Source organism: Calidifontibacillus oryziterrae (assembly GCF_000331575.1).
Taxonomy (GTDB): domain Bacteria; phylum Bacillota; class Bacilli; order Bacillales; family Bacillaceae_J; genus Calidifontibacillus_A; species Calidifontibacillus_A oryziterrae.
On record NZ_KB223527.1, the window covers coordinates 1,716,968 to 1,774,638 of the forward strand.

46 protein-coding genes (2 of these 46 running past the window's edge) are annotated in these 57,671 nt (G+C 36.8%); 16 read left to right on the plus strand and 30 right to left on the minus strand.

Going from position 1 to position 57,671, the window contains the following annotated elements; all coding sequences use genetic code 11:
- The 3 genes from hemQ to gerQ form a co-directional block, all read left to right on the plus strand.
- Positions 1–451, plus strand: partial view of a hydrogen peroxide-dependent heme synthase gene (gene hemQ / locus D612_RS0116785; protein ID WP_017756663.1) — the 3' portion only. Its footprint begins 293 nt before the window's first position; the window shows 451 of its 744 coding nt (coding positions 294–744); its start codon lies beyond the left edge, outside the window; it ends in the stop codon at positions 449–451.
- Positions 452–811: 360 nt separating this feature from the next.
- On the plus strand, positions 812–1,237 hold the full coding sequence (locus tag D612_RS0116790) for a cell wall hydrolase (RefSeq protein ID WP_017756664.1): 426 nt from the start codon (positions 812–814) through the stop codon (positions 1,235–1,237).
- 103 nt (positions 1,238–1,340) lie between these two features.
- Positions 1,341–1,814: a spore coat protein GerQ gene (gene gerQ / locus D612_RS0116795; protein WP_017756665.1), complete on the plus strand. Its 474-nt coding sequence runs from the start codon at positions 1,341–1,343 to the stop codon at positions 1,812–1,814.
- Between the two features lie 327 nt (positions 1,815–2,141).
- Here gerQ and D612_RS0116800 read toward each other — a convergent pair whose 3' ends face one another.
- A complete protein-coding gene (locus D612_RS0116800; protein WP_017756666.1) occupies positions 2,142–2,513 on the minus strand; it encodes a DUF423 domain-containing protein in 372 nt (123 codons plus the stop codon).
- A 260-nt stretch (positions 2,514–2,773) separates the two neighbouring features.
- On the opposite strand from D612_RS0116800, the gene D612_RS18525 reads away from it, so the two are divergent.
- The 4 genes from D612_RS18525 to D612_RS18855 all read left to right on the plus strand — a co-directional run bounded on the left by D612_RS18525 (position 2,774) and on the right by D612_RS18855 (position 11,273).
- A complete protein-coding gene (locus D612_RS18525) occupies positions 2,774–3,457 on the plus strand; it encodes a Crp/Fnr family transcriptional regulator (RefSeq protein WP_017756667.1) in 684 nt (227 codons plus the stop codon).
- Positions 3,458–5,272, plus strand: a complete 1,815-nt coding sequence (locus D612_RS0116810) for a CHASE2 domain-containing protein (protein ID WP_017756668.1) — start codon at positions 3,458–3,460, stop codon at positions 5,270–5,272. It abuts the gene before it with no gap.
- Between the two features lie 175 nt (positions 5,273–5,447).
- Complete coding sequence (locus D612_RS0116815) at positions 5,448–8,246, plus strand: FecR domain-containing protein (RefSeq protein WP_017756669.1); 2,799 nt, start codon at positions 5,448–5,450, stop codon at positions 8,244–8,246.
- Positions 8,247–8,429: 183 nt separating this feature from the next.
- Entirely contained in the window at positions 8,430–11,273 is a 2,844-nt protein-coding gene (locus tag D612_RS18855) for a fibronectin type III domain-containing protein (RefSeq protein ID WP_017756670.1), read from the plus strand.
- 171 nt (positions 11,274–11,444) lie between these two features.
- Here the strand turns inward: D612_RS18855 and D612_RS0116825 are convergent, their stop codons facing one another.
- Entirely contained in the window at positions 11,445–11,789 is a 345-nt protein-coding gene (locus D612_RS0116825) for a DUF3307 domain-containing protein (protein WP_017756671.1), read from the minus strand.
- 78 nt (positions 11,790–11,867) lie between these two features.
- Positions 11,868–13,355, minus strand: a complete 1,488-nt coding sequence (locus D612_RS0116830; RefSeq protein ID WP_017756672.1) for an NHL domain-containing protein — start codon at positions 13,353–13,355, stop codon at positions 11,868–11,870.
- 193 nt (positions 13,356–13,548) lie between these two features.
- On the opposite strand from D612_RS0116830, the gene D612_RS0116835 reads away from it, so the two are divergent.
- Both D612_RS0116835 and D612_RS18535 read left to right on the plus strand, forming a co-directional pair.
- The gene (locus D612_RS0116835) at positions 13,549–14,691 is read left to right on the plus strand and encodes an HD domain-containing phosphohydrolase (protein ID WP_017756673.1); all 1,143 of its coding nucleotides are present in this window, start codon (positions 13,549–13,551) and stop codon (positions 14,689–14,691) included.
- A gap of 175 nt (positions 14,692–14,866) precedes the next feature.
- Positions 14,867–15,280: a YckD family protein gene (locus tag D612_RS18535; RefSeq protein ID WP_017756674.1), complete on the plus strand. Its 414-nt coding sequence runs from the start codon at positions 14,867–14,869 to the stop codon at positions 15,278–15,280.
- 305 nt (positions 15,281–15,585) lie between these two features.
- Here the strand turns inward: D612_RS18535 and D612_RS0116845 are convergent, their stop codons facing one another.
- The 17 genes from D612_RS0116845 to D612_RS0116935 all read right to left on the minus strand — a co-directional run bounded on the left by D612_RS0116845 (position 15,586) and on the right by D612_RS0116935 (position 37,631).
- Positions 15,586–17,499 carry an LTA synthase family protein gene (locus D612_RS0116845; protein ID WP_017756675.1) on the minus strand — a complete coding sequence of 638 codons (1,914 nt, stop codon included), beginning with the start codon at positions 17,497–17,499 and terminating at the stop codon, positions 15,586–15,588.
- A 242-nt stretch (positions 17,500–17,741) separates the two neighbouring features.
- Positions 17,742–18,458, minus strand: a complete 717-nt coding sequence (locus tag D612_RS0116850; protein WP_017756676.1) for an ABC transporter ATP-binding protein — start codon at positions 18,456–18,458, stop codon at positions 17,742–17,744.
- A gap of 12 nt (positions 18,459–18,470) precedes the next feature.
- Positions 18,471–19,253 (minus strand): ABC transporter ATP-binding protein, encoded by a 783-nt coding sequence (locus D612_RS0116855; RefSeq protein WP_017756677.1) that lies wholly within the window; start codon positions 19,251–19,253, stop codon positions 18,471–18,473.
- The gene (locus D612_RS0116860) at positions 19,234–20,547 is read right to left on the minus strand and encodes a branched-chain amino acid ABC transporter permease (RefSeq protein WP_017756678.1); all 1,314 of its coding nucleotides are present in this window, start codon (positions 20,545–20,547) and stop codon (positions 19,234–19,236) included. The genes D612_RS0116855 and D612_RS0116860 overlap by 20 nt, the downstream gene beginning before the upstream one ends.
- Before the next feature lie 10 nt (positions 20,548–20,557).
- Complete coding sequence (locus D612_RS0116865; protein WP_017756679.1) at positions 20,558–21,544, minus strand: branched-chain amino acid ABC transporter permease; 987 nt, start codon at positions 21,542–21,544, stop codon at positions 20,558–20,560.
- Positions 21,545–21,840: 296 nt separating this feature from the next.
- Positions 21,841–23,064: a branched-chain amino acid ABC transporter substrate-binding protein gene (locus tag D612_RS0116870; RefSeq protein WP_017756680.1), complete on the minus strand. Its 1,224-nt coding sequence runs from the start codon at positions 23,062–23,064 to the stop codon at positions 21,841–21,843.
- A 393-nt stretch (positions 23,065–23,457) separates the two neighbouring features.
- Entirely contained in the window at positions 23,458–23,886 is a 429-nt protein-coding gene (locus D612_RS0116875; RefSeq protein ID WP_017756681.1) for a threonine/serine exporter family protein, read from the minus strand.
- 73 nt (positions 23,887–23,959) lie between these two features.
- Positions 23,960–24,709 carry a threonine/serine exporter family protein gene (locus tag D612_RS0116880; RefSeq protein WP_017756682.1) on the minus strand — a complete coding sequence of 250 codons (750 nt, stop codon included), beginning with the start codon at positions 24,707–24,709 and terminating at the stop codon, positions 23,960–23,962.
- Positions 24,710–25,275: 566 nt separating this feature from the next.
- Positions 25,276–27,519: a sensor histidine kinase gene (locus D612_RS0116890; protein ID WP_017756684.1), complete on the minus strand. Its 2,244-nt coding sequence runs from the start codon at positions 27,517–27,519 to the stop codon at positions 25,276–25,278.
- Entirely contained in the window at positions 27,497–28,189 is a 693-nt protein-coding gene (locus D612_RS0116895) for a response regulator transcription factor (protein WP_017756685.1), read from the minus strand. The genes D612_RS0116890 and D612_RS0116895 overlap by 23 nt, the downstream gene beginning before the upstream one ends.
- A gap of 715 nt (positions 28,190–28,904) precedes the next feature.
- A complete protein-coding gene (locus D612_RS0116900) occupies positions 28,905–30,746 on the minus strand; it encodes an ABC transporter ATP-binding protein (protein WP_017756686.1) in 1,842 nt (613 codons plus the stop codon).
- Positions 30,747–30,867: 121 nt separating this feature from the next.
- Complete coding sequence (locus D612_RS0116905) at positions 30,868–32,811, minus strand: ABC transporter ATP-binding protein (protein WP_017756687.1); 1,944 nt, start codon at positions 32,809–32,811, stop codon at positions 30,868–30,870.
- A gap of 435 nt (positions 32,812–33,246) precedes the next feature.
- Positions 33,247–33,558: a type II toxin-antitoxin system RelE/ParE family toxin gene (locus D612_RS0116915; protein WP_017756689.1), complete on the minus strand. Its 312-nt coding sequence runs from the start codon at positions 33,556–33,558 to the stop codon at positions 33,247–33,249.
- Entirely contained in the window at positions 33,551–33,916 is a 366-nt protein-coding gene (locus D612_RS0116920) for an AbrB/MazE/SpoVT family DNA-binding domain-containing protein (protein ID WP_026092560.1), read from the minus strand. The genes D612_RS0116915 and D612_RS0116920 overlap by 8 nt, the downstream gene beginning before the upstream one ends.
- A gap of 175 nt (positions 33,917–34,091) precedes the next feature.
- Positions 34,092–34,571 carry a flavodoxin domain-containing protein gene (locus tag D612_RS0116925; RefSeq protein WP_017756691.1) on the minus strand — a complete coding sequence of 160 codons (480 nt, stop codon included), beginning with the start codon at positions 34,569–34,571 and terminating at the stop codon, positions 34,092–34,094.
- Positions 34,572–34,718: 147 nt separating this feature from the next.
- A complete protein-coding gene (locus tag D612_RS18540) occupies positions 34,719–35,615 on the minus strand; it encodes a hypothetical protein (protein ID WP_017756692.1) in 897 nt (298 codons plus the stop codon).
- Positions 35,616–35,948: 333 nt separating this feature from the next.
- The gene (locus D612_RS0116935) at positions 35,949–37,631 is read right to left on the minus strand and encodes an acyl-CoA dehydrogenase family protein (protein WP_017756693.1); all 1,683 of its coding nucleotides are present in this window, start codon (positions 37,629–37,631) and stop codon (positions 35,949–35,951) included.
- Between the two features lie 239 nt (positions 37,632–37,870).
- Here D612_RS0116935 and D612_RS19165 point away from each other — a divergent pair, with 239 nt between their 5' ends.
- The 3 genes from D612_RS19165 to D612_RS0116950 all read left to right on the plus strand — a co-directional run bounded on the left by D612_RS19165 (position 37,871) and on the right by D612_RS0116950 (position 41,060).
- Positions 37,871–37,999 carry a DUF4023 family protein gene (locus D612_RS19165; protein WP_017756694.1) on the plus strand — a complete coding sequence of 43 codons (129 nt, stop codon included), beginning with the start codon at positions 37,871–37,873 and terminating at the stop codon, positions 37,997–37,999.
- A 254-nt stretch (positions 38,000–38,253) separates the two neighbouring features.
- On the plus strand, positions 38,254–39,744 hold the full coding sequence (locus tag D612_RS0116945) for a peptide MFS transporter (protein WP_017756695.1): 1,491 nt from the start codon (positions 38,254–38,256) through the stop codon (positions 39,742–39,744).
- A gap of 329 nt (positions 39,745–40,073) precedes the next feature.
- Positions 40,074–41,060: a diaminopimelate dehydrogenase gene (locus tag D612_RS0116950; protein ID WP_017756696.1), complete on the plus strand. Its 987-nt coding sequence runs from the start codon at positions 40,074–40,076 to the stop codon at positions 41,058–41,060.
- Between the two features lie 63 nt (positions 41,061–41,123).
- Here D612_RS0116950 and D612_RS18860 read toward each other — a convergent pair whose 3' ends face one another.
- The 5 genes from D612_RS18860 to D612_RS0116975 form a co-directional block, all read right to left on the minus strand.
- Positions 41,124–43,664: a bifunctional diguanylate cyclase/phosphodiesterase gene (locus D612_RS18860; RefSeq protein ID WP_017756697.1), complete on the minus strand. Its 2,541-nt coding sequence runs from the start codon at positions 43,662–43,664 to the stop codon at positions 41,124–41,126.
- A 272-nt stretch (positions 43,665–43,936) separates the two neighbouring features.
- Positions 43,937–44,434, minus strand: coding sequence for a PaaI family thioesterase (locus tag D612_RS0116960; protein WP_017756698.1), 498 nt, complete (start codon positions 44,432–44,434; stop codon positions 43,937–43,939).
- A 146-nt stretch (positions 44,435–44,580) separates the two neighbouring features.
- Positions 44,581–45,837, minus strand: coding sequence for an efflux RND transporter periplasmic adaptor subunit (locus D612_RS0116965; RefSeq protein ID WP_017756699.1), 1,257 nt, complete (start codon positions 45,835–45,837; stop codon positions 44,581–44,583).
- A gap of 13 nt (positions 45,838–45,850) precedes the next feature.
- Positions 45,851–48,214 carry an ABC transporter permease gene (locus tag D612_RS0116970; protein ID WP_017756700.1) on the minus strand — a complete coding sequence of 788 codons (2,364 nt, stop codon included), beginning with the start codon at positions 48,212–48,214 and terminating at the stop codon, positions 45,851–45,853.
- The gene (locus tag D612_RS0116975; protein WP_017756701.1) at positions 48,214–48,918 is read right to left on the minus strand and encodes an ABC transporter ATP-binding protein; all 705 of its coding nucleotides are present in this window, start codon (positions 48,916–48,918) and stop codon (positions 48,214–48,216) included. The genes D612_RS0116970 and D612_RS0116975 overlap by 1 nt, the downstream gene beginning before the upstream one ends.
- Positions 48,919–49,174: 256 nt before the next feature.
- On the opposite strand from D612_RS0116975, the gene D612_RS0116980 reads away from it, so the two are divergent.
- The 4 genes from D612_RS0116980 to D612_RS0116995 are packed head-to-tail and all read left to right on the plus strand — an operon-like array spanning position 49,175 to position 52,955.
- Positions 49,175–50,284 (plus strand): ABC transporter ATP-binding protein, encoded by a 1,110-nt coding sequence (locus D612_RS0116980; RefSeq protein WP_017756702.1) that lies wholly within the window; start codon positions 49,175–49,177, stop codon positions 50,282–50,284.
- Positions 50,274–51,080, plus strand: a complete 807-nt coding sequence (locus tag D612_RS0116985; RefSeq protein ID WP_017756703.1) for an ABC transporter permease — start codon at positions 50,274–50,276, stop codon at positions 51,078–51,080. Before D612_RS0116980 ends, D612_RS0116985 begins: the two co-directional genes overlap by 11 nt.
- 1 nt (position 51,081) lies before the next feature.
- Complete coding sequence (locus D612_RS0116990) at positions 51,082–51,885, plus strand: ABC transporter permease (protein ID WP_017756704.1); 804 nt, start codon at positions 51,082–51,084, stop codon at positions 51,883–51,885.
- Positions 51,882–52,955 (plus strand): ABC transporter substrate-binding protein, encoded by a 1,074-nt coding sequence (locus tag D612_RS0116995; protein WP_017756705.1) that lies wholly within the window; start codon positions 51,882–51,884, stop codon positions 52,953–52,955. The genes D612_RS0116990 and D612_RS0116995 overlap by 4 nt, the downstream gene beginning before the upstream one ends.
- 291 nt (positions 52,956–53,246) lie before the next feature.
- Here D612_RS0116995 and D612_RS0117000 read toward each other — a convergent pair whose 3' ends face one another.
- From D612_RS0117000 to D612_RS0117020, 5 genes are all read right to left on the minus strand, one after another.
- The gene (locus D612_RS0117000) at positions 53,247–53,954 is read right to left on the minus strand and encodes an ABC transporter ATP-binding protein (protein WP_017756706.1); all 708 of its coding nucleotides are present in this window, start codon (positions 53,952–53,954) and stop codon (positions 53,247–53,249) included.
- Positions 53,947–54,735 carry an ABC transporter ATP-binding protein gene (locus tag D612_RS0117005; protein WP_017756707.1) on the minus strand — a complete coding sequence of 263 codons (789 nt, stop codon included), beginning with the start codon at positions 54,733–54,735 and terminating at the stop codon, positions 53,947–53,949. The genes D612_RS0117000 and D612_RS0117005 overlap by 8 nt, the downstream gene beginning before the upstream one ends.
- Positions 54,736–54,737: 2 nt before the next feature.
- Complete coding sequence (locus D612_RS0117010; RefSeq protein ID WP_017756708.1) at positions 54,738–55,676, minus strand: branched-chain amino acid ABC transporter permease; 939 nt, start codon at positions 55,674–55,676, stop codon at positions 54,738–54,740.
- Positions 55,677–55,687: 11 nt separating this feature from the next.
- Entirely contained in the window at positions 55,688–56,563 is an 876-nt protein-coding gene (locus tag D612_RS0117015) for a branched-chain amino acid ABC transporter permease (RefSeq protein ID WP_017756709.1), read from the minus strand.
- Positions 56,564–56,648: 85 nt separating this feature from the next.
- A protein-coding gene (locus D612_RS0117020) for an ABC transporter substrate-binding protein (protein ID WP_017756710.1) crosses the window boundary here: on the minus strand, positions 56,649–57,671 show its 3' portion. It continues 195 nt past the right edge of the window; only the last 1,023 of its 1,218 coding nucleotides appear in the window; its start codon lies off the right edge, out of view — the gene reads right to left on this strand; its stop codon occupies positions 56,649–56,651.

The following is a 57,671-nucleotide window of genomic DNA, read 5'->3' on the forward strand; positions in this document are numbered from 1 at the left end:
AATTCCTGCACATTCTTATGTATCTGTTGTGGAATTAAGCAACTATTTGCCTTCTGACCAGGATCCATATCAAAGCCCTGAAGTCCAAGCAAGATTATATCCAATCTTGCCTAAATCAAAGCATGTTTGCTTCTATCCGATGGACAAGCGACGCAACGGAAATGACAACTGGTATATGCTTCCTATGAAACAACGCAGTGAGTTAATGCGCTCTCACGGAATGATTGGACGTAATTATGCCGGTAAGGTAAAACAAATCATAACAGGTTCCGTTGGTTTTGACGATTGGGAATGGGGCGTAACATTATTTTCAGACGATGTCCTTCAATTTAAGAAGCTTGTATATGAAATGAGATTTGATGAAGTAAGTGCGCGTTATGGTGAATTTGGATCTTTCTTTGTTGGAAATATTTTAAAGCAGGAAGATGTAGTGAAATTCCTTCACGTTTAAAAGCGACTTCTTTTTCGGCAAACGTGTTATTTAAGGCAATTTAAGCTATTAATGAAAAATAAGTGTTTAATTACCGCTGTATAAGTTTTTTAGCATATATATAAGTGTTTAATTACTTCAATATAAAAAGAAACTTCCTGACGTTTAGCAGGAAGTTTTTATTTTTTCATCACAAACTGGGGGTTCTTTATCATAAAAGTCTATTCACCCTCATAAAAATTTAATATAATCTGCCCCAATGTTAACCGCAAATATTCATAAATCATATAAAAGCCATTTCTAAAATCTTATAAAATGAGTCACCATTTTCTACACCTGCAATATGTTAGTAGGGTAAACGTCTTTAAGCGAGGTGAGATAATGGCAGTTGTTAAACATACAGAAGAAGATGTAAGACTTCTAGCACGATTAATGCGAGCTGAGGCAGAAGGTGATGGAAAACTTGGAATGTTAATGGTTGGCAATGTTGGTGTTAACCGTGTGATCGGGGATTGCCTTGATTTTAAACAAATCAGAACTTTACGAGACATGGTTTTCCAAAAACCTGGAGGCTATGAAGCGGTTGATAAACCTTATTTTTATCAACGTGCACGTGAACAGGACATTAGGCTTGCGCGTCAAGTTATAAGAGGTTGGAAGTATCACCCTGCTACTTATTCACTTTGGTTTTTCAGACCTGAAGGGGAGTGCCCCGCACAATGGTTTAATCAGTGGAACACAGGGCGATTTAAAGCACATTGCTTTTATACTCCTGACCGTGCAGATTGCCCACAAGTGTTTTTTTAAATCAGGCTGAGCAGTTTGTATTACAGTTTTATTCAGTCATTATTTTTATATAGTGATGAATATCAAAAGGTTGTCCCTATCATCTATTCGAGGAGGAAGTAAAATGGCAAAAAACAATCCTTATCAAACAACGATGTATGGCCAATATCCTCAATATGGCTTTCAACAGCAGCAACAAGTCCCAACTTATTCAGGTGGTCCAATCCCGGGACTTGGCGGTTTCCCGCAAACAGGTACCCCTCAAGCACCTGTTGCACCTACAACACCTTCAATCCCTGGTATGCTACCTGTAGAAGAATCATACATTGAAAACATTTTAAGGCTAAACAGAGGAAAAGTTGCAACGGTTTACGCAACCTTCGAAAATAACACCGAGTGGAATGCCCGAGTTTTTAAAGGTGTGGTTGAGGCTGCCGGGCGCGATCATATTATTTTAAGTGATCCAGAAACTGAAATGCGTTTTTTAATTCCAATGATTTATTTAGATTATGTGACGTTTGATGAAGAAATTGAGTATTATTATCCGTTTAACGGTGGTCGACCACCTTTAGCTTCTTTTCCGCCAAGAATAAAATAAAGGAAAAATAGGAGTAAGCTCGAGAACATGTTTGTTCCAGCTTACTCCTTTATTGTTATTGTTGAGTTAGGTGTATCGCGAAATAGATAGATACGCCGTACGCTTTAATTGTTTGCCGTTTAAGGTAAATACCGATTTAAATCGTTTTTTTATTTTTTGCTGCTATAAATACGGCAATACATAACAGCGATTAAGCATTTTTATAAGCAGTGCTAATAACATCCACTGACTATTATGACCAATATAAGCAAGCGGTCTTTAAGCACTTTTATAAGACGCTAACGCTAATAACGTCCACCGACTATGACCAATATAAGCAAGCGGTCTTTAAGCACTTTTATAAGACGCTAACGCTAATAACGTCCACCCTGCTAAAAATGATACACCTCCAAAGGGTGTGATCATACCTAAAGGTGTGATTCCTGAAGTACTTAATACATATAAGCTCCCTGAAAATAAAAGAATTCCAATTATCATCATGATTCCTGACCACTTAATTAATGAAGAGCCTTGCCACTTATTTGCAGCAAAAGCAACAATAAACAGACCCATTGTGTGAAACATTTGATAATCGACGGCTTTTTCCCATGTATCCATCATCTTTTCTGACAGCTTATGCTCAAGACCATGCGCCCCAAACGCGCCTAAAGCAACTGCTAAAAATGCACTGATTGCCCCTATAATTATGAATCTCTTCATCACTATTTACCCCTTTATCTCTAAATATTAATTTCGGTCCATATTGTACCTAATAGAGTCCCGAAAAGTCTCCCCTCAAACCTTGCTAATCCGATACCTTCATCTTAACGAATCTTGTCGTGTTGTGCCATTAAAAAGGATTTTTTATCTTTTTTTAAACTAAATAACCTTTACAAATTATAAGCTTTAAGCGTACTCTTTAAGTAGATTTAAGGAATATTCTGCATTTTCTAGTAATTTTGAAGCGGGGGAATAAATAAATGTCGATCACTTCACATTTAAAAAAGGTATCTCTTTTTGAAAAACTATCGACGGAGGAACTGCAACAAATCGAAAAAATCGCGATGAAGTCCGGCTATACAGCAAATAAAGTGCTCTTTAATGAAGGCGATAAAGGCGACTTTCTTTATATCATCTTAATAGGCTCGGTAAAAATTTACTCCATAGTGAAAGGAAAAGAAAAAATTATTACAATTTTAAAAAAAGGAGATAGTTTTGGCGAGCTCGCATTAATCGATGATCAACCACGTTCTGCTACAGCCGAAACACTAGAGGATTCTGTTTTACTATGTATTTCGAAGCAGTCATTTATGAAATTAATGCAAGAAAATTTTAACGTAACACAAAAAGTACTAATGCAGCTGTCAGCGAGACTTCGGAAAACAAACGAGCATGTAACAGATTTAGTATTTAATGACGCGAAAACAAATGTTATTAAAGCACTCATTCAATTATCAATTGATCACGGTAAACGTTTAAATGATATTGTTGAAATTCATGTCAAAATATCAACTAAGGATATAAGTAAAATGGCCGGTATCTCTCCTGAAGTAGTGGATTACGTCATTAAGGACCTTGAAAATAAAAACGTCCTGTCCTACTATCAACAAAAAATCATTTTGAATTTGCATCATCTAAATTCAAGAAGAGGGGAGCTAATTTAATTGTTGCGGAAAATAGTGTCAATCGCCATTATTTCCATTGTGATTTGTTTTTTTTATGCAAGAGACATGTTTTTTATCGTAAATGAGTATGTTTCAGACCGGTTAATCAGAGAGGAAAAAGAAGTCTCAAGCAACATTGTTATATTAGCTATTGATGATGAAAGCTTAGCTGAGGTTGGAAAATGGCCGTGGCCGCGTGGAGTAATTGCCGAAACGACAGAAAGGCTGGCAGAAGCAGGAGCGAAGGCAATCTTTGTTGATGTTCTTTATTCCGAAGCTAGTCAGGATGTTTCACAGGACCAAGTATTTGAACGAGTTGTAAACGAACATGATAATATTTATCTCGCCGCAAACTTTGTTTTCAAAGGTAAACAGGAAAACGTAGGTGACTTAGTATTTGAATCTATAAATAGACCCGTGTTTTCTATCAACCAAAACCAAATTGGACATATCAATGTAAAAGAAGACCGCGACAGTGTTGTACGCCAAATCATGTTAGGTATCCCGGATGAGAACAATGAAATTTTACCTGCGATATCTGTTAAGCTTGCAAACCTTTTATTAGAAGAAGAAGGTCGCGAAATAACATGGAATGAAAGCAATGAGTTTTTTCTAGATGGACAAAAAATTCAAACAGGTCCAAATAACGACATCAATTTTACGTATTCAACACAGCCGCACGAGGATTCCCAAGAGGTTATTAGTAAAAAATTTGATACAATCCCTATTTATCAAGTTATCAATGAGGAATATCCACCTGAGTATTTTGAAAATACCATTGTATTAATCGGACCATATACAGCCGGCCTACAGGATCAATATACAACCCCTATGAGCCAAGTCACAAAAATGAACGGAGTCGAGATTCACGCAAACATTATTCAAAGCTTTTTAGATGGAAATATTTATTCGAAAGCAAATGCTACAACTAGTTATCTGATCATTACTTTGCTAACAGCGTTATCCTATTTAACGATTGATCGTTTAAAAGTAAAATTAGGATTTCTTGCTTTACTCGATTTTATCGGCATTTATTGGATTGCAACCATTACCGTGTTTTCTGAAATGCATATTTTACTGCCGTTCTTCTATGTATTGCTAGCGCTAATCATCGTCTATATTACCTCTGTTGCACTGCAATATATCGCAGAACGAAAAGAAAAAGCACGTGTTACTGGACTATTTGGGCGTTATGTTTCCAAAGGTGTTGTTGATGAAATTTTAGCTTCTCAGGAAGAAGTAAAGCTCGGTGGGGTACGGATGGATGTTAGCCTTGTGTTCGTAGATATTCGTGGCTTTACTCCGCTCTCTGAAAAAATGCAGCCGGAAGAAATCATTTTAATTTTAAATGAGTATTTGGATTTATGTACTCGTGCTGTATTCAAATTTGAAGGAACCCTTGATAAGTTCATTGGTGATGGCGTTATGGCAATCTTCGGTGCCCCTATTGAACAACCTGATCACGCAGAACGCGCTGTACGCGCAGCCTTGGAAATGAAAAAGCATTCGTTTGAAATGGCAAAACGTTTAGAGGAAAAATATGGACGAGCTGTCTACTTTGGTGTCGGCATTAACTCGGGTCCTGCCGTTATCGGGAATATTGGTTCAACCGACCGCCTTGATTATACAGCAATTGGTGATACGGTAAACCTTGCTGCTCGACTTGAATCGAATGCGAAGCCACAACAAATTTTGATTAGCGAAAATACGTATGAACGAGTAAAGGATCTATTTGAAATTACCCCGCTAGAACCAATTAAAGTGAAAGGGAAAGAAAAGCCTGTACAAATTTATCAGGTCGAGGGCGAGAAATAAACTTATAGCTGCAAGTTCTATGTAATAAAATGTAATTTTATTACACTATTCGACAGACAATTTCAAATTTTTTAATTTTTTAACAATTAACGGAGATTGTTTGAAAACTTTTGCTGTACAATAAGAGAGAGGATTTTACTCCTCTCTCTTCATTTTTTTTAAGGAGGAAAATTATATGAAGCGGGCAAAAGCGCTTGTTTCATTTCTACTCCTTTTTTCGTTACTAATTCCTGCCTTTTATCAAGCTAATGCAGCACGAGTTGCCGTTATTAAAGAGGTGAGGGGTGAGGTCTTCGTAAAAAAGGGAAATGGAACGCGCGAATTCAATGCAAAGGAAGGAATGAGCCTTTCCGAAGGGGACTCTGTCCGTACTGTCAAAAAAAGCTCGGCCAACATTGTCTATGATGACGGATCAAAGACAACGATTGCCCCAAGCTCCAAGCTTACTGTTGCTAAGTTAAAAAACAAGGATGCTGGCAATCAAACAAAGGTTAAAGTCGTATCAGGTAAAGTATGGAACAGTGTCAAGAGCCTTTCAAACGCCAATGACGAGTATGATGTTGAAACCCCTACAGCAGTCATGGGCGTACGCGGAACTCATTTTCTTGTAACAACCGACCCAATTACAGGACAAACAAGCGTATCAGTATTAGACGGAACAATAGGTGTAAGTCAAAACAGTGATATTGGAAACAGTTCTGGCTCTAGCGATGGACCCGGTGATCGAACTAATACAGCCGAACAACTCGTTACATTTAATCAAACTCTATCCACAGAAACGATTCATGCCCCGCTTTCGGATGCAAAAGAGTTAGACGTTCAACAGCTTGTCGAACAAGTTGAACCCGAAGTCATTGTTGAAATCATCCAAGACCTCACCAAAACAATCCAAGAAAAACAAAAACAAGCACTTGAAAACCATGAATTATTTGAACAGACAGAGCAATTTGATTTGCTTGAAAACGCACTAGAGTTATCTAAAACAGCTGCAGAATTAGCAAAAATTCAAGCTAATGTATTATCCGAGATTAATCGCTCTTCTGCTATTAGGGAAGAGGTTGAGCAATTGTTACAATCACGATTTAACGAGACTATTGCAAGTGTTATGAGAGACAATCAGGAGTTAAGGTCATCAACTGAAAGCGCGCGGGGACAAATAACGGATTCTGCTAGTAATGCGGGTATGTCAGAAGAGGAGATTAATGAATTTGGACCGGAAGATGTGCCGGTAACTCCGCCAAGTCCAGCACCGGATTCAAATGGTGGTAGTTCTGGTGGTGGTGGCGGAAATGTTGACGAACGCCCAAGTGCACCGAGAATTTCCGGGGAAGGTGATGGAACGAATTTCTATATAGATGTTTTCGATTATGACCCTGCAGCAATTTTAAAGTTATATCAATTGATAGGAGATACTTTTTCGCTTTATTTTGAAATTGACTTAACCATGAACGAATTCAATTATTTTACCCTGCCATATGACGGTATGAAATATTACGTTACGCAAACGGTAAACGGAACTGAAAGTTTGCCTTCCATTACTGTTACAGCTGGGGAAGAACCGATAGAGGGATTAGCAATAGTTAGTAGTAATGCCATTGAGGACACTAATGAATTTACGATTACTTTTAATAGCCAGCTTGATCCATCATCTGTTCCTTCTTTGGATGATTTTGAAATATACTCTAAGGAATCCTATTATGATGGGGAAAATTTGACATATCAATATGATCGGATTTATGTGTCTAATATTATCATAAATGAAAATCAACTAATACTATCATTATCATATGATTCTCTTGGTGAAAGTGGGATTTACATTGAGTACCCTATCATACTTTCAATAAAATATACAAAAAATATGACAAATCCAATTAAAGATAGTAACGGTTTTACATTAAATGATCAACAAATAGATTATGAATCAACACAAACAATCTTTGATCGTGACAAAAACGGTGATTTTGAGTATTCGATTTATACTAGTAAATATGGTTATACGGAGCCGTTTGAAATATATTCGCTGCCTTATACGTTAAACTTTAAGACTAGGTTTGAAAATAATTTTGTGCAAGAGCTTTCTTATCAAATATATAATGGTGATAATCCAATTAAAGAGTCTGAAATTTATAGTAATAGTGATGGGGTATTCTCATTAACTCTTGATGAATCTTTACCTTATGGTGAATACTCAATTGTCCTTGGAATTGCAAAAAATTCTGATTTCCGTATAGTCAACTCCTTTGGAATAAAATACGTTGACTATGAAGCTCCAAAAATTACTAACATAAGCTATACAACTACACCGGCAACAATTCAGTTAGATTTTGATGAGCTAATAAATGAATATATCAATAAAGATGCAGATGATTTTAAATTAGTAGAAATTCAAGGCACTGACCAATATGGTCAACCAATCGAAGAAGAAAAAACCATTGCAAGTGTATATATTATTGATGACAATAATAAATCTTCTCTTAAGTTCGAACTTGTACCATCAAATTATGATTTTAATAAATTGCGCCTTACCCATAAATGGAATGATAATATCGGTGACATATATAGTAATTACATTCCTCTTACTCTTAATATTAAATTTGGGCAATACGTAAAATTTTCTTTAGATACACCAAATGAAATGGCTATTTATCATACACCTATAAAGATTGAACCATATAAGGAAGCTTTTAAGGTTTATTTCCAACCATATTTTAATGGAGTCGCTATGACAGCCAATACAGTTGATCGAATAGAAGTTGAGTCTAATTATTACGATGGTACAATTACCCCACCTATGATAGAAACTGATTCACAAGGAAATATGTATTTCACTATCGATCCTACTGTTTGCATACCAGACTATACAGGTTGGGTTGGCTTTTACGTTATCCCAAATGATTCTTATTATGATGATCAAGATTTTTTACAGTCATTTGAAATTGAAATTCTTGATTATACCAGACGAGATATGCCGTAAATTACCAAATAACGCAAGCGCATGATGAAATTGTTTGTAAGTTATATTTCTAGACAAATAATTACAAATAAACTAAATTTTTAGCAAATTTTAATGTTTATTGCGACAATAATACTATAATATTAGAGAGAGGAATAATTTCCTCTCTCTTCTATTTTTTTATTTTTGCAAGGAGGACTCGATATGAAGTTAATAAAAGTATGGGTATCAATTCTATTACTTTTTTCATTGCTCCTCCCTGCCTTTTTTCATGTAGATGCGGCTCGTGTCGCTGTTATAAAAGAGGTCCAGGGTGAGGTATACATAAAAAAGGGGAACGGATCACGGGAATTTAAAGCGAAGGATGGAATGAGCCTTTCAGAAGGGGATTCGGTACGTACAGTTAAAAAAAGTTCCGCTAACATTGTTTATGACGATGGCTCAAAAACAACTGTTGCTCCAAGCTCGAAGCTTTCCATTTCAAAGCTTAAAGACAAAAACAATGGAAAGCAAACAAAGGTAAAGGTTGTTTCAGGAAAAGTCTGGAATAGTGTCAAAAGTCTTTCAAATGCCAATGACGAATATGATGTTGAAACGCCAACAGCCGTTATGGGTGTACGTGGAACACACTTCCTAGTTACTACAGACCCGATAACAGGAGAGGCATCTGTTTCTGTTTTAGATGGTATGGTTGGGGTTAGCCAAAATAGTGATAATGGAAGCAGTTCAAGTGGAACAAGCAGCAGCACTGGGCAAGTTGGTCAATCAGAACAGCTAGTTGGATTTAATCAATCACTTGTTACACAATCCACCCAGCAACCAATATCTGAAGCAAAACCAATTGACGTCAAGCAGCTCGTTCAACAAGTTGAACCAGAAGTGATTGTTGAAATGATTCAGGATTTAACTGAAACAATTAGAGAAACGAACCAACAAGCTATTGAAAACCAACAAATGTTTGAACTTTCAGAACAACAGGAAATGCTCGAAAAAGCAATTGAGCTATCAAAAACTGCCGCTAACTTAGCAAGCATTCAAGAGACTGTATTAAATGAAATTAACCAAGCAGTAATCAAGTCTGAGGTTGAGCAATTATTACGATCACGCTTTAACCAAACACTTGATAATGTAGTTAATGAAAATAATCAGTTAAAAACAGAAACGCAAACTACTCAGCAACAAGTTACAAATGCAGCTAAAGAAGCAGGCATGACGGATGAGCAAATCGAAGATATTGGCCCACCACCAGTACCTGAAAGTCCGACTGAGACAACTCAACCAGCTACAAATACTGGGGGTGGTGGCGGTGGTGGCACCGATGATCCTGTTCCATTACCACCAACACCAACTATTTTCGGGTTCGCTGATGGGAATGATTTCTATATTAATATCCAAGGACATGAATTTTCTTCTACTTTGAAGCTATATGATGCAAATGACAATTCCCTTGTTGAAACTATTGATAAAGCAAGTGAACTTGAGCGGTTTATCGTCACTTTGGACGGTAAAAGTTATTATGTTACGCAGACAGTAGATGGAAAAGAGAGTAATCCTTCAAATATAATTGTTTCAATTGGTGATCCTTCAGAAATATGGATTAACAATCTTCCAGAAATGGCACCTGGGAATAATAATTTTGTATTTGATATTGAAGTTAAAGATCAAAATGGTAATTATATTAGAAATTTGTCTCCATCCGATTTCGTATTTAATGTTACTGATCAAGAAGAAAATCAACTTGGGTATCTAAATATCGTAAAAATTGAGGAAAAATATTTTGGAGATTCTCAGTACAATAATCATTACTATCAAATTACAGCTAATTTCAATCTACTTGGAAGTTTTATAGTAATACCAAATGTGCAAGATATTTCTTTCTATGATCAGATGATAAATATAGAATTTGTTGAAAGTGCAACCATTTCTGGAACAGTTAGCTTACCACCTGGTCTTATTGGGCTTTCAGAACCACTAGAGGTTTCAATTACTGCTGATAGCAGTAGTTCAGCAACAATAATATTGCAGCCAAATACAACTTCAGCTATATATGAATTGGCTATACCTGCTAATATTGATATTATGTATATAAATTACGAACTTCCTAGTTACAACGGATTTGAATTATTTTCCTATGGTTATATAGAGTTAACTAACATTATTAATTTATCACCTTCAAATACTCAAGCAGTTGATATCACGCTTGAAAAAGTACCAGAGATTAACAACCTGATATCTGAACCAATGAATGATTCTATTACTTTGAACTGGGACGAATATCAAGGTGATTATGGAATCCCAGCTAATGGATACCATATATTCCTAAATGACATATTACTAACAGGCAATCATATAACAGATAATACCTATATTAGAGATACTACCTATACAATAACAAACTTAGCGCCAAATAATAATTACAATATTCGCATTGTAGCCGTTAATGAATTGGGTATTGCAGCTACATCTATTTTAAATGTATCTACAAGTGAGCTTCCTATCATCCCAAATACACGATTTAATTATGTGTCGTCTTCATCATTCGATTTATCATGGGATTCTTATATAGAAGCCACCAATTATAACGTATACTTAAACGATACACCTCATGAAGTTACAACAAGTGATACAATTAGATTTAGTGATTTAGACCTATATGAAACATATGTTGTTCGAGTCGAAGCAGTTGATAGTAGTGATGATACAATTGCTGGTTCAACAATAAGCATAAAAACGCTAGATGATGAATTTGATCTTTTTGAACACTATGACAGCGGCCCAGATTATATAGGATTAAAATGGAATTTTAAATCATACTCTTGGGGCTATAATTATATAATTCAATACGGAAGAGACGGTATTTTAGATAAAGAGCTGTTAGTATACGTAGATGAATCGGATTGTGATGCTGATGGTTCTACAGTACATTACGTTGAAGAGTTAGATCCTTCAACTGAATATACATTCCTAATTACTGCCTATTATAATGATGAACCTGACGTGTTGGAACCTATAGGTGCGGCAACTGTTATATTATCTACGAGTAATTAATTTAATTTTTTAATAAACGATATATAACCAAAAATATTAATGGTTTTATATCCAAAATCAAAAGGAGAGAAAATCACTACCTAAGTGATCAGCTCTCCTTTTTTTCTATATGAATCACATTTATCTGGCCAAAACTACTAGTTTTCGTGCTATAGTCTACCTTTTTTACAATCAAATCTGCAACGCCAGCGCTAACGTCAATAAATGAAACACTTGGTCGGCCATAATGATAAGCCAGCCTGATTCTTTTCCTTTTGCTGTCATTATCGTGCGAACCCACCAAACGACAAAAGTACGGCGATCAAAGAAACTATGCAAACCAAATACTAGCAGAATTCCCCAAATTGAGAGTCCGCCAAAGCCAATCCATGCCACAATTCCAACAGCAGCTGTATAGACAAAAGCATGGGTGAACAACGCTGTCCAATTTTTCGCCTTATTGGCTGCCATCCAGCTTGTTTGGAACAAATAGTCCCCGATTAAATGACCTAGTAATAGAACATCAAATGGACTCATCAATAGTTTCCTTTCATCAATAAAATAGTTGCACATTTTCCAGTTGAATTTAAAATAAGAACATTTCAGAAAAAACTTCTATCTTATCAAAACAACTCTTTCATTTCCTAACCAATCAACTTGGAGGTTAAATGCTTCGGCAATAAATCGAAGCGGTACGTAAGTTCTATTTGTTGTTGCTTCTACCTCTGGCGCAACATCCATTGTAAACGTATTCGTTCCTTTTACATTTTTATCGCCTACTGTTAATACAACCGTTTGCTCACCGTTAATAATTGTGATTCCTTTTGTTTCTGCGTTCCAATCAACCTCATAACCAAATGTTTCTGTAACAGCACGTAATGGTATTAACGTACGGCTATTCACCATTTTTGGCTTAGCATCATCAAATTGGATTGAACTATTATTATAAACGACTCCTATATCATCTCCGCTTGTTCCAACACCTGCTGGGAGCTGATACCAATCTATCATTCTTAGTTTGTTATTCATTTGGTCTGCTACTAATAGTTTGCCATTTTTTAAAACAGAAACATCAGAAGGGCGATCAAATTGTGCTGTAAATTCCGAGCCAATTTTATTTCCACTTTCTGAAGCTATTCCGGCCACAGTTGAAACGTTCCCGGTTGTTGTTATCACTCTAATAACGTGGTTCAACGTATCCGCAACATATAAATTCCCTTCTTTATCAAAAGCTAAACCTGTTGGGAAATTAAACTGTGCCCGTGCCGCATCTCCATCAGCATAGCCGCCAACAATATAACTTGTATCTGTCATTTTCCCAGCACCAGTCCCTGCAACTGTTGTTACATTTCCTGATGAATCAATTTTACGAATACGTTGATTTCCGGTATCTGCTACATAAATGTCCCCATTAGCGGCAATTGCCAAGCCAGATGGCTCATTAAATTGTGCAGCAGCACCTTGTCCATCTGCGTAACCACCTACTAGCCAATCACCATCGTTACGATAACGACCGCCTGCTAGTACAGAAACTTCACCTTGTTCCGTTACTTTTACAATCCGATGATTCAATGTGTCACTGACAATTAAGTCTCCACTTTCAGTGATTGCAATATCAGATGGACCTTGTAAATCACTAGTCACTGTATGTACGACACCATTATCAATTGCTCTTACAGCGTTATTCCCTGCATCTGCAACATATAGCACACCTGAAGCTGACAATGCCAGTCCTTTCGGCTCATTAAACATTGCATTACCTACATTCCCATCTCTAAAACCACCAACAGCAAAACCATATTCATCTGTTTGAGATGTTGTCCCTGCAAAAGTTTTTACCTGGTTATCTTTCGTAACCAATCGAATTCGATGATTCTCCGTATCTGACACATAAAAAGAACCATCACCCGCTTCAATTGCAACAGATGGGCCATTAAATTTTGCTATAGTTGCCGCCCCATCTTGATAGCCTAGTTCCCCTGAACCTGCCACTGTTTTTACATTTGCTGGTTTATAAGCTCCATCTGCGATTGATGTTTGAAAGCATAACGATAAGCTAATTATCCCCGCGGCAACCAGATTTTTCCACTTATACCCTTTCATCTTTTCATCTCCTACATGTAACTTTTTCATCCATAATATTCTATTAATCTACTATTACTATAACAAAATTCTCCTATTAATTGATATAAAGTTTTATTAAAATCTTTTAAATAAACAGAAATGTCTTAACATGGGGAATAGTTTGGATTATTCTTAAATTATAAAATAGGCTTGTATTTAGGGAGTGATCGTCATGCATGAAATGATGAGTATATCAGAACCAAAATTGCGAAAAGAATTGGCACCTGATGAAATGCTTCAAGTTATTTTTAAATATGCAGCAAAAATTTCCGGGGAAAAGGATTTAGACAAATTGCTTATGCTTATGGCTGATATGGGAAGGGAGCTTATTGTTTCAGACCGTTGTACTGTTTGGCTTTATGATCAAGAAAAAGATACACTTTGGACGAAGGTTGCACATGGGGTTGATCGAATTGAAATGCCATCAACAAGTGGACTAGCAGGTCATACTGTCCATACCGGTGAATCAATTATTATTGAAGATGCTTATAATGATAAACGTTTCAATCAAAATGTTGATAAACAAACAGGATATCGTACGAAAGCAATGCTCGTCATTCCATTTCGAAATCATGAAGAGGAAATCATCGGTTGTTATCAGGCAATTAATAAAATGACGAGTATTGGTATTTTCTCAGAACAAGATTTAAAAAATCTAGAGATGGCTGCTACTTATGCAGGAAAGTCACTAGAATCGGCATTTCTTCAATATGAAATAGAAGAAACACAGAAAGAAATTATTTATACAATGGGGGAGATTGGCGAAAGCCGTTCGAAGGAAACGGGGAATCATGTCAAACGTGTTGCTGAATATTCAAGGATATTAGCTGATGGGCTAGGAATGAAAAGAGAAGAAACGGAGCTAATTAAAATGGCTTCGCCGATGCATGATATTGGAAAAGTTGCAATACCTGATGATATTTTAAAGAAGCCTGGAAAGCTTACGGATGAAGAATTTGAGATTATGAAATCCCACGCAAGCATTGGCTATAACCTCCTTAAAAATTCAAAACGCCATATTCTTAAAGCCGCTTCCATTATTGCGAATGAGCATCATGAAAAATGGAATGGGCGCGGTTATCCAAACGGCAAAAAAGGTGAGGAAATTCATATTTATGGAAGAATCACTGCTATTGCTGATGTTTTTGACGCTCTCGCCAGTGACCGCTGCTATAAAAAAGCTTGGGAGCTTGACCGTATTTTAAATCTTTTTAAAGAAGAACGAAATGAGCATTTTGATGGAAAGCTTGTTGATGTCTTTTTTGATAAGTTAGATGAATTATTAAAGGTACGCGATACGTATAAAGATGTGTAAATTGTTTTTTAAAAGGGATATGTATTGAATCTAAGTCATAATGATTTGTAATATGCCATATGAAGAATAACCTTATCCGAGATAAGTTTGGGTAAGGTTTTTTTATTTTCATGGATAATATTCACAACTCCGATACATATTAACAATGTAAAAATACTTATTGGAGGTTTGAGTCATGAAGAAATTCACGATTTACTTGTGTGCTTTAATTTTATCTGTAGGATTATCACTTCCCGTGTTGGCCGAACAGGACATGAATGGCACGGGTACTCCTGAAACAAAGGTTGAGTTAACAGAGAAACAGCAAAAGCAGCTTGAAAAACTTCACAAGGATATGCTTAATAAGAAAAAGGAACTAATTGACAAGCATGTCGAATTTGGAGTCATGCCAAAGGAAAAAGGTGACAAAATAAAAGAAAAGTTAGACAAGCGCTTTGAAAAAATGAAGGAAAACGGCTTTATGCCTAGCTGCCACAGCAAGTCGAAATGGAAAGACAAAGACGAAGACGATTATGATAACAACAATGATCATGATAACAACAATAACAGCGCAAACAATGAAGATTCCTATCGGCTCAGCACGCCATAACCGATAATAAAGCGGCAAAGTGCACCCAAACAAAAAAGGCGAACCGTCTTAAACCAAGACATTCGCCTTTTTTACATTTCTCAGGAAATATGGGAATTATTGCCGGGGTCAGGAACCTCTATGGACACCTCTATGGACACCAACCTGGCACCTTATCCGAAACATCAGTCATAAATGGATAAATACATAAGAGGATTGTACATTCACACTTATTTTGACTAACACTATTTATTATCTTTCTTCTGTTACAGTACCTATCAGCTATAATTATGTGCAATATTTATAATAGCGCTAAATTCATAATGTTAGTATCGAAACAGCTCCTCAACGCTATGCTGCTTCCCTAATAGAATGTCGTACTGGAGTCGTAAATACATGTCTTCCATTTCCTTGAACTCTTGTGGTGTTTCTTTATAAAGGGTCCCTTGAGGGTCAGTTTTCACAGGTACCGAAAGTCCTGGCAGAACCTTACTAAATTGTTGTAAAAATTGATAAAATAACGGCTGCTCCAATCCTGCTAAATCAAAAATATACGGTGCTAAAAACGACGGGCTGATTGTACTTGGCATTTCAAGTTTCTGACCTGATTCTAAATAATTAGACCAAATTACCAGTGGTGTAGTTCTCATCCGGTGATATTCCCCTAGCGACCAGTTTTCACCAGCTTCATTGTTAATATAGCCTGCCTCTTTATAAGCTAAATAATCCGAGCCCAAAAACGGCAAGTGATCGCCAAAAAAGATGATAATTGTAGGCTCTGCTGAATTTTTATAATACTGAATCAACTCCCCGAACGCCTGATCAGCTTCTACAACTCCTTGTGTATATGTTTCTAATGAATAAAGCGAGTTTTCAGAAAGCTCTTTGCTTTCAATCGAGATCTCATGCTGACTATAGCGATTTTTTTCATAAGGACCATGATTTTGCATTGTTACCGCATAAATAAAAACCGGTTTCTCTATCTGTTCTGTTTTTTCGAGAATTTTTTTATTCACTTCATTATCGCCTATATATGGCCCCCGGTATTGTGCATCCTTAAATTGATCTAAGCTTATAAATTCACTAAAACCAATTAGGTCATAAACCTTATTTCTGCTCCAAAACCAATCGTAGTAAGGGTGAATTCCAATTGATTCATAGCCTTGATTTGACAATACTGACGCGAGCGACGGAACGGGCTGTCCGATAAACTGCTGATACGCAATCGAACCGGCTGGTAAAAATGAAACATTCAAACCTGTTAAGGCTTCAAATTCTATGTTTGCTGTACCTCCACCAAATTGCGGAGATAGCAGTAAACCACTCTGATTTTGTCGTACTGCAGGCATTGGATCTCCACTAAACTTCACAGAGCTTAGCAGTGTCGGATCCCAAAATGCCTCATTCATGATAAAAATAATATTCGGCTTTTCTAGTAACATTTGCACGGCATGCGCCTGTTTCTTAGGAGTTGAAGCTTTTATATTAGCTAAAATTTCCGAAATATTTTCTTGGCTATAGCCTTCTGGGGCAAAAACAAGCGTACTTTCCGTATTTAATACAAAGCTTAATAAAAAGCCATTGATTCGATAATTTACAGCTTGATTCCAATTCCGATTTTCTATTTGCATATTTGTAAATAATTGATTCAGCGGAGTTTGCCGAAAAACAAAAAAAGAAACTAACAAACTTAAGCTGACAATTAATAAACCAACTCTACTAATAACCGTTAATTTGAAATTTAAAAATACTATCCTCTTTTTTAGAAAAATAATAAAAACTATTGATATCACCAAACCTATAACAACCAATCCAGCAATCTTCATGTCCACATCGCCTATAAGCTGCGGAAGTAAATTGAATAATTGCTGATATAGCAGGATGTCCCAAGGATATAAATACTCTCCTAAAAACAAAAATTTAAATTTATTAATGACAGTCAGAGCACCAATTATAATTGTGTACATTAACAAAGTTATTAATAAGTCGTTACTAATTCCGAAAAGGACGAGAAATATTGTATATAATATTACATAATTCAATAGAAACGGATTGCGATTTTCAGTAAACCATATTTTTGTCTCTTGGAAATTCCCTCGAATAAATGATTCTATCGTAACCAAAAGGATTCCGGTTATGAACATTGATACAACAACTACAAACAACAACTGCAATAGAACCCTTGTTTTTTTTCGTTGTTCCTTTACTTTTTGTCTGCTTTGCCTGTTGTAATTGAACAATTTGAACCATCCTCTATAACTTTTTTATTATTATTTTTTCTATAACTGCTAAAATATAGTCTTTGATCAAAGAATTACAAGCATGGTGCCAGGGTAGGTGCCATAGAGGTGTCCATAGAGGTTCCTGACCCCGGGAATTTTTCCCATTTGCATGAGTGATGCTTGGTGGGATTTTTTCCAAAATAAAAGAGGGTGCCGTTTGGCATCCTCTTGCCGTTTGGCATCCTCTATTGATTTTTGAATTATGCTAAGTATGCTTCTTTTATATGGTCATTTGTGATTAAGTCGTGGCCTGGGCCGCTTAATGTGATTTCACCATTTTGGATGACGTATCCGCGGTGAGCGATGCTTAATGCTTGGAAGGCGTTTTGTTCGACTAGTAGAATGGTCATTCCTTCTTCATTTAGCTCTTTTATTATTTCAAATATTTGCTCCACAATGATAGGTGCAAGTCCCATTGACGGCTCGTCTAGCATAAGAATTTTCGGCTTCATCATGAGGGCACGGCCGATTGCTAGCATTTGCTGCTCGCCGCCACTCATGGTGCCACCCTGTTGGGACAAACGTTCTTTGACCCGTGGAAAATAATGAAATACCTGCTCCATTCGTTCCTTTATTACTTTTTTATCTTTTACAGAGAAGGCACCCATTTCCAAATTTTCCTTAACAGTGAGCTTCGGAAAGATCCTTCTCCCTTCAGGAACATGAGCGATTCCCGATAATGCTGTATCATGTGGTGATCTAGCGGATATATCCACTCCTTCATATAATATGGAACCACTTTTTGGCTTGACAAGACCACTTATTGTCTTTAACGTTGTTGATTTGCCAGCCCCATTACTTCCAATTAATGTAACAATTTCTCCAGCATCTACATGAATAGAGATTCCCTTCAACGCTTGAATTCCACCATAAAATGTATTTACATCGGTTAACTGCAAAATATGCTTAGTTCTCATCTGTCTGCCCCCTTATGAAACCGATTGGTCCGCTGAACTTTTTCCTAAATATGCTTCAATTACTTTTTGATTTGTTCGTATTTCATCAGGAGTTCCTTCAGCAATTTTTTCGCCATGGTCTAACACAACTATGTGCTCTGAGATTTCCATTACAAGCTTCATGTCATGCTCAATTAAGATGATTGTTAAATCAAACTCATTACGCATCGTAAAAATTAAATCCGTGAGTTCCTTTGTCTCCTTTGGATTCATACCTGCTGCAGGCTCGTCTAATAAAAGCACCTTTGGTCTTGTCGCAAGGGCACGGCCAATTTCTAAACGACGTTGCGCACCATAGGAAAGGTTACGTGCCTCTTCATTTACAAATTTACTAAGCCCGATGTAATCTAAAATATTGTACGCTTCCTGCTCTGCATAATTTTCCTGCTTTTTAAAAATAGGAAGATTTAAAACCGTGCTAAGTAATCCTTCTCTTAAATGGGTATGCATACCTACCATTACATTTTCTAATACCGTCATACTGCTAAAAAGACGAATATTTTGAAACGTCCTTGAGATACCGCGCGTTGAAACAACATGTGGCTTAAGTCCTACAAGTGATTTTCCATCCATAAGAATGTCTCCGCTAGTAGGCTGGTACACACCCGTTACCATATTAAAAAAGGTCGTTTTCCCCGCTCCATTTGGGCCAATTACCGCAGTAATAGAACCTTTTTTTACATCCATACTTATATCATTATTGGCAACAAGGCCACCGAAGGCTTTCGTTAAATTTTTAACTGTCAAGATGGACATTTTGCTCCGCCTCCTTCGTAACAGTTGCATTCACTCCAGAAATACTACTTCCAACCTTGCCTTTGCCTTTCATTAGCTTTTCAACGTCAAAGATCGGATTTTTTGCCGGTAAAAGTCCTTGCGGTCGGTACAGCGCAAAACCAACTAATATTGCTCCAAAGATGAGACGTTGCATTTTGGCCGGAGAAAGCGCATCCGGTATCGAAATAACACCTTGAAGGCTTAACTGATTTAGCCAATTTGTAAATTCCGTTAACACTTGAAGATTTAAAATTGTCATTACAGCTGCACCTAAAATAACACCAGGTACGCTACCCATACCACCAAGCAGAACCATAACAAGAATTGTAATCGATTCAAGTAATGTAAAGCTCGTTGGGTCGACGAAAGTTTGTTTTGCTGCAAAGACAACTCCCATTACACCAGAAAAAGATGCCCCAATTGCAAATGCTAACAGCTTTGTTCTTACTAGAGGAATACCCATTGCTTGTGCGGCAATTTCATTTTCACGAACTGCTTTCCACGAACGTCCTAGTTTTGAATACTCTAAGCGGCGTACAGCAAAAACAGTGATAATTAAAATCCCAAGAACGATATAGTAAAATTGGCTTGGATACATAAACTCAATTCCAAATAGTCGCGGTGGTTCAATGGATATTAACCCCATTGCGCCATTTGTAATGTTAACAGGACGATCTAAGTTATTAAATACAATCCGAATAATCTCACCGAATCCAAGGGTTACAATCGCTAAATAGTCTCCTTTAACACGTAATACCGGAACCCCGATTAGTACGCCTGCAATCGCCGCGGCGATCCCACCAAATATTAAAAACAGCCAAAAGCTTTCACCTGGCAAAGGAAACTCACCAAATGATAAAAATTCCGACGCTTGCGTTGTTGCAAAAATACCGTACGTATAAGCACCAACAGCAAAGAAGGCTACAAAGCCTAAATCTAAAAGACCTGCTAGTCCAACGACTATATTTAGACCAAGTGCCATCGCTACATATATTCCTACAAAAGAAGCAACCTCCATGTAGGATTGATAGGCCGGTCCCTGACTAGCTGCAAAGGGTAAAATTACAATTAAAACAGCTCCTGCAATGATCCATTTCTTAAAATTGCTTAATCCTGTAAAATGCAACAGCAATAATGACGCCAACAATAATAGAAAGGCGATAACAGACTTTTGTGCAATTATTAGACTTAACGCAGTTAGAAGAATATAGGCGATAATCAGGATTCCTTGGTACTTTTTATTTTCTTTAACGGTTTCGAGAAATTTTTTCATGTTTAGTCACCTACACCTTCTCTGTTGTTGCTTTACCGAATAAGCCTTCTGGCTTAAAGATAAGCACTAGGATTAGGATAGAGAACGCAAATACATCTTTATATTCCGCACCAAACACACCATTTGTTAAGATTGTTAAGTTTGCTGCAGCAAACATCTCAAGCATTCCTATAAGCAACCCGCCAAACATTGCACCGCGAATATTACCAATGCCACCAAGAACAGCTGCTGTAAATGCCTTTAATCCAAGAATAAAGCCAATATAAGGATCAATCGTTCCATATTGAACGGCAAATAATACGCCAGTAGCGCCGCCAAGTGCGGAACCAACAAAAAACGTAATAGCAATTACTTTATTAACGTTAACAGACATTAATGAAGCCGTTTCACGGTCTTGAGCAACAGCTCGCATTGCCATGCCCCACTTTGTCCGATTTATAAAAAAATCTAAGCCAACCATTAAAATAATTGCTGTGATTAACACAATAAGAAATGAGGATTTAAATGAAGCATCACTAAATACGGGAAGGATAGACGAAGTCTTTACAACGATTTGATCATTAAAAAGACTCGGCCCCGTTAATATGTAATTTCCTTTTTTTAGCTCTGTAATAAAGCGGACTAAATCTTGTAAAACAAAGGAAATACCAATTGCTGTAATTAAAGCAATTAATTTTGGGGAATTTCTTACTGGTCGGTATGCAACTCTTTCAATCCCTACACCCAAAAGCCCTGTCAACACGGATGTAATTAAAAGAACGATTATAAGCGCCAATAGCGCAGGCATAGCAGTCATCAATCCTAAGCTCGTAAAGGAAATTAAGATTGCCGTACCTATAAAAGCACCGGACATAAAAATTTCACCGTGAGCAAAGTTAATCAATTCTAAAATTCCGTAAACCATTGTATACCCTAATGCAACAACTGCATAAACGGCCCCTAACGTCAATCCATCTATTAATACTTGCGGGAGAGTACCTAGGACTTCTGTTAACATCGATGTCACCCACCTTTTCCTGATATTTTGTTATAATTTTTGATACTGTAATTTGTACGAAAATTGCTTTTACCGCATATTACGAAGTGAGTAAGGGTTGTATAGATTTTGCATTCAATTACTCGTACATAAAGAAAGTAGAATAATTTCAATCTTAACGATAACATGAGAAGAAAAGGGTAAAGACAATAGTCAATACCCTTTTATTGCATCTAATCTGCTCAATTCCACCCTTTTGTTTGGCGGACATTGATTATTTTTTTGAGTGTTTACATTAATATCAAGCCCTACCTTGATTATTTACTAACCTCATCAACTTGTGCTGCAGGATAGCTAGCTTCTTCGAATTTGTAGATGAAAATTTTTGCAAAATCGTTATCACCGATGTCATCGAAGCTTACTTTTGTAACTACACCTTCGTAGTCTTTTACATTACGAACAGCTGTTGCAATTTGCTCACGAGTTGGTAATTGATTGTTGTTTGCTTTAATTGCTTCTTCAATACCTAGAAGAAGTACACTCATCGCATCATATCCATATGCAGAATATGATTCAATACCTTTGCCAAATTCAGCTTGATATTTCTCAGCAAATTTTTGACCTGTTTCAGTAGCAGTTGTAACACCCGCTGCTGAGGTTATATATGCGTTAATAACAGAGTCACCAGCGATTTCAACTAGTGTTGAGGAATCCATTCCATCCCCACCCATAATTGGGCCAGTAAATCCTTTTTCACGAGCTTGCTTAATAATTAAACCGCCTTCCGTATACATACCACCAAAGTAGATTAGATCAGGATTTTGCGCCATTGCAACGTTCATTACACCGTTGAAGTCCTTCTCACCAATCGTAATACCTTCAAAGCCAACGATCTCTGCACCTAGCTCTTCAGCAGCACCTTTGAATGCTTCTGCTAATCCCGTACCATAAGCTGTTTTATCTTGAATAACAAAAATTTTCTTAGCTCCAAGTGTATTGACAGCAAATGCTGCACCTGCTGGACCTTGGAAATCGTCACGAGCAACAATACGGTTCACTGTTTTCAAACCACGATCAGTAATATCAGTTGCCGTATTTGCAGGTGATACCATTGGTAGATTATATTTTTCATAGATTTCTGAAGATGGTATAGCTACACCAGAGTTATAGTGACCAACAACACCTAGGATTGCTTCGTCAGAACCCATTAGCTGTGCGTTTGCAACACCCTTTTTCGGGTCAGCTTGGTCATCGTAAGGCACTAATTGTAATTCAAAACCTAATCCCTTAAATTTTTCAGCGTTTTCATCCATAGCAAGCTGTGCACCTAGTTTAATTGATTCACCAACTGTTGCACTTCCACCAGAAAGAGGACTTTGAGTAGCGATTTTAATAACTTGAGTGCCCCCGCCGCCTTCTGTTGTTGCTGCAGGTTCACTTGCTCCCCCGCTTGTTTGCTCTTGTCCACCTCCGCCACAGCCAGCTAATAAACCTAATGCTAGTGTTGCTGTCGCAAGAAATGATAGCGATTTTTTTAACATGTAGTTACCCCCTTATTTCTTTGAAAAATATTTACAAAATTAAAACTATTTAGAATATATTACAATATTACCCAAATTACAATACAAAATTTAAATATTAAGATAATTTTTTGTCCTTGCTTTCAAATAGCTTGTTTTAAATTTTATTACAGTAGCAAAGCAAAAGTTGTCGAAATTTTGTAAGAAAAATAAAAAAAAATCCACATTTCGCTATGGCAAAAAGTGGATTTTTTGTACTGTTTTCTTCACTATACTAATAATAGTAATTTGTAGTAGGAATTGAATTACATAGTTATCGTACAAATTTTCACAAAACAATTCAGATCGTTAATTGTTATTATCTTACAATTAAATTTTTCATCAGCTTTTGTAAAACGCTAGTCTACCGTTGATTTACATTTTAGATCGTCGGATTATTTGATTAATTACCTCTGAAAAAACTAGGCCAATTGCAATAGCGCCTGAAATTACAAATGCCTTTGCTGCGAGTTGGATTGCTAAATTGTAGTCATTTTCAACAAAGTGGCGCATTGCATCGTAGGCCAAACCACCTGGGACAAGCGGTATGATTCCCGAAACATTAAATACGATTATCGGTGTTTTATAAATTTTTGCAAAGAATTGACTGACAACTGCAATAAAAAAGGCTGCAATAACTGTTGCAAGGGCGGTATCAAACGCATACTGTCTTTCTAACACAATATAAATGATCCAGCCTACCATTCCTGCAAAGCCACATTTTATAAGTGCTTGTTTTGGTACATTAAAGATTGCCCCAAATGCTGCCGAAGCAATGAAGCTTGTAAAAAGCTGCGCTATCATCTATAAATTCCTTTCTACAGTAGGTTTCTACATTAGGTTGTACAATAGTTTAAACTTTTTTTGGATTTGAATTTTAAGAAAATGAGAAAACAATCGCAATACCGGTCCCAATCGCAAACGCGGTTAAAAATGCTTCGGCACCTTTTGACAAACCAGACACTAAATGACCTGCCATCAAATCCCTGACAGCATTTGTAATTAACAGACCGGGTACGAGCGGCATAACAGAGCCAATAATAATTTTATCCAGTTCAAGTCCAATTCCTGTCGTGACAAATAAAACTGATAGTAAGCCAATGATTAACGATGATAAAAATTCGGCAAAAAACTTGATTTCCACCAAGTTCTGAAAATATACGACACTTAAATACCCCAGACCTCCAGTTATCATTGCTGGAACAAAATCATACCAGCCACCGTTAAACATAATTAAAAAACAGCCACTTGCAATTGCTGCAGCAATGACCTGTGTATAGATTGAATACGCATGCTTTGTTGCATCAATTTGTTTTAGTTCTTGTAACGCTTCTATATGTGTTAAGTCCCCACTACTAATTTTTCGCGACACACTGTTTACCATTGTCACTTTTTGCAAATCTGTTGACCGGTCTAAAATGCGTATTAGCCTCGTCGTTTCTAATTGATCAACAGAAAAAATAATGCCTGTAGGAGTTACATAACTGTGCGTTTCTTCAATTCCAAATGAAGCCGCAATTCTCGTCATCGTATCTTCAACACGATACGTTTCAGCCCCGCTTTGCAGCATAATCTTACCCGCAAGCAAACAAAGCTCAACGATCTCATTTTGTTGTTTTTTGTCCAAGGCACATCTCTCCAAATTTTTAATAAAGCATCCAGATTTTTCCCGATTTTTTTAATAAACCATAATTAAAGCATAATAGAAGTTTAATGAAAAACTGTAGATTTAACAACCATTCAATAGAAGAAAAGATGATGTATATATTTTGTGTATCATATCTCCAGTAATTGAACTATTCCGCCGAATAAAAAAATTCTAGACGGAGAAATTCCAGCTAATTTCTTTTCGAGAGGCTTTTAACGCCGAGTTAAGCGGAGAAATTCTGATTCCCTTCCTTAAATAAGACAAAATCCTAGGTTTGGATAAAATATACGGAAACCCCCCTTTTATTTTTAGGAAATATCAGTATTTTACAATATTATCGGAATTTTTCCGTTTATTTTTCAAGGATTTAGCCACTTTACCCATGAGTTTGGCTACTTTACCCACGAGTTTGGCTACTTTACCCACGAGTTTGGCCGCTTTACCCACGAGTTTGGCCACTTTACCCACGAGTTTCAAAAAGCTCTTTTCGTAGATCCTAAACAAACAAAAAGGCGCAAAAGCGCCTCATTCCATAATAACAACTATTACATTAAATCTAGCGTAATGACGACTTTGAATAAATCACCATCAACATAAATATCTAAATTGCCTTCGTGAAGGTCAACGATTGATTTTGCAATTGCGAGCCCAAGACCGGAGCCTTCTGTATGCCGCGATGTGTCGCCACGCTTGAAGCGCTCAAATAATTCATCGATGTCACCACCAAGCTCATATTTTGCTACATTTTTAAACTCGATTTCTACTTTACGAGCTGACGGTTTCATTGAAATATACACTCTAGTGTTTTCTAAAGAATATTTCAAAATGTTGCCGATAAGATTATCAAACACCCGCCATAACTTTTGTCCATCTACATGTGCATATAGCGGTGTATCTGGCTTTGTAATCCGTAGCTGCAAGCTTGACTCACTAAGTGCTTCATCATGCTCTGCTAAAGTTTGCTGCAGAAGTTGAACTAAATCAACCTTTTCCTTCACAAGCTCCATATTGCCACTTGCCATTTTTGATGCCTCAAATAAATCATCAATTAATACTTTTAACCGTTTCGATTTGCGATCTATGATTTCAATGTATGAATTACGATCTTCGTCAGTTAAATCTGGAGTTTTTAACAGCTCTGTGTACGTAATAATCGACGTTAACGGTGTACGCAAATCATGGCTTACATTTGTGATTAGCTCGGTTTTCAGGCGCTCGCTTTTTGCTTGTGCTTTTTGCGAGACCTTCACACCGTATTTTAAAGTATTAATATTTTCAGCTAGTTTTGCTAATATTGATTTCCCGTTAATTGGTAAATCTGGTTCGTAGTTTCCTTGTGCTAATTCACTAGTATTATGGACAATCTGATTAAAATAACCAATACGCTTCATTAGTAATATGAAAACTGGTATACCTATTACTAGTAAAACAGGTACATAAATAATGAGAAATACTGGATCCAGCAAAACGATAACTGCCCCTATGCCACACCCAAAAATAACCGCCAAAAGGATTATCATTTGTGTGCCAACACGCCGATTTAAAAACGCTGACTGCAAAGCCCCAACTATTCTCCAAGCTAAAGATTTCTGGAAGTCAGCTTTTACATTTTTGCTGTCTAACAATCTTGTAACGACCATTTTCCCTAGAACTAGTGATAATGCAACAAAAATTGCTCCACCACCAAGGTAAATCACCATATCATCTAATTTATTATAAAAATAATAATCATAATAAATATAATGCGAACTTGTTAATGCTAACAATGCTGCTAAACAAGAAACTAAAAAGACAACTATTTTGACATCGATTGGCACACGCATGTAATATCGCTGCCACTTTTCGAAAGAAATTGCTCTGATCCAGTTCGTTTTCTTATAAATTAACAAGCAGATAGCAAGAGCTGCCAGACCAGTGATTACGTGAATATAAAACACTAGCTGTTCCTTTTGATAATTGTAGTAGTTTTGCAATTCCGTTCTTCCTTGTGGAGCAACCTTTGGAATCGCGATTTGTCCCTCATATTTTTCGACCGATCCATTTATAATAGGGAGCATAATATCGTCATAGCCAATCGGATATCTCCCTTCGGTTGAAAGAAGGTCATGATTTGAATAATCTCTAATAAACGCCATATTGCCCTTGTTAATTTGGTCCTCTACTAATGAGTTCTTAATTTTATCTGATGTATTGCTATCGAATTGGATAGCTTCTAAGTTTGAATAAACCTTGCCTGTTTTCGTATTTTTGAGATAATACTTAAATGTATTTTTATATTGTAAAAATTCTTCTTTTTGTCTCTCAAGAAAGGTGAAATATTCATCAATATGTGCTTCTTTTTCTTTAATAATTTTCGCACGAACGTGGTCATCGCTTTTGAAATTATTTGTAATATCCTCTATTTTTTGATCACGTTCTGCCATATAAATTTGGGCGACCTCTTCATTGTTGCTCGCTAATGCCTGTTGGATCTTGTCTTCATACTGTTCTTTAATATTTGATACTTGAGCTGATAGGTCTCCATAACGATAACGGTGCTCGTCTATCTCAGCATTCGTAACGGTAATAAGCTTCTTTGCTTTTTCTGCTGTAAGCTCGCTTAATTCAAACCCTGATAATAAGTCTAGAAAACGGTGATAGTCATCTTGAAATTGAACAGTTTGAAAATAATCTCGTTTCGCATAATAACCGCTATTGTTGAACCCTGATAACAAACCGCTTAGTCCAAATGTTAACAACACAATCCAAATCACAATGGGAAGTAATTTATTTTTCAATTTTATAGCCAATTCCCCATACCACCTTTAAAAATCTCGGATTTTTCGGATCAATTTCTATTTTTTCACGAATTTTACGGATATGAACAGCGACCGTATTTTCAGCGTTATAGGAAGGTTCATTCCACACTCGTTCGTATATTTCCTGAATTGAAAATACTCGTCCTGCATTTGTCATTAGTAGTTCCACAATTTTATATTCAATGGGTGTTAGTTTGATCGGTTCGCCATTAACGGCAACTTCTTTTGCTGATTGATCGAGCGTCAAGCCGTGAAGATCAATGAGCTTTTCTGCGCCTTCATATGTACCTAACGTCACGTACCTGCGCAGCTGGGATTTCACGCGAGCAATGAGCTCAAGTGGATTAAACGGCTTTGTTACATAGTCATCAGCGCCCACTTGGAGTCCTAGAATTTTGTCAGTATCTTCACTCTTTGCACTGAGGATAATGATTGGAATATTCTTTTGCTCACGAATTTTAAAAGTGGTAGAAATTCCGTCAAGCTTTGGCATCATTACATCTAAAATGATAAGGTGAATTTCTTGCTCATTAAGTACTTCAATTGCTTCAATGCCATCCTGTGCCTTAATAACGGTCAAGCCTTCATTTTTCAAATAGATTTCTATTGCATCGCGAATTTCTTTTTCATCATCGACTACGAGTACGTTATAATTGCTCATTATTGATCACACTCCTTTCCAAATTATAGCATGCATATTTTTCCGGAAAAATAATTAGTGGTGGACAACTCCCCGCTCCTTCGCTGTACGCAAAATAGGTTTGCATTCGTAAGCCAACATCTTTTTAGTTACAACCCGATTCCTTGCTATGTGTTCTCTAGGCTGATTCCATTGTAACGAGCAAATCTTAACATTCATTTATTAAAAATCTTAAGAATTTCTTAAGATTGGACAATTTTGTTAATTGTTTTCCGTTATTTAGTATTACTCTGCAGTCTGTTTAAATTTAAAATATAATTAGCTATTAAAATTTTATAAATATATTATAGTTCCGTGCGATATGGCGCTTGATTCACAAGGTTTTCCTCACTGTTTTTATATCGATAACCACATTGAGAACGGTTATTATCCTGAAAAGTACTTTTATTAGCGGATAAAGTAGATTTATTAACCGGAACGGGCATTTTATTGTCCTAAATTAAACTTTTATTGTCCTACTGCCATATTTACCCATCCCCCCGCTTGTTGAGACCAATATCGTATTCCCACTTGTTTAGATGATGGCCATAATTACCCATTTTTTTCCTCCCGGTCGAAAATCTTTATCAGTCGTTGATTCTTATAGCAGCAAAAACAAAAAAAACCTTCAACTCGGGATCACAACTTCCGATATCGTGATTTCCCGAACTGAAGGGGTTAATAGTATTTTTTGCTATTATATCTGACTCATTACCATCTTATTGTATCTACCTTTTTGTGACATCAACTCATCGTGAATTCCTTGTTCAACAAGCTCCCCATGATCAATGACCATAATTTTATCTGCATCTCGAATCGTATTTAGGCGATGGGCGATGATAAAACTGGTCCGCCCCTCCATCACATGCTGCAAGGCATCCTGAATATGATGCTCTGTACGAGTATCTACACTGCTTGTTGCTTCATCTAATATTAAGAAGGCAGGCCTTGCCAAAATAACGCGCGCAATTGCAATAAGCTGCCTTTGTCCTTGGCTCAAGTTCCCACCATTTTCTGATAAAATCGTCTCGTATCGATTTTCTAAGCGATTGATGAATACATCAGCATTTGCAAGCTTTGCCGCCTGCATAACCTCATCATCCGAAGCATCTGGTCTGCCATATTTAATATTTTCTTTAATTGTGCCGGAAAATAAGTATGTATCCTGGAGCACAATTCCGAAGCTTTTCCGCAAGCTATCCCTTGTATAATCTCTAATATCACGACCATCTATTAAAATCCTGCCACTTGTTACATCATAAAATCGCGTCAGCAGGTTTACAATTGTCGTTTTCCCTGCTCCCGTCGGACCAATCAAAGCCGTACTAGTACCGGCTTTTGATTCAAAGCTAATATTTTTCAAAATAGGTACATCTTCCCGATAGCCGAAGCTCACATTTTCAAATACGACATGGCCGTTGGGATTTGTTAACGGAATTGCTGTAGGTGGATCTACAGGGTCCTCTTGTTCGTCTAAAATTTCAAATACCCGCTCAGCTCCGGCAACTCCTGACAAAAGTATATTGTAAATATTCGCTAAATCATTAAGCGGCCTAGAAAATTGCCGTGAATACGTTAAAAAACTAGCAATTACACCAACCGTTATAAAGCTTTTCACAGCAAGAATACCACCAACAATTGCTACTACTGCGAATCCGAGATTACTAATAATATTCATAATTGGCATTAAAAATCCAGACCATATTTGTGCTTTTAATCCAACTTTACGAAGCTCTATATTTAATTGTTCAAATTGTTCTATCACTTTTTCCTCGCGGTTAAAAGCCTTTACTACATGAAGGCCAGAAATTGTTTCCTCAATGTGGCCATTTAACATCCCAAGCTTTTCCTGTTGCCCTTTAAATAAAAGACTTGTTCTTTTCGTAATGGTTTTTGTCAGTAAAAATACAAGCGGAATCGTAATTAAGCTTGCAACCGTTAATAATGGACTTAGGATGAGCATCATCACAAACGAGCCAACTAAAACAATAACACCATTCATTAATTGTGTCGTAGATTGAGAGATGCTACTACTGACATTATCAATGTCATTCGTTAACCGACTCATCAGTTCACCGTGTGTTCGTGTATCAAAAAATGCGACTGGCAGCTTTTGCAGCTTTGCAAATAATTCCTGTCTCAAGCCCCTCACGATCCGTTGGGAAACTCCTGCCATCATCCATCCTTGAAAAAAGGTAAGAATTCCGTTTCCAACATAAGCAACAAGCAACGCGATTACAATAACTTGAAGAAGGTCAAAATCAACTGTACCAGTTGTTGTCCCCATAGCATCAATGGCTTTACCAATTAAGTAAGGTCCAACTAAAATAAGGCCTGCATCAAATAAAATAAATATAAAAATAAGCATTAACCGCTGCTTCTCATTCCCAAAGTAATGCCATAACCTTCTTAAAGTTGCACTAAAGTTTTTTGGTTTTACTACTGGGCCACGATGATGCTTGCCAAATCCACCGGGGCGTCCTGGAAGTTTTGGACCGTTATTCAATTTTAATTCTTTTTCCTTATATGCTGATGACATAATTTCCCCTCCTTTCAATACTACTGAACACGAAATTCCTGCAAGGGCGCTCGAAATAATCGGAAGTTTCAAACTGATTCATTTATAGATTTAATTAAAAACTTCTTCGACTAAAATTTTCTTATGTGCCTTTCCCAATTTGTGATTCATAAATTTCCTGATAAACGCGACAATCCTTTAGCAATCCATGATGACCGCCGATCCCAGCGATCTTTCCTTGTTCAAGAACAATAATTTTGTCTGCATCTATAACAGAAGAAATTCGTTGAGCAATAATAATAGATGTAAGCTTATCTGTATGTTTCTTTAGAGATTTTTTTATTTTTGCTTCCGTTCCGACATCTACAGCGCTCGTACTATCATCTAAAATTAGGATTTCAGGATTTTTTATTAGTGCTCGAGCAATGGAGAGCCGCTGTTTTTGTCCACCTGATAAATTAACACCGCCTTGACCAATATTTGTATGATACCCTTCTGGGGAGTTGGCAATAAATTCATAGGCTTCAGCTATTTGCGCTGCTTTTATTACCTCTTCATCCGTTGCATCCTCTTTTCCCCATTTAATATTGTCAATAATTGTTCCAGTAAAAAGCATTGTATTCTGCGGCACGATGGCTATTTTTTCTCTAAGCTCCTTCACATCCATTGTTCTAACATCAACACCATTGATTTTAATGGACCCACTATGAACATCGTAAAACCGTGGAATTAAACTAATTAATGTACTTTTCCCTGATCCAGTTGAACCAATTATTCCAATTGTTTCTCCCGGTAAAATTGTAAAAGATATATCCTTTAATATGGGTTCACTTTTCCCGCCACTGCTATAGGAAAAAGAAACATCCTGAAATTCGATGCTCCCATGGGCGAAGTCTTTTTCTATGTTGGTGGCAGCATTACTAAGCAATGCTTGACGAGAACTATTTTGAGAATCGTAGAAAGCATCGTTATAAGAATTAGATTTAGCGGCGAAACGATAGTCGTATCGATCATCGTTATCTGAGTCGCAATTTGAGTCGCAATTTAAGTCGCAATTTAAGTCGTATTGAGAATTATTTTTATAATCATCATTTGAATTATTATATGCATCGCTAGTAGCCTCATAACCGTGCAAATCTAACAGATGATCTCCGGCAAATACCTCTCCAATCCGTTCGGTCGATGCTCGAGCTCGCACAAACATGTTAAAAACCATAAAGATCATCATTAATGAGAACAGAATTTGAGCCATATAGTTTGTGAAGGCGATAATCTCACCAACTTGGATTTTCCCAGTTTGAACACCAAGTCCACCAAACCAAAGCACTGCAACAATCCCAATATTCATTGCCAGAATAATTACCGGCATGAACACAGACATTATTCGAATAGCAGCTGTTTGTTTTGCTTGCAGGTCTTCATTAACATTGCTGAACTTAGAAATCTCATAATCAAAACGGTTAAACGCCTTTACAACACGAACCCCTGATAAATACTCACGCATCACACCATTTACCGCATCAATCGCTTTTTGAACCTTTATAAAAAATGGAAATCCTATTTTCATATTTAAAACAATTAATATCGCAATGATTGGAACGATAATCGCAAGTATAATCGCTAGTTGACCATTAAGCCGTGCTGCCATTATAATTCCACCAATACAAAGCAGTGGAGCCTTTACAAAAATACGCATAAGTCCATTCACGAAAACTTGGACTTGAGTCACATCATTTGTTAATCTTGTTACTAGTGAGGCACGATCAAAGCGGTCGATGTTTTGGAACGATAAACTCTGAATTTTTTTAAAAAGATCTGATCTGAGCTCTGTTCCAAAGCTTTGTGACACAAAGCTCGAGACAACATTTCTAGTTGCAGCAAATAATGCTCCAATTGCTGTTATCGCAAGCATAACCCCGCCCATTTTTAACACATAGTCTAAATCTCTATTGGCAACGCCGACATCAATAATCTTTGCCATAATTGTAGGCTGTAACAGATCACATATAGCCTCAAAGGTCAAAAATAAAATGGCGAGCGTAAACGGCTTCCAATATTTTCGCACGTATTTATGTAAAAATTTCATAATTAGCTCCACCTTTGGATGAGTCCAAACAATTTTCTTTTATAAAAAGGTGCTGTTAAAGTTTGATGTTGATTTCCGTTGCAGGCACTTCGCTTTCCGTTTATCCCCGCGCCAATTCTCTCGCTCACTTCGTTCGTTGTGCGGCCTTGGTCTGCCTCGCCTTCCCGCAAAAGTCTACATTCCTTCCGCTCCAATCAACGAGTTAAAACAATCAACATTATGCTTTAACACAGCCATAGAAAAAAATAACTACATTGTTGTCATAAATAACGACAAACTACTCTATAACCCCAATAATCTAAGTATACAAAAATAAATGATTAAAAAGATATAATTATGCGTTTTACTTTAAATTAGATATTCCCCACAAAACAATTCTGGATTAAACCCATAAAAAAAGACCGGGATCATTAATCAAATTATCATCACCGGTCTTTACATATTTAAATATCGCTTTAAATCATTATAAAAATTCTCACGCGGCCCAATTAATACTAAGAGGACTACATTGCCACCTTCATCTATTTCTATCTTATAGCACAATTCATAATTAGTTTTTAAATGAATGATGTCAAGTGAGCTATAACCTTTTAAATCTCCTCTTTTAGGCTCCCCGATCGTAGGGTCTTGTCTTATTGCTAAAATACCCGCTTCTATTTTTTCAAATAAAACACGATCAGTTTTTCGTATTTTCTTTAATTGTTTAATTGCCCGATTACTAAGTCGATATGGTACAAGCTCACTCATCTTCGTTATCGTCCTCTAATGAATCCAGAAAGTCACCCAAGCTTTCCGCAATTAATGGATTTTGCATTGCTTCCTCCTTCATACGGTCTATAGCTTTTGGTATCTCGGACTTAATACGAGAAAATTCAGATATCAATTCCTCACCAGTATACCCTTTACGAACAAGATCCTTTAAAATATCCTCCGAAAAATCAACCACCTCATATTTTGCTGGGCGGATTATGATTTCTTTCCCATTAAACTCAATTAAAGCTTCATCAGTTAAACGCAATGCATCATAGAAATCCTTTGGGATATTAATTTGGCGTTGCTTAGACACCTTTACACGCCTAACAGGCTTACCATACAATTTACTCATGGTTCCTCTCCCCTTCGATGTCGTGGCTGTTACCATAAGTTATGCCCCCTTTATAGAAAAATACACCCTTCTTTAAAACTTTATTCTTTTATAACTTTGTTTCTTTATTATATTTATTATATAGTCTATAATGTGCGATTTCAAAGAATTGAAACTATAACAAAGCCACATTCACTTAAATCAGCAATTGCTCAGCAAAGTTATCAATCTTTTCCTCTGAAAGAGCAAATTGGCTTTCAGTGATCCCAACGATTTTTTTCACAATAAATTTTTCAATAAAGTTTAATTTTGATAAATCGAATTCATGGCCAAAAATTTCTTTTACAGTCGCATGGTTTAATAATGCCTCAGGGAACGCATCATGTAATTCCTTTCCCAACTGCTGTTCATCAGGGTGTCCCGCACATAAAAACAACCCTACTTTTTTCGTTAACAATTCGTCAAGATGGTCATTTGTATACTTCATTAGTTCCTTTTGGACCTTCCCTAAATAAATGGATCCACCAATTATCACCGTGTCATAGCCTTCAAGTGAGGGAATTTTGTCAACTTTTACATGAAATGAATGAATTGATGCGCTAGCTTTTTCTTCCAATCTCTCAACCGACTTTTTGGCTGTTCCATGCTTTGACGCATAAATAATGATTGTGTTCATTGTTCATCTCTCCTTTTTGGTATTTATAAGCAAACGGTATATGAAAAATTTTAGTCGATCATACCTTTATTGAATGGTGATCTAAATTTTTTATGGCTCATCTTTTTATTCCACCTTTTGCACCTCAGTAAGTGGTTCATCCCCATTTTATAGTTCCAGCTTCTGTGGTTCATCCGGTAGTTCATTCACATTACTTAGAATAAGAAACATAAAAAATACAAACAAAAGATTAATAATAGAAAAGATAATTACTTCACTATAGCTTGTTTGAACACCAGAAAGTATCATCGTAATGGCCATAACCGTAACAGCAGTTCCTAATGTGAAGCCTTTCATAATCATGATTGGCGCTAATAAATATCCAATGGAATTTTGCTTGATTACAAGTATTCCGGCTAAAATAGCTAGTGGAACAACAAAACCTAAATCTAGCGCTTGGATTACGAGTGTCGTATAAATTTCTAATCCATAAGGTATTGTCCCATTCATTAAAGACGGAATTATTCTTCCTACCCACATAAGTAAAATTAATATTCCGACTGTTATGAGGAAACCACCAATTAATTTCGTTGGAAGTTTTCTAGCAAAATAACTACTTAAATTGTTTATATCGAAGCACATAATGGAAAGTATAAATGCGAAAAAACTAGCTGACATAAGAGCAACATATACTAGGAAGAAGTTGTTATACATTAACAAAAAGGAGTAGGAACTATACGTATACAAGAAATAAGCTAATGTACCTGTGAGCAGGAGATGACCTTTGACAGACTGCCTTCTATATAAATAAATGGACAGCAAAAGCAGCGGGATCCCAATAATAATCGTCACAACATCTTGAGCTAAAACCTGAACCGCTCCTGATAATGGCTCATGTTGATAAAGTCCTTTTCCGTACAAGATAATTTCATCCTCTCCCCGGAATGACGGCACTGCATGCTCGCCTGGACCATCCTTCGTTAATAGACCGAAAAGGGCGACTAGTAGAGAGGCAATTGCGATCAATATAGAAAGGATACTAATCGATAATTTATACTTCGCCATCTTTATTACTCCTCATTTGGTAAATTAAGGGATACATACAGGTCAAAAAACCTTTTGTAACCCTCATACTGTCGATTTTTTCTATTTGCTATTCAGCTTCATCATACCGATTTTTTCTATATGAACCAATTGAAATTACCATAATTCACAAAAGATTAAAAAAATCACGAATAACGGGGCAATAAAAAAGTTGGCCGTAAAGTATTTGGATACTCGCTACTAGTACGAGTCCATTACTAAACGGTCAACTGTGCATGCTACATGCTTTAGTTTATTAAAACCACACCTTTTTCATAGAAGGCTTTACGTACAACAATTTGTATAGATAAAGCTTTATTGATGAATTTCAACTTCACTTCCTTTTGCATAAACTAACTCATCAAAATGAGTTAACGGTAATAACGATGTATCAATTACCTCTCCATCATCCCAAGTATGAGCAATAAATACCTTTGCAAGTAAATGCTTACGGTCACCTTCTGACTCAACATCTGTTAAAGCGACGGTGCACAAGTAAATATCAGTCATTAAGTTAGCTACCGACTTAATATGATATGTCTCTTCTTGTTCACTTTTTGATGTAACATATGCAACGGTTTCTTTCAGCTTTTCTAGTTTTTGTTTTACAATCCCTGCCTCCGCATCAAGATAAGTAGGTAAAGATTCAAGCTTACTACTGATCATATTCATAAAATCTGAATGAACATTAAACTTTTTGAATAAGCGCAGAACTTCAAGGCCAAGTATATTGGCTGTTCCCTCCCAGACAGTCAACACTTGAGCATCTCGCAATAGTCTTGGTGTTACAAAGTCCTCCATATAGCCATTCCCACCATGGATTTCGATTGCTTCATGAGAGAAATCAATTGCTTCCTCGGCTGTTCTTGCTTTTAATAACGCAATCAACAAGCGATTCATTGCTTTTTCCTGTTTCGTAGCTTGCGAAAGGTTTGTCATTACACGATCAAATAATGGAATTAACTCAAACACTGCACTTGTTTGTACTTCATAACGAGCTAATAAATCGACTAATGTCTTTCGCACCATCGGATAGGTAATAATTTTATTTCCAAACGCTTCACGCCACTCGGCATAGTTTTTTGCTTCGACATAGGCACGGCGCATAATACCAATCGAGGCAACCGCATTGCATACACGCGATAAATTGAGTGCCTCCATCATATAATAGAAGCCTTTCTTTGGATCACCGATTAAATAAGCTGTGGCACCATTAAATACAATTTCCGCTGAAGGAACAGCCCGGACTCCAAGCTTATCCTTTAAGCGACGAACTTCAATACCATTTAAGCTACCGTCATCTTTTTTCCATGGTACTAAAAATAAGCTTAATCCTTTTGTTCCGCTCTCGGCACCGTCAATTCGTGCTAATACGGTGGCAACTCCACACATTCCAGCATTACTGGCAAAATATTTCTCGCCAAATAATTGATAGTGATCACCGCACTTTTCAGCTCTTACTTCATTCGCACCAACGTCTGACCCACCTTGTCTTTCTGAAAGGAATGTAGCGCCTTCATACAATTCAACCTCACCCGTCGAAATGACATGTGGTAAATAGTTTGCTTTCAGTTCTTCATCTGCAAAATGTTCAATTAAATAAGCTGTTGCCATTGTTAGCGTAACTGGACAATAAAAGCCAGGCTCTACTTGTGACAATAAATAACCTTGCGCATACGACAGCATATAATTTCCTTTTCGGTTCAATTCTGGAATCGTTTTATGAACGTAGCCAACAATTCCGGAGTTATACGTTTGTTCGACTGTTTTCTTGTAGCCTTCATTAACCCAAATATATGATACATCGTCACCTAACTTATTATATTTTACTAACTTTGGCTGCCCTTCCCGATCCGTATGAACGGCCCGTTCATCAAATTCGTTGTAACAAAGCTCATGAAAATTATTTAATGGTTTTTCAGCCCATGTTAATAGCTCTTCGTCCATGGATTTCTTTAATGCATGATATAGCGCCAAATCATCCTTGAATAACTTCATTATTTTCCCCCTTTTAAGTTTAATTCAGACTGAATATTTAGAATTTTCCTAATATTATAGGTTCGCCTAGAGTTAAAGTCAAGCACCAATCCACTCAAATTGGAAGGGGCTCGCCTCATATTGAAGGATCTAGTAATTTAATGTATGACTTTTCAACACTGTGATATTCCACCCATACATGTTTTCCCGCACTACTGGTTACATTAACTGATAGCTCGTATTAAAGGAGGAGAACTACGATGGAAAGTACAAGCGAATTTGTTAAAAAGGTGCAAGAAACTCAGAGGAAAGCTGAACTAAATCGCAAAAAAGGAAGTGGCAACCCGGATAAAAGATTGCCTAACAATCAACATCACCAAGGACATTAGAATTAATTACCCCTTATTACAGGGAAATTAAAAGTGCCAAAGAGAGCAATTATTCTTTGGTACTTCTTTTTTCATACTGCTCATGTAAATTTCTCAATTTATGTTTATTTCAAAATAATATTATTATTTTAATAAAATAAAATATTGTCAGAGATCTGTTGAAATTCTTCGATATATCCGTAATTTCCAAATATTTATTTTGACAATTTGCAATAACGAAATTATTATAAAATAATATAAAAGGAGGCTAACTTATGTCAGAATTTAATAGACAGAAAATTGTTGAAAGTGTCCCCCAGAAAGGGTTTTTCGGACATCCGAAAGGATTGTTCACCTTATTCTTTACTGAGTTTTGGGAGCGTTTCTCCTATTACGGGATGAGGGCAATCCTTGTTTTCTATTTATACTATGAGGTTTCAAATGGTGGATTAGGGCTGGATGAAACTACTGCTCTTGCAATAATGTCCATTTATGGTTCATTAGTATATATGTCTGGGATCATTGGTGGATGGTTGGCGGATAGAATATTTGGAACATCGAAGGCTGTTTTTTACGGTGGTATTTTGATTATGTTTGGTCACATTGCCCTTTCTATTCCAGGCAATGTTGCTATGTTTTTTATTTCAATGGTTCTAATTATCCTTGGTACGGGACTATTGAAGCCGAATGTTTCTAGTGTAGTTGGGGAAATGTATGCTGAAGATGATAATCGCCGTGATGCAGGCTTTAGCATTTTCTATATGGGGATTAATCTTGGAGCATTTTTATCTCCGTTAATTGTTGGTTCAGTAATGGATTATAGCTTCCACTTAGGCTTTGGTATTGCTGCAATCGGGATGTTTGCTGGTTTGGTTATGTTTGTATTTACGAAGAAAAAAAATCTTGGCCTTGCAGGTACAACTGTTCCAAATCCGTTATCTGCTACCGAAAGAAAAAAGACTCTCACTTATATTATTTTAGGTATAACAGTCATTGCAATATTGTGCGCAACTTTAATACCTGCTGGTATCTTAACAATAGATAGCTTTATTGCCCTTGTAGGGATTCTAGGAATTATAATTCCAACGATGTATTTTATTGTGATGTACCGCAGTCCAAAAACAACAGCTATTGAACGTTCTCGAATCCTTGCTTATATACCACTGTTTATTGCAGCAGTTATGTTTTGGTCCATTCAAGAGCAAGGTGCAACAATTCTTGCAAACTATGCAGATAAAAGAACACAACTTGATTTTGCTGGGATTCACATATCCCCTGCATGGTTCCAATCTTTAAATCCATTATTTATTATTACTTTGGCTCCACTGTTTGCATTAATGTGGGTTAAATTAGGAAAACGCCAGCCTACAGTCCCACAAAAATTCTCATTAGCACTACTTTTTGCTGGGTTATCATTTATTGTAATTTTATTACCAGCGTATTTTGGCGGCACAGATTCTTTAGTCAATCCACTATGGCTCGTTCTTAGTTATTTGATTTGTGTCATCGGAGAATTATTATTATCACCTGTCGGCTTATCAGCTACTACAAAATTAGCCCCTGCCGCCTTCTCTGCACAAACAATGAGTTTATGGTTTTTAGCAAGTGCTGCTGCACAGGCTATTAATGCACAGATCGTAAAATTTTACAGCGCTGAAACAGAAATGGTTTACTTTGGAGTAATAGGCGGAGCATCTATTTTATTAGGTATTTTGTTATTAATTATTTCGCCTAAAATCCAATCTTATATGAAAGGTGTTCGCTAATCCTACTAAGAAGAGACATAACTTAATCTAGACAAGACAGAGTATTATCATATATTCCGTTTCTTCTTGGATTTTTTTATAAAAATACCAACCTAAAACAACACCCGTAAGCAAGTAAATTGCTATATGGGTGTTTGTTTATTCATCTCATTTCGACATTGTTATTATTCCAACTATATATTGTTTCAGCTAATATTGATATTTAAAATAGATCGTATAGTAAGCGTTTCTTGGACATTTTCCCTAGTTGGTGATAAACTACTTACCATCACAATTTTTGAAGATAATTTAGAAAATATATTATTTTTCACACTTAGGAGGAAGAATTGATGACAAATCAAATTAAGATTGGAATTGTTGGTTACGGAAATCTTGGAAGAGGGGTAGAAGCAGCGATTAAACAAAATGATGACATGGTATTAACAGCTGTGTTTTCAAGAAGAGATCCGAGCAGCGTAAAGGTGGCTGATTCGAGTGTAAAGGTATTACATATTTCTGAGGCTGAAAAATATGTTGATGAAATTGATGTCATGATTTTATGCGGTGGTTCGGCAACTGATTTACCTGAACAGACACCGCAATTCGCTAAATTATTTAACACTATTGATAGCTTTGATACACACGCTAAAATTCCTGAATTCTTCGAAACGGTTGACGCCTCAGCAAAACCAAATAACAAAACTAGTATTATATCTGTTGGTTGGGATCCAGGTTTATTTTCGATAAACCGATTAATGGGAGAATCTATTTTGCCTGAAGGTTCTACATATACATTCTGGGGTAAGGGCCTGAGCCAAGGTCATTCTGATGCGATTCGAAGAGTTTCCGGTGTAAAAGCCGGGGTGCAGTATACAATTCCTGTTGAGGAAGCTGTAGAACGTGTAAGAAATGCTGAGAATCCTGAGCTTACTACTAGAGAAAAGCATACACGTGAGTGTTATGTAGTAGCTGACGAAGGCGCTGATTTAGCGCAAATTGAAAGCGAAATTAAAACAATGCCAAATTACTTCTCGGACTATGATACAACTGTAAACTTTATTACAGAAGAAGAATTAAAGCAAAACCATAGTACGATGCCGCACGGTGGATTTGTTATCCGGAGTGGAAAAACTGGTGAAAACTCAAACCATATTATTGAGTATTCGTTAAAGCTAGATAGTAACCCGGAATTTACATCTAGTGCTCTTGTTGCTTATGCCCGCGCAGCATATCGCCTTAATAAGGAAGGACAATTCGGTGCGAAAACGGTATTTGATGTTGCGCCTAGGTATTTATCACCAAAATCGGCAGCACAATTACGAAAAGAATTACTTTAGTAGCTCAAATATTATATATAAAATAACCGAGAAGAAACTCTCGGTTATTTTTTCACCTTAAATTCATATGTTCCAATCAAACTCGACCTGTGTTCCCCCAACAATCTCCTTAACGTGTTGCTGCAACTGATTATATTCACTCATAAAATCCTCACCTGTAAGTGGCTCACTAAACAAAAAGCCTTGAGCCTGGTAACACCTTTGATTTAATAAAATCGTAGTTTGCTTTAACGTTTCTACACCTTCAGCAATTACCTCTAGATTTAGATGGCGCGCCATAGAAACAATAGTAGATATAATTGTCGAATCACTCTCGTCGCTTTGCAAATCACCTACAAACGATTGATCAATCTTTAGTCGGTCAACTTGAAGCCTTCTTAAATATGATAAAGACGAATAGCCTGTACCAAAATCATCGATCGAAACATGGATTCCTATTTTCTTTAGTGCTTGTAAAGTCTCGGTTGTATGTTCAACATTCATCATCATACTTTCTGTAATTTCCAACTCTAAATATTGAGGAGATAGATTTGTATCTTCTAATATTTCCTTAATCATACTGACAAGATTTTGCTGATAAAATTGGCGGATTGATAAATTTACTCCTACAAAAAGATTTGAAAGACCTTGTTCATGCCACCGCTTCATTTGACTGCAAGCTGTGCGTAATACCCATTCACCTATAGGGACAACCAAGCCATTATCTTCTGCAATCGGAATAAATTCCTCTGGCGAGATCCATCCTTGCGTTGGATGCTTCCAGCGAATTAATGCCTCTACTCCGATTATTGCACCTGTTTGAATATTAATCTGTGGCTGGTATACAACGTGTAGTTCACCTTTTTCAAGGGCATGGTGTAAATCATTTTCTAACACTAAACGCTCTAGCGCTATACCATCTTGTGACGGATCATATATTTGAAAGTTATTCCGTTTCTGTTGTGCTTCAACAAGGGCAAGGTTTGCACGTTGAATAAGCTCATCAACATTTGTACCATGTTCAGGATAAAAGGCAACCCCCGCACTAAGTGAAACGTTTAGAAATAAATCTTGGGCTCGTAATGGCTCTTTCATTTCGGCTTGAATCTGTTCTGCTAACTCATGAATATCACTCGTTTCCATAACGTCTGTTATGACAAGGGCATATTCATCGCCTGTTAGCCTAGCTACTAACTTACTATTTATATTTTGGAGACGACTTGCTACCTCCTGAAGAATTAAATCACCGAATGGATGTCCTAGTGCTTCATTAATATTTTTAAATCGATCAATATCAAGTATAATGATAACAATTCGCTCTTTTCGATTTATCATTTCCAATAATTTTTCTTTCAGGAAACGAATATTGGGAAGCTTTGTCAATTCGTCATAAAAAGCCATATTGTGAATCTTCTCTTGATCTATTTTTTGCTGTGATATATCCCGGAATACCATGATCGCCCCTGTTACTTCTTCATTTTCAAATATTGGGGTTACGACATATGAGACCGGAAACAACGTCCCTTGCTTCTGAACAAAATAATCCTCTCTAATGCGATAATGCCTTCCATATTTTATGCTTTTCATGTTTGGACACTCTTCTTTTGGACAAAGACTACCATTACCCTTACGATGAATATAGTCGTGTACATTTTTTCCTAGCAATTCCTTTTGTGACCATTTTAGAATTCGTTCAGCCTCTATATTCATGTACGTAAGCTCTCCAGCTTTATTAAGGACAATAAGGCCTTCACCCATATTCGTTGTTATTGTTTGTAGAAATTTTTCATTTTGCAGCAGCTGTTGTTCGGCTGCTTTTTGCTTTATAAAAGGCTCCTCAACGGCAGTATGAAAAACAGCTCTTTGTAAAAAGTAAAAGCCCGCTAGTTTAAACAAATGGCCGACAAAATTATTAATATCATACATCGTTTTATATGTTGTAAAATAATAATCTGACATCATTAAATACACAAACGAAATAATGAGCATAACACTAAAAACATCACTTAAGCGAAAACGAACAAAAACAATAGCAATAATAACGAACCTAATAACAATTGCTCCATATTCAAGAATATTTTTTGTCGCTGTCGTCCCGACGCCGTTATCTACTAATTCAGGTAATAACGGAACGGATGAAAATATCGCCAAGAACCACATACCAAAATAAATTAATGCAACACTGTATGCATACCATCTTCTTCTTGAAGCAACTAAACGATCGTTTGAGATAACAATTGCTAAAATAGCAATAACTTCAGTGTACCTTGCTACTAAATTAAACCATGCCGTTCTATACTCTGAGCTTTCCGCGATAAAAAATGGCATCCCCGTAAATGTGAGTGTATGGGCTATCTCTAATAAACCAACTGCAAAAAACAAGGCACCAAGCCACAGCCGATAACTAGACAAGCTATGGGGGAAAATCATCCAGGTTTGTATTGCGATCATAAAGGCAATTGTGATGATAAAAAGTTCAATAATTAAATGTATACTTATATAGTTTTGTTCTCCTAAAACCCCATATAGCTGTTGGCGAAATAACAAAGCCATAAGTAATATGACAATTGATATAGCAATTATGATTCGATTATGCTGCCAAATTTGTTGAGTATCCTGTTTCATTTAAGAACCTCATTTCAAATATCACATTTATTAATACATAGGCCATGGTATTTTTGATTTTTTAATTTTCGCTATAGGCGACTAGTTCAGAAAAATATACACATCTAATCTCATTTTACATGAATGAATTTATCTAATCTTAAGATTTTTTAAAATAATAGTGACATTTAACAACCGCTTTAAAAACACTAGCACATTGCTTTCGCAAAAGAAAAATGCTTGGCAATCAAACGATCCAAGCATTTTCATCATTTTTATCTTTAATAGATGTATTAGTTTTTAGCGAACGTGCTTGGCATTACAACAGCAATGACCTCTCCGCGGGCACAAAGTGTATCATTCGCATAAACTTCGGCATCAACCTTAAATTTTTTCGGATGGATTTCCTCTACCTTACCGATTGCTTTTAATGGAACTCCGTGCGGTGTTGGCTTTAGGAATTCAACCTTTAACGATGCTGTTACGAAACGTGGCGGCTCTGCTCCATCTCCAATTTCATGTCCATTTTTACGATGTAATGTTAACGATGCTGAGCCTGTCCCATGACAATCAATAAATGAAGCAATTAGTCCTCCATACACAAATCCTGGTAACGCTAAGTGCTCTGGTTCCGGGTTAAAAACCGTTACTGTATGATCCCCTTCTATACCCGTACGAAAATGGTGGCCCTTTTCATTTAAGCGACCACATCCATAGCACCAAGCAAAATCATCTGGATATACATCTTGAATAGCTTTTGAAACATTTTCTACTTTAAGTACACTTTCCACTATAAATCCCCCTTTTTTTCAGAATATTATAACATATAAGGATAAAAAAGGAGAGGAAAAGTTAACTTTTTTGCTCTTTTACGGGCACTTCCACGCTACTATTTATAAAATAGCCCAGAACACTCGTGACTTTAGTCATGAGAGGTTCAGAACTTGTCATGGAATATTTTGATTCGTTTCCCTTCTACTAAACCTTCTAGTTGAGAGTTTTTAATGATGAAATCACCTTTCGCTAAACCTTTTTCAATAACAATAAGTTCATCAGTCTCCAACCCGGTTTCCACTTTTTGAATTATTGCCTTCCCATCCTTCACAACCCACAAAGCGTCACCATCCTCATAAGGGAATAGAACAACTTTGGGCACAGCTAGTTTATTCTGCTCGACAAGTGTAGTAAATAAAACATCAAGAGCATATCCTGGTCTTAATTCCGCCATGTTCTCTTCTGGGGTAATCGTAACCTTTACTTTCTGCTCTGTTAATCCGAGCGCTGAAACCTTTTCTTCTGCTGCAGGAGCAATTGATTTTACTACACCCTTAAATGAATAGTCCTCATCTCTTCGTTCTTGAATAAGCTCGACTTTCATTCCTTCTTTTACAGCTAAAACATCCTCTGTCAAAAGGTAAACTTCTACTTCGAATTCACTTTTCGAGGATAGTGCCAGCAATGGGGATTGCGGTGTTACTAGCTCTCCCTCTTGAATATTTAATTGCTTAATAACCCCATTAATTGGTGAGGTAATTTCGCTATTTGTAATTAAATAATCTACATAATTAATTTGTGCTGTTAACGTATTAATCAACCCCTGATAATATTGATCTGTACCGGGTAAAGGGGCTGCTTGCTCTTCAATTAACTTTAATGCCTGTTGTTGCTGCAGTAAACTATTTTCTAACTGTATCACTTGATTTTCAGCACTATCCAATTCTTTTTTTGATACGGCTCCATTTTCATATAATGTCTTTATCCTCTCGTAATCCTCTTGACCAATATTGAGGAGCCGCCTCGTATCTTCTATTACAAGCTGTTGCTGTTTAATTTGTGCACGATATGGACTTTTATAAGACTGCTTTTGCTGGCCTTGAACACTTTGTAATTGACCTTTTAATTCACCTAGCTGTGCTTCAAGATCTTTTGATTCTATATTAACTAATAGTTCGCCTTGTTTAACCGATTGGCCTTCAACAACTGGTAAGTCCTTAACCGCACCATTTACTAAGCTATATACTAAACGCTCCTGGGCTGAGGTAACGATACCTTCTTCTTTAAATGTTTGCGCTACTGTTTGTGGTTGCACTTCGATAATAGTTGTTTCAAGGGGTTTTACAGATGAATATATCGAATATCCACCAATACTTACGATTACAATAATAGTTATTAGCCATTTCATTTGCTTTTTCATAGCTTCCCCTCCTCTATTCTCTTTCTTTTAGTACGCCAACCAAATCTAGCTGTTTCACTTTTCGAGCTACTGATCGTTGTGAAATCCAAATCGCAAAAATTGTTCCAATAAAGGCTAACACAATTGCATCTGGGCTTGTTAAATCTGGAATTGTGTATAAATCACTACTCATGCTTTTCGACATCGCTTTGTTCATTGCAATTGCAAGCGGAATTCCTGTAATCATTCCTGCAATCCCAATAAACCATTGTTCAATAGAGATAACCTCCATTACCTCCCTAGGCGTCATACCGATAATCCGTAATGAAGCTAGCTCCCTTTTTCTCTCAGCTAGTGAAATGATGCTGGAATTATATACAATCGCAAATCCTGTCACAATTGCAATAATAGCCATTACCCATAATGAGTAAGCAGTCATTTCCATCAATTCATAATATTTATCAATCATTTCCTGCCTAATTTCGATTGTACTGACAAACTTTGAAGTATGATAGCGGTCTTTCAAGTTAGGTATACTTTGTTTGTCAATAGCAATTAATGCAGATGTCACCATCTCACCTTGATCTAATATATTTACCAACGTTTCTTGACTTAAATACACATTTGCTCCTAGATATTGAGGAACAATCCTTTCAACGATGATGTTTCTTTTTGTATCATTAGCAAGATTGCTCTCTAATTGAAGTACATCTCCAACCTTCACATGTAGCTTATCAGCTACTTGCTCAGAAAGCATAATCCCTGTTTTCGGTATGTCAACAAGATTTCCTGCTTTATCATAAATATTATATAATGTAGTATTATCACTTATCCCTAGGGCCACCACATCTTCTTTATGATTGATAAATTTTAGAGACACCGGGATTTCGAGTAATGGTTCAACTAGTTTTACCCCATCAACATGCTTCAACTCGCGAACTGTTTCTTGAAGTGGCAAAGGCTGTGAAAAAGTTAACTTAGCATCTTGCTTTTGCACCTTCGTGAACTGATCTAACACCATCATTTCTGCCATATTTCCGAGTGAAAAAAAAGCAGCCATCATACTAAAAGTAAAGACCATTCCAATAAATGTAAAGAAGCTTCGGTTTTTATTTCTAACTAAATTTCTGATTGCCATTCGTCCTTGCACATTAAACATTGACCAAAATCCTGGTATTCTTTCTAACCAAGTTTTGTTCAAAAAGGTAGGTACAACAGGATGCATTGCTTCTGCAGGTTGAAGCTTGATAATCCCACGTACCCCCTGAAAAGACGCCGCCAGACTAAAAAGAGCTGACATAATAATTCCAAGAAAAAAATATTTTAATGAAAATTGCGCACCAAGGTTTGGCAAGCTAAAAAAAGTTTGATAAACCTCCATCAAGGAGACTGATAACGCCGTTCCTAATAGACCACCAAATATTCCACCGACAAGTCCTATAAATAGGCCATATCCTAAATAATGGAATAATATTTCCGTATTTCGATAACCAAACGCCTTCAACGTTCCAATTTGGCCACGTTGTGATTCAACTAAGCGCTTTAACATAATGTATAAAATAATCGCTGCGATAATTAGAAAAATTACAGGAAGACTGCTTGACATTCGTTCCATTTGTTTTAATTCTTCCGATAGCATTGCATTGCTAAGCTGATCCTCTGCGGAATACAAGCTTTCAAGCTCATATTGTTTTAATTCAGACTTTAATTTATGTTCAATATCAGCAAATTCAATACCAGGGTCTAACGTAAACGATATATCATTCACTAATCCTTTTTGGGTAAATAGCTGCTGTAAATCTTCATAGGGCATGTAGGCAACTTCAAATTTCGCCGGGTCATTTGTAAGACTTTGGAGGTCCTGCAATGCATATACATATTCCGGGCTCTGTCCGCTTCCACTTACAGATAGCTCAACCATTTTACCATCAATAATGACTTTAATCTTATCTCCAAGCTGTAAGTCATGGGCATGATAAAATTTTTCTGCAAGTAATATTTGCCGTCGATCCTTTTCTGGCAAGGCACCCTCGAATACTTTAATTCCATTCAGTTCATTCCCTGCAGGAGTGTGCAATGAAATTAGCCTTAGATAAACATTTTCATTCGTGCTTTCCTCCATTGATACTCTTACATCTTTCACTAAGCGTCCACTAACTTCGTTGATTCCTTCCATTTTTTCGAGCTCTTTTGCGATGGAAAGAGGAATTGCTTTTACCATTGCAAAGCCATCTGCAAATTTATATTCTTGATAAAATTCATCTTTCGCAATAAATAAATTATCCTTTGCCATCGACATCGCTGTATATGCCATAAGTCCAATCGAGATCACAATCGCACACGCAAGATAAGCAACTTTATTTTCGAGAATATCTCTGATCATTTTTTTCCATAGCATCACCAGGATACCTCCTCTGGCGGTAGAGGCTTTTTATTGACTGCCACCTTCTCAAGCATCCCGTCCTTAATATAAAAAACGCGATCAGCCATAGCGGCAATGCCGGCATTGTGAGTAATTATCATGACCGTTTTGCCATAGGTAACATTGAATTGTTTAAGTAGCTTTAAAACTTGTACCCCAGTTGCAAAATCCAATGCACCCGTAGGTTCGTCACATAATAGAATATCCGGGTTCTTAGCTACCGCACGTGCAATAGCAACCCTTTGCTGTTCTCCACCAGACATTTGCGCTGGAAAATGGTCTTTCCGGTCAGCTAACCCAACCTGTGATAAAATATCTTTTACATCTAGTGGATTTTTTGCTATTTGCGTAGATAGCTGTATATTTTCATAGGCTGTAAGATTTGGCATTAAATTATAAAACTGAAAAACAAATCCTATCGAGTTTCGTCTATACTCAGTTAAAGTTTTTTCAGTAGCTTGATGCAATGGCTGCCCACGATAATATATTTCACCTGTGCTGGCTTTGTCCATTCCACCAATAAGGTTTATCATAGTACTTTTTCCCGACCCACTTGGACCAAGAACGACAATAAATTCACCTTGGTAGATTTCAAAGTCAATGCCTTTTAAAGCATCCACTCTAACCTCACCCATTTGATAATATTTCCCTACTTTTTTCGCGGTTACTATTACAGTCATTTCATGATTCCCCTTTTGTTTGTAACGCTATAGCTTCATCATAACAAATCATTTAGCCCATCACATTATCATTGTAAAATTGCATAATAAACATTGACAATTTTGTTAACACAATTCTTTCACTCCCATAAAAATTAATTGAATTTGCAGGCTTTTCCTGTATAATTTATTGCGAATTACTTAATAATTCTTTTATTTTCTACATGGATGCCTTATTATGTAATTCTTCGAAACTATTAATAAGAGGGAGGTTACCATGACAAACGTTCCAATTATTCAATTCAAGCATGTAACAAAACAATTTGATAACGATCCAGTTATTCTGGATGACGTTAGCTTTGTAATTGAGCGTGGTAAATTTTATACACTTCTCGGTCCTTCTGGATGTGGTAAGACGACTATTCTCCGCTTGATTGCCGGTTTTACAGAAGCCACTGCAGGTGAAATTTTTTTCAATGGAAAAAAAGTAAACGATATCCCTGCTAATAAACGTCAAGTAAATACTGTATTTCAAGATTATGCACTATTCCCTCATTTAAATGTTTTTGAAAATGTTGCGTTTGGTTTACGGATTAAAAAATTAAGAAACTTAGAAATTGAAAAGAAAGTCAAAGAAGCGTTACAGTTTGTAAACCTTGCTGGGTATGAGCAACGCGAAATTAAAGAAATGTCAGGGGGACAACGGCAACGTGTTGCAATTGCCCGGGCAATTGTCAATGAACCAGAGGTTATTCTTCTTGATGAACCTTTATCTGCATTAGATTTAAAGCTGCGCACTGAAATGCAGTATGAACTAAGAGAATTGCAGCGTCGCCTAGGAATTACGTTTGTATTTGTTACCCATGATCAAGAAGAAGCACTTGCAATGTCAGATGAAATCTTTGTTATAAATAAAGGGAAAATTCAGCAGAGTGGGACCCCTACTGATATATATGATGAGCCTATTAATCGTTTTGTTGCGGACTTTATTGGGGAATCTAACATCATTAAAGGTAAAATGATTAAAGATTATGTTGTTGAGTTTGTTGGCAAGCAATTCGAATGTGTGGATAAGGGCTTAAATGACAATGAACCTATTGAAATCGTAATTCGCCCTGAGGATTTAGAAATCACAACGTTAGAACGAGGGAAGCTACAGGTTGTTGTTGATACGCAACTATTTAGGGGCGTTCATTACGAAATCTGTTGCTATGATAAGGACGGAAATGAATGGCTTGTTCACTCCACGAAAAAAGTAAATGTAGGCGATGAAATAGGACTTTATTTTGATCCAGAAGCTATTCACGTTATGCGTCTCGGGGAAACTGAAGAGGAATTTGACCGCCGCTTAGAAGCATATTCAGTCGGAGATAGCGATGGAAAATAAGGTTACACGTAATATATACCTAATTCCTTATGCGTTTTGGATCGTTTTATTTGTTATTGCGCCTATATTACTTGTACTCTATTATTCTTTTTTTGATATTGAAGGTCATTTATCCCTTGCCAACTATCAAAAGTTCTTTACACCAGTTTACTTAAAAATGACATTAAGCTCATTCTGGTACGCTTTTTTAATAACTTCCATATCGCTTTTAGTTGCTTATCCAACTGCTTATTTATTAACAAAAACTAGACATAAGCATCTATGGCTATTGCTAATTATTACGCCGTCATGGATTAATTTACTTTTGAAGGCATATGCTTTCCTTGGGATTTTCGGTACATATGGAATTACGAATAGCTTTCTAGAGATTATCGGCATCGGTTCAAAACAACTGCTATTTACTGATTTCAGTTTTGTATTTGTATCTGTCTATATCTTTATTCCATTTATGATATTACCTATTTTTAATTCGCTAAATGAGTTAAATCCAACACTTTTAGATGCTGCAAGTGATCTTGGTGCATCGAAGTGGACTACTTTTCGTCGCGTGATCCTACCTTTAACAATGGATGGCGTGAAATCAGGCTGTCAAATTGTGTTTATTCCATCTCTTTCGTTGTTCATGTTAACAAGATTGATCGCAGGAAACCGTGTGATAACCTTAGGTACTGCGATTGAACAACACTTCCTTGTTACGCAGGACTGGGGAATGGGTGCGACGATAGCCGTGTTTTTAATTATTTTTATGTTTATCATTATGATTGTTACCGGCAACCGAAAGCGGGGTGGATTGTAGGATGAAAAAAAGAATATCACCTTTATCAAAGCTTTATTTAGTCGCGATTTTTCTAATCCTTTATACTCCGATTTTCTTTTTAGTATTTTACTCTTTTAATAGTGGCGGAACAATGTATGATTTTGAAGGGTTTACCCTTGACTGGTATCGAGAACTGTTTCATGATACAAGACTGCTTATTATTGTGCTAAACACGATCGTTATTGCCTTATTATCAGCATTAATATCGACGATTATTGGCGTTCTTGGTGCTTTAGCCATTCATACCGTTACGAAAAGACAAACAAAAAATGCGTTATTATCATTAAACAATGTTCTTATTGTAAGTCCTGATGTAATAATCGGTGCTTCATTTTTAATATTATTTACAATCGGCGGGATTAAGCTCGGATTTTATTCAGTGCTTCTATCCCACATTGCATTTTGTATCCCGATTGTTGTCTTAATGGTACTGCCGAAGTTAGCAGAGATGAGTCCATCTTTACTTGACGCCGCAAGAGATTTAGGTGCTAGTCAGTGGGATGTCCTCACTAAGGTTATTATTCCATATATTACGCCCGGAATATTAGCTGGCTTTTTCATGGCATTAACGTATTCCTTTGATGATTTTGCCGTTACGTTTTTTGTAACCGGCAATGGTTTCAGTACTCTTTCTGTTGAGATCTATTCATTGGCTCGGCGTGGTATTTCCTTAAATATTAATGCGTTGTCTGCCCTTCTATTTATCTTTACTATGCTGTTAGTTGTCATTTATTACTTTATTACACAACGCAACAAGCCTAGAGGGGTGGGAGTTAATAGATGAAAAAATTAATCCACGCTTTTCTAGTCGTTATGCTAGTTTCAATTGTCCTATTGGTCATCATTTCAAAATTAAATTCTTCTCATGGATATTCGAGCGGGAACACGGTTACGATTTACAACTGGGGCGACTATATTGATGAGGAATTAATCGAACGCTTTGAGGAAGAAACTGGTACGAAAGTAATTTATGAAACGTTTGATTCAAATGAAGCAATGATGACAAAGATTGCTCAGGGTGGCACTACATATGATATTGCCGTTCCGTCTGAGTATATGATCGATAAAATGCGTGAAGAGGACTTACTTATTCCATTAGACCATTCAAAGCTTCCTAATTTACAATATATAGATGAGCGCTTTATGGATTTACCATTTGATCCGAGTAATAAATATTCTGTTCCTTACTTCTGGGGAACAGTCGGCATTGTCTATAATCCAAAGCTACTTGAGGACATGGAGATTTCAAGCTGGAACGACCTCTGGAATCCTGAGTTAAAAAATCAAATTCTTTTAATAGATGGAGCAAGAGAGGTAATTGGCATGGGCTTGAATAGTCTTGGCTATTCTTTAAATGATACTAATAAAGACCATTTAATTGAAGCTAAAAGAAAACTTGATACGTTGACTCCGAATGTTAAAGCAATCGTTGGGGATGAAACAAGAATGCTGTTGGCAAACGAAGAGGCTGCTATTGGACTTGTATGGTCAGGAGATGCTGCCGATATAATGTGGGAAAACGAAGATTTGGACTATGTTGTTCCTATTGAAGGATCAAATCTTTGGTTCGATAATATGGTTATCCCGAAAACTGCAAAAAATATCGAAGCGGCCCATCAGTTTATTAATTTTATGTTAGATCCTGAGATAGCGGCACAAAATACCGAGTATGTTTCGTATTCAACGCCTAATAAGGAAGCGCTCAATTATATGCCAGAGGATATGGTTACGGACGAGCGGTTTTATCCGTCACCAGAGCTTACAGAAAAGCTTGAAGTGTATGAAAATCTTGGGCTAAAAAACTTAGCTTATTACAATGAACTGTTTTTAGAATTTAAAATGCATCGAAAATAAGTACAAAAGCTATAGGCAACTTGATTAGGGACGTATAAACTAAGAGCGCATCGACTGAGATAAAGGAAACACGTCGAGGGACGATTCGATGTTGACTTAGACTTATCGCAAAAGAGATGTGCGACGTTTACTAGTCGCTGGGGGCTTGCGCTGGACGACTACTCTCTGTACTATAGTATTTATCCACAGGATCATTTTTTATAATTTCCTAAACAACAAACAAGGCTGTTCAAAAATCATTGATGATTTTGAACAGCCCTATTATTTTCAACCGTTTTTCTATTGGTTTGACTATAGTCCGCCAAGATAAGCCTCTTTAATTTGTTCGCTTGCCTGTAGCTCCGCTGCAGTACCAGAAACAACAACACGTCCTGTTTCAATTACATAGGCGCGATTGGCAATCGATAAAGCCATATTTGCATTTTGCTCAACTAGCAAAATCGTAGTTCCTGTTTTATTGATCTCTTCAATAATATTGAAAATGGTTTTAACTAGTAGTGGCGCTAATCCCATTGATGGCTCATCTAGCAACAAAAGCTTTGGTCTTGCCATTAGAGCTCTACCCATCGCTAACATTTGCTGTTCGCCACCCGAAAGAGTACCTGACTGCTGTTTTTTCCGTTCAAGCAAGCGCGGAAAAAGTTCATATACCTTCTCAAAATCTTTACGAATTTCCTGCTTGTCTTTCCGTAAAAACGCACCTAATTCAAGATTTTCTTCAACTGTCATATTTGCAAATACACGACGTCCCTCTGGAACATGTGAAATCCCATTTTTCACAATGCTTTGGGCTGGTTTACCAGAAATTGAGGAACCGAGGTACTCAATTTTCCCGCTTTTTGGCTTTAGTAATCCAGATAACGTCTTTAACAATGTACTTTTCCCAGCGCCGTTTGCACCAATTAGTGTAACAATTTCTCCTTCATTTACCTGTAACGAAACTTCCTTAAGGGCTTGAATATTACCATAATATACGTCGATTTGGTCAACTTTAAGCATTGTTGTCACTAACCTCCTCTCCCAAATAAGCCTCAATGACCTTTGGATGGTTGCGGATTTCTTCTGGTGTTCCTTCTGCAATAAGCTGGCCATGATCTAACACATAGATTCTTTCACAAATACCCATAACCAGTTTCATATCATGCTCGATTAAGAGGATTGTTAAGTTAAATTCCTTACGAATAAACGCGATTAACTCCATTAATTCATGCGTTTCTTGAGGATTCATCCCTGCAGCTGGCTCATCTAATAACAATAGCTTCGGACCTGCTGCTAACGCTCTGGCAATTTCTAATCGTCGTTGCTGACCATAAGGTAAATTTTTCGCTTTTTCATCCTTCAACTTATCTAGTTGAAATATTTTAAGGAACTCTATTGATTTTTCCTCCATTTCCTTCTCACCTGAGAAATGTGATGGTAAACGAAGGATCGAACTCACAATTGTATGTTTTGCTAAAGAGTGATAAGCAACTTTTACATTATCTAGCACAGATTGTTCCTTGAAAAGCCGAATGTTTTGAAAGGTACGACTTATTCCCTTTCTAGTAACTTGATATGGCGCAAGTCCATTGAGACGTTCTCCTGCAAAGAAGATATCACCTTCTGTTGGAACATATACCCCTGTTAACAGGTTAAAGCATGTAGTCTTCCCTGCTCCGTTTGGACCAATAAGCCCAATTAGTTCCCCCTGGTTAATTTCCATGTTGAAATTTGAAACAGCTTTTAGACCGCCAAATTGAATTCCAGCGCCTTTAATTTGAAGCAATGGACTATTTCCCATATTTAGTTACCTCCTTTCGCGCTTTTCCACTTACCAAAGTAATCTGTGATTTCACGAGTACCCATTAATCCTTGTGGACGATAAAGCATCACTATAACTAATATAAGGCTATAAATAATCATTCGTGTTTCAGGATAATCCTGTAAAAACGTCGATACAACCGTTAATAATACTGCTGCTATAACAGACCCCGACAGACTACCAAGTCCACCTAATACAACATAGATTAAAATGTCAAAAGATTTTAAAAATCCAAAGTTAGTAGGTTGAATGATATAAAAATTATGAGAATACAAACCGCCTGCAACCCCTGCGAAAAATGAACCAATTGCAAAAGCCGCGACCTTATAATAAGTTGTATTAATTCCCATAGAATCCGCTGCTATTTCATCTTCACGAACGGAAATACATGCCCGTCCATGGCGTGAATTTGTAAAGTTGACAATGACTAACACCGTAATAAATAAACAAATAAATGAATATGACCAATTCGTTAAATGCTTTACTTGCATTCCGGCAGCACCGCCGACATAATCAATATTCAAGAATATAATCCGAATGATTTCAGCAAATCCTAGTGTCGCAATTGCCAAATAATCACCTTTTAGGCGTAAGCTTGGAATTCCAACGACTAATCCTGCTAATGCCGCAACAATCCCACCAACAATTAGGGCAACCGGAAATGGGAGTCCAAGCTTCATCGTGAAAATTGCTGAAATATACGCCCCAACAGCTAAAAATCCTGCATGTCCAATCGAAAACTGCCCCGTAATACCAATTACTAAATGCAAACTAACTGCTAATATAATATTAATAATCATAAAGATTAACGTATTCGTATAAAATGGGTTTAAAACTGAAGTCGATATAAGGAATTGAACAACACTGTAAATGATGATAGAAAGCACTACAAACAGCCAAAATCTCTTATTCTTTGTCATCTCTATTTCACCTACACTTTCTCTCTTGTATTTTTACCAAAGATGCCCGACGGTCTAAAAATAAGAATTAGGATTAAAATAATAAATGCTGCCGCGTCTCTCCATAATGAATATCCCAAAGCACTTACGATCGTTTCAACAACTCCTAAAACGAGTCCGCCTACCATTGCCCCCGGGATAATCCCGATTCCACCTAAAACGGCGGCAACGAATGCTTTCAAGCCTGGGATGATTCCCATTAATGGGTCAATCTTTGTGTAATATACACCGAAAATAACTCCTGCAGCGCCTGCTAGCGCTGATCCAATTGCAAAGGTAGCTGAAATAGTAGTATCAACATTTATTCCCATTAATCTTGCGGCATCTGCATCATGGGATACAGCTCGCATTGCTTTACCGATTTTTGTTCTATGAACGACAAATTGCAATATAATCATGAGAATAATTGAAACTGAGAGAATTAAAAGCGATTGGCTGCTCACTTGTGCACCGAAGAAATCAAAAGATTTATTAGAAAATACACTAGGATAGGCTTCTGGTTGTGCACCGCGGATATAAATCATTACATACTCGATTAAAAGAGATACTCCAATTGCCGTGATCAGGGCTGCTATTCTTGTTGCATTACGAAGCCGTTTATAGGCAATTCTTTCGATAAGTACACCAAATACAGCACAAACAGCCATCGACAGTAAAAGCGCTGAGAAAAAGTCTAGCCCCCATCCCGCAATAGCATAAAACCCAATAAATGCTCCGATCATAAAAACATCGCCATGGGCAAAGTTAATTAATTTTATAATTCCGTAAACCATTGTATAGCCTAATGCTATTAAGGCGTAAATACTGCCGAGTGATATGCCGTTTATAATTTGCTGTATCCATTCCATTAATTCTCACTCCTTATTCAATCCATAGGTGCTCAAAAATTTGGAATGGAAGGATTAATCCCCCCATTCCAGTATAACTTTCATATTAAGGATTAACTTTTGTTTTGAAGACTTGCTTTCCATCTACATATTCTAATACTGTAGCCGATTTTACTGGGTTGTGATTTTCATCTATAGTCACAATACCTGTAACTAATGAAAGATCAGTTGTTGCTGCAAGTGCATCCTTGATTGCTGCTGGTTCTGTGCTTCCAGCACGCTTGATTGCGTCTGCTAAAAGATAAGCTGAGTCATATCCTAATGCATTAAATGCGTCAGGAGATTTTCCTTCATACTTCTCTTGGAACTTCGTTACAAAGTTTTGAATTGTTTCGTCTGGATCTTCTGAAGAATAATGGTTTGTAATAAATGAGTTATTTAACGCTTCAGCACCAGCTAATTCTACTAGCTTTGGTGAATCCCAGCCATCAGCACCCATAAACGGAACTGTAATACCCATTTCGCGAGCTTGTTTAATAATTAAACCAACTTCTTCGTAGTATCCAGGGATAAATACGAATTCTGGGTTTTTAGACTTAATGCGCGTTAATGTTGATCGGAAGTCAGTGTCTTTTGCAACATATGCTTCTTCAGATACGATTGTACCGCCCGCTGCCTCAAATGTTTCCTTAAATGACGCTGCTAGACCTTTCGCATAGTCACTTGCACTATCCGCAAAGATAGCTGCATTTTTCACCTTTAATTCATTTGCTGCAAAGTTTGCCGCAACTGTTCCTTGGAATGGATCAATGAAGCAAATGCGGTAAACGTAATCATTTACCGACCCATCTTCATTCACTGTTACATTTGGACTTGTACCAGATGGAGTTAAAAGGATTGTATTTGTATCATTTGCAATTTGAGCTTGGGCAACTGTATTACCACTAGTTGCTGCACCAATAATCGCTGTAACCTTGTCTTGGCTCGTTAATTTAATTGCTGCATTTGTAGCTTCAGCAGCATCTGATTTGTTATCTACCTTGACTACTTCTAATTGCTTGCCATCAATACCGCCACCCTCGTTGATTTCTTCAACGGCTAGCTCTAATCCTTGAGCAATTGATGAGCC

What these genes read in the sequence shown, in the direction of transcription:
- D612_RS0116790 (WP_017756664.1), top strand. Translation starts at nt 812, where the DNA reads ATGGCAGTTGTTAAACATACAGAAGAAGATGTAAGACTTCTAGCACGA.
- gerQ (WP_017756665.1), top strand. Translation starts at nt 1,341, where the DNA reads ATGGCAAAAAACAATCCTTATCAAACAACGATGTATGGCCAATATCCT.
- D612_RS0116800 (WP_017756666.1), bottom strand. Translation starts at nt 2,513, where the DNA reads ATGAAGAGATTCATAATTATAGGGGCAATCAGTGCATTTTTAGCAGTT.
- D612_RS18525 (WP_017756667.1), top strand. Translation starts at nt 2,774, where the DNA reads ATGTCGATCACTTCACATTTAAAAAAGGTATCTCTTTTTGAAAAACTA.
- D612_RS0116815 (WP_017756669.1), top strand. Translation starts at nt 5,448, where the DNA reads ATGAAGCGGGCAAAAGCGCTTGTTTCATTTCTACTCCTTTTTTCGTTA.
- D612_RS18855 (WP_017756670.1), top strand. Translation starts at nt 8,430, where the DNA reads ATGAAGTTAATAAAAGTATGGGTATCAATTCTATTACTTTTTTCATTG.
- D612_RS0116825 (WP_017756671.1), bottom strand. Translation starts at nt 11,789, where the DNA reads ATGAGTCCATTTGATGTTCTATTACTAGGTCATTTAATCGGGGACTAT.
- D612_RS0116830 (WP_017756672.1), bottom strand. Translation starts at nt 13,355, where the DNA reads ATGAAAGGGTATAAGTGGAAAAATCTGGTTGCCGCGGGGATAATTAGC.
- D612_RS0116835 (WP_017756673.1), top strand. Translation starts at nt 13,549, where the DNA reads ATGCATGAAATGATGAGTATATCAGAACCAAAATTGCGAAAAGAATTG.
- D612_RS18535 (WP_017756674.1), top strand. Translation starts at nt 14,867, where the DNA reads ATGAAGAAATTCACGATTTACTTGTGTGCTTTAATTTTATCTGTAGGA.
- D612_RS0116850 (WP_017756676.1), bottom strand. Translation starts at nt 18,458, where the DNA reads ATGAGAACTAAGCATATTTTGCAGTTAACCGATGTAAATACATTTTAT.
- D612_RS0116855 (WP_017756677.1), bottom strand. Translation starts at nt 19,253, where the DNA reads ATGTCCATCTTGACAGTTAAAAATTTAACGAAAGCCTTCGGTGGCCTT.
- D612_RS0116860 (WP_017756678.1), bottom strand. Translation starts at nt 20,547, where the DNA reads ATGAAAAAATTTCTCGAAACCGTTAAAGAAAATAAAAAGTACCAAGGA.
- D612_RS0116865 (WP_017756679.1), bottom strand. Translation starts at nt 21,544, where the DNA reads ATGTTAACAGAAGTCCTAGGTACTCTCCCGCAAGTATTAATAGATGGA.
- D612_RS0116870 (WP_017756680.1), bottom strand. Translation starts at nt 23,064, where the DNA reads ATGTTAAAAAAATCGCTATCATTTCTTGCGACAGCAACACTAGCATTA.
- D612_RS0116875 (WP_017756681.1), bottom strand. Translation starts at nt 23,886, where the DNA reads ATGATAGCGCAGCTTTTTACAAGCTTCATTGCTTCGGCAGCATTTGGG.
- D612_RS0116895 (WP_017756685.1), bottom strand. Translation starts at nt 28,189, where the DNA reads ATGAGCAATTATAACGTACTCGTAGTCGATGATGAAAAAGAAATTCGC.
- D612_RS0116900 (WP_017756686.1), bottom strand. Translation starts at nt 30,746, where the DNA reads ATGTCATCAGCATATAAGGAAAAAGAATTAAAATTGAATAACGGTCCA.
- D612_RS0116905 (WP_017756687.1), bottom strand. Translation starts at nt 32,811, where the DNA reads ATGAAATTTTTACATAAATACGTGCGAAAATATTGGAAGCCGTTTACG.
- D612_RS0116915 (WP_017756689.1), bottom strand. Translation starts at nt 33,558, where the DNA reads ATGAGTGAGCTTGTACCATATCGACTTAGTAATCGGGCAATTAAACAA.
- D612_RS0116920 (WP_026092560.1), bottom strand. Translation starts at nt 33,916, where the DNA reads ATGAGTAAATTGTATGGTAAGCCTGTTAGGCGTGTAAAGGTGTCTAAG.
- D612_RS0116925 (WP_017756691.1), bottom strand. Translation starts at nt 34,571, where the DNA reads ATGAACACAATCATTATTTATGCGTCAAAGCATGGAACAGCCAAAAAG.
- D612_RS18540 (WP_017756692.1), bottom strand. Translation starts at nt 35,615, where the DNA reads ATGGCGAAGTATAAATTATCGATTAGTATCCTTTCTATATTGATCGCA.
- D612_RS0116935 (WP_017756693.1), bottom strand. Translation starts at nt 37,631, where the DNA reads ATGAAGTTATTCAAGGATGATTTGGCGCTATATCATGCATTAAAGAAA.
- D612_RS19165 (WP_017756694.1), top strand. Translation starts at nt 37,871, where the DNA reads ATGGAAAGTACAAGCGAATTTGTTAAAAAGGTGCAAGAAACTCAGAGG.
- D612_RS0116945 (WP_017756695.1), top strand. Translation starts at nt 38,254, where the DNA reads ATGTCAGAATTTAATAGACAGAAAATTGTTGAAAGTGTCCCCCAGAAA.
- D612_RS0116950 (WP_017756696.1), top strand. Translation starts at nt 40,074, where the DNA reads ATGACAAATCAAATTAAGATTGGAATTGTTGGTTACGGAAATCTTGGA.
- D612_RS18860 (WP_017756697.1), bottom strand. Translation starts at nt 43,664, where the DNA reads ATGAAACAGGATACTCAACAAATTTGGCAGCATAATCGAATCATAATT.
- D612_RS0116965 (WP_017756699.1), bottom strand. Translation starts at nt 45,837, where the DNA reads ATGAAAAAGCAAATGAAATGGCTAATAACTATTATTGTAATCGTAAGT.
- D612_RS0116970 (WP_017756700.1), bottom strand. Translation starts at nt 48,214, where the DNA reads ATGCTATGGAAAAAAATGATCAGAGATATTCTCGAAAATAAAGTTGCT.
- D612_RS0116975 (WP_017756701.1), bottom strand. Translation starts at nt 48,918, where the DNA reads ATGACTGTAATAGTAACCGCGAAAAAAGTAGGGAAATATTATCAAATG.
- D612_RS0116980 (WP_017756702.1), top strand. Translation starts at nt 49,175, where the DNA reads ATGACAAACGTTCCAATTATTCAATTCAAGCATGTAACAAAACAATTT.
- D612_RS0116985 (WP_017756703.1), top strand. Translation starts at nt 50,274, where the DNA reads ATGGAAAATAAGGTTACACGTAATATATACCTAATTCCTTATGCGTTT.
- D612_RS0116990 (WP_017756704.1), top strand. Translation starts at nt 51,082, where the DNA reads ATGAAAAAAAGAATATCACCTTTATCAAAGCTTTATTTAGTCGCGATT.
- D612_RS0116995 (WP_017756705.1), top strand. Translation starts at nt 51,882, where the DNA reads ATGAAAAAATTAATCCACGCTTTTCTAGTCGTTATGCTAGTTTCAATT.
- D612_RS0117000 (WP_017756706.1), bottom strand. Translation starts at nt 53,954, where the DNA reads ATGCTTAAAGTTGACCAAATCGACGTATATTATGGTAATATTCAAGCC.
- D612_RS0117005 (WP_017756707.1), bottom strand. Translation starts at nt 54,735, where the DNA reads ATGGGAAATAGTCCATTGCTTCAAATTAAAGGCGCTGGAATTCAATTT.
- D612_RS0117010 (WP_017756708.1), bottom strand. Translation starts at nt 55,676, where the DNA reads ATGACAAAGAATAAGAGATTTTGGCTGTTTGTAGTGCTTTCTATCATC.
- D612_RS0117015 (WP_017756709.1), bottom strand. Translation starts at nt 56,563, where the DNA reads ATGGAATGGATACAGCAAATTATAAACGGCATATCACTCGGCAGTATT.